Genomic DNA, 54,011 nt, shown 5'->3' on the forward strand with positions numbered 1-54,011 from the left:
AAGGCGATCACTACCGGCTGTTCGGCCAGAAGATCTTCATCACCTGGGGCGAACACGAGGCCGCCGAGAACATCATCCACCTGGTGCTGGCGCGCACCCCCGACGCCCCCGAGGGCAACAAGGGTATCTCGCTGTTTCTGGTGCCCAAGTTCCTGGTCAATGAGGACGGCTCGCTTGGCGAGCGCAACGACGTGGTATGTGCCTCCATCGAACACAAGATGGGCATCCACGGCAGCCCCACCTGCACCCTCAGCTTCGGCGAGAAGGACGGCGCCGTCGGCTATCTGGTGGGGGAGGCCGGGCGCGGCCTCAACCACATGTTCACGATGATGAACGAGGCTCGCCACAAGGTCGGTATCCAGGGTATCGGTGTCGCCGAGCGTGCCTGCCAGCACGCCCTGGCCTACGCCAACGATCGCTCCCAGGGACGCACACCACCGTCCCGCGGAGGCGAGCCATGCACCATCGGCGAGCACCTGGACGTGCGCCGCATGCTGCTGTCGATGCGGGCGCGCACCGACGCCCTGAGGGCGCTGGCGCTGCTGTGCGCTCAGCAACTCGACGTGGCTCGTCACCATGAGGACGAACCGCGCCGTCGCGAGGCCCAGGCGCGGGCCGAGGTGCTGATCCCGGTGGTCAAGGGCTTCTCCACCGACCAGGCGGTGGACATCGCCTCGTTGGGTGTTCAGGTCCACGGCGGCATGGGCTTCATCGAGGAGACCGGCGCCGCGCAACTGTTGCGGGACGTGCGTATCGCACCGATCTACGAGGGCACCAACGGCATCCAGGCGCTCGATCTGGCGGGGCGCAAGCTCCAGCGCGATGGCGGCGCGGCCTTGTCACTGCTGATCGACGAAGTGCAGGCCACCGCCGAAGCGCTGTCAGCCCATTCTTCTCTTGCTCCGCTGGGGGCAGAGCTTGCCGCCGGTGCCGAGGATCTGCGTGCCTGTGCGGCCCTGGTGCTGGAGGCGGGGGCAGACGCCGAACGCGGCGCCGACGCCATCCAGGCCTACGCCACACCGCTTCTGTCGCTGACCGGCCACGTACTGTGCGCCTGGCAGATGGGGCGCGCGGCGATCATCGCCCGGGCCGCGCTGGACGCCGGCAGCGACGACGACTTCTACCGGCGCAAGCTGGCCTGTGCCGACTTCGCCGTGCGCCAGTGGCTCCCCGAGGGGTGCGCCCAGCGTCGCGTCATCGAGGCTGGCTTCGACGAACTGCTTGGCGTATCGCTTGGCTGAACCGATTGGCCGTCGGTGTCCACCGGCGGCTATCTTCTGTTCAGGATCGGCCATCGTCATTTCCCTCGTAGCGAGGCGCAGGCCGCCAGTGGCTACGCATGCGACCTTCAATCAGGAGTGTCTAATGAGCAACATCTACGACCAGGGCATGCCGCGCAACGCGGCCAACCACGTGGCGATCTCGCCGTTGACCTTCATCGAACGCGCGGCCAGCGTCTATCCGGACCTGCCGGCGGTGGTCCACGGCCAGACGCGCCGCGACTGGGCCACCACCTGGCAGCGCTGCCGGCGACTGGCCTCGGCGCTGGAGCGTCGTGGGCTCGGCAAGGGGGATACGGTGTCGGTGATGCTGCCCAATGTGCCGGCGATGTTCGAGGCTCACTTTGGCGTGCCCCTGGCCGGTTGCGTACTCAACACTCTGAATATCCGTCTCGATGCCTCGGCGATTGCCTACATGCTGGAACACGCCGAGACCCGGGCGATCCTGGTGGACCCGGAGTTTGTCGAGGTGGTACGTGAGGCGATCAAGGGCCTCGATAAACCGCCTCTGATCATCGACGTGCTGGATCCCGAGTTCGAGGGCCAGGCCGAGCGCCTGGGCGAGATCGAGTACGAGGACCTGCTGGCCGAAGGTGACGCCGACTACCCCTATCGCCTGCCCGAAGACGAGTGGGACGCCATCTCGCTGAACTACACCTCCGGTACCACCGGCAAGCCCAAGGGCGTGGTCTATCACCATCGCGGCGCCTACCTCAACGCCGTCAGCAACATCCTCGAGTGGGCGATGCCGCATCACCCGGTGTACCTGTGGACGCTGCCGATGTTCCACTGCAACGGCTGGTGTTTCCCCTGGACCATCGCCGCCAACGCCGGGGTCAACGTCTGCCTGCGCAAGGTCGACCCGAAGAAGATCATGGAACTGATCGCCGACGAGAAGGTGACCCACTTCAGCGGCGCGCCGATCGTGCTCAACGGACTGGTCAATCTGGACGAGTCCCAGCGTCGTGCCATCGACCACCCGGTCAAGGCCACCACCGCCGGGGCGGCGCCGCCTGCTGCGGTGATCGCCGGGGTGGAGTCGCTCGGTATCGATGTGACCCACGTCTATGGTCTGACCGAGGTCTATGGTCCGGTGACGGTGTGCGCCTGGCGCGAGGCCTGGGACGAGCTGCCGCTGGAGGAGCGTGCCCGCATCAAGGCCCGCCAGGGCGTGCGTGGGCACATGCTGGAGGCGCTTTGCGTGGCCGACCCGGTGACCCTGGAGCCATTGCCCAAGGACGGCGAGAGCATCGGCGAGATCATGATGCGTGGCAACAATGTGATGAAGGGCTACCTGAAGAACGAGGCCGCCACCCGGGAAGCGCTGGATGGTGGCTGGTACCACACCGGCGACCTGGCAGTGTGGCACGCCGATGGCTACATCGAGATCAAGGATCGCTCCAAGGACATCATCATCTCCGGCGGCGAGAACATCTCCACCATCGAACTCGAGGATGCGCTCTACGCCCACCCGGCGGTGGAAGAGGCCGCGGTGGTGGCCCAGCCTGACGAGAAGTGGGGCGAAAGCCCCTGCGCCTTCGTCAAGCTCAAGGCCACCAGCGGTGAGGTGACCGAAGAGGACATCATCGAGCACTGTCGGGGCAAGCTTGCGCGCTTCAAGGTGCCCAAGCGCGTCGTCTTCACCGAACTGCCGAAGACCTCGACCGGCAAGATCCAGAAGTTCGTGCTGCGTCAGCAGGCCAAGGAGAGCTGATCGCCGCCTGCCATCCGCTGATGGCAGGGTAAGCCCGCCAGAGACAGAGCGGGGAGCAGATCATCAGACGCCGCCTTCGGGGTGACCGGGGGCGGCGTGGTTGTGTCATGATCGAGGGAAATATCCATCAAGGGAGAAAGCAAGTGAGCGAGACGCGGATCGGTGTGGTCGGTGGTGGAACCATGGGTCAGGGCATCGCCCAGGTGCTGGTGCAAAGCGGCTTCGAGGTGAGCCTTTATGATGTTGCCGAGGCCGCCCTGGAGCGGGCCAGCGCGGCGATCGACAAGGGCCTTGCCAGGCTGGTGGAAAAGCAGCGGCTGAGTGCCGAACAGCGGGACGAGGCCCGCGCGCGCCTGACCACGGTCAACTCGCTTCAGGCCCTGGCCGACTGCGGGGTGATCATCGAGGCGGCGCCGGAAGCGCCGGAGCTCAAGGAACGCCTGTTCCGGGAGCTCGATGAGCTCAACCCCGAGGCGGTGCTGGCCTCCAACACCTCCTCGCTGTCGCTGACCCGTCTGGCGGCGGTGTGCCAGCGGCCAGAGCGAGTCGTCGGCATGCACTTCTTCAACCCGGTGCCGGTACTCAAGCTGGTCGAGGTCATCCGCGCCGAGCAGACCAGCGACGCGACCGTGGCCCGTGTCGAAGCCCTGGCCGAGTCCATGGGCAAGACCGCCGTGGCGATCGGCGACGCCCCAGGCTTCGCGGTCAACCGCCTGCTGGTGCCGATGATCAACGAGGCTGCCTTCCTGGTGCAGGAAGGGGTGGCCAGCGCCGAAGACATCGACACCGCCATGAAGCTTGGCGCCGCCCACCCGATGGGCCCGCTGGCGCTGGCCGACCTGATCGGCCTGGACGTCTGCCTGGCGATCATGAACGTACTGGCCGATGGCTTCGGCGATCCCAAGTATCGCCCCTGTCCGCTGCTCAAGCGGATGGTCGACGCCGGCTATCTGGGACGCAAGAGTGGCCGCGGCTTTCACGACTACAGCGGTTGAGGCGGTGGCATGCGCCAAAAGGATGGCTTGTGAGCCTACCAAGCGTTCGCTAGGGTTGGGCCAAAGGTGACGAACGCGCCAGGCTCCGCCGACGCCAGGCGGGCCTCGCCGACAACTGACAACTCTGACAAGGAGCATTTCGTGAGCGAACAACTGGTCGAGATGGTCGACAACGATGGCGTGGTACGCCTCACCATCAACCGTCCCAAGGCGTTGAACGCCCTGAATCGCGAGGTCATCGAGGCGCTGGCCGAGATCCTTGATCGGCTCGAAGGTCGCGAGGGCCTGCGCGCGGTGCTGATCACCGGCGCCGGCGAGAAGTCCTTCGTGGCCGGTGCCGACATCACCGCGATGCGCGAGATGAACCCGCTCGAGGCGCGCGACTTCGCCGGTCAGGCGCTGAAGACCATCAAGCGCCTCGAGACGCTGCCGGTGCCGGTGGTGGCGCTGGTCAACGGCTTCTGCCTCGGCGGCGGCTGCGAGCTGGCGCTGGCCTGTGACTGGGCGGTGGCCAGCGACAACGCGGTGTTTGGCCAGCCCGAGGTACTGCTTGGGGTCATTCCCGGCTTCGGTGGCTCCCAGCGTCTGCCGCGTCGGGTCGGCCCGGCCATGGCGCTTGACCTTTGCACCACCGGTCGCAAGATCGACGCCCAGGAGGCCCTGCGCATCGGCCTGGTCAATCAGGTGATGTCCCAGGCCGAGCTCGAGGACTACGCCGCCACCCTGACCAAGCAGCTGTCCGGCAATGGCCCCGGCGCGGTGCGCAGCGCCAAGCAGGTGATCCACGCCGGCATGGACCAGGATCTGGACAGCGCCCTGGCGCTGGAGACCAGCCTGTTTGCCCTGTGCTTCGCCTCCGACGAGCAGCGCGAAGGCATGAGCGCCTTCGTCGAGAAGCGCAAGCCCAACTTCTGAGTCCCTTTCACAAGCCTTCAGCTAGGGCTTGTCTGAAAAGTGCCTGCGCTCGGTAATACGGCGTTAAAAATCGGATCAAAATGCTCATTTACACCCCGTAAACTGCGCTTTCTCACCGATTTTTGCCTTGTCTAACCTTCGCTCGTCGACTTTTCGGACAGCGCCTAGCACTGAAGCGGCCATGGCGAATGCCATGGCCGCTTCGTCATTCAGGCGCGAGGATTCTGGGGGCGCCTAGCGGGGCAATGGTCGCGTGGCCTTGTCCCGGCCCGGCGACAGCATGCCGGTGGCCACAGCGGTGCCTGCCAGGGTGATGGCCATGCCCACCAGGGTGCGCAGCCCCAGGGTCTCGTCGAGCAGCACATAGCCCCACAGCAGGGCGCTGACCGGTACCAGAAAGGTCACGGTAGAGGCGGCGGTAGCCCCGGCGCTGGCCAGCAGGCTGAAGAACAGCAGAAAGGCGACAGTGGTGGACAGCACCGCCATGGCCAGGGCGCTGCCCCAGGCTTCGATGCTGACGGCTTGCTGCGGCCACATCAGGAGCCCAGGTACCAGCAGCATCAGCCCGGACATCGAGCAGCTGCCGGCGGCCAGCACGCGTACCGGCAGATGGCCGAGGTGGGTCTTCGAATAGTTGCCGGCGATGCCATAGCAGAAGGTGGCCCCGAGAATCGCCAGGATGTACCAGCCATCGCCGCCCAGCTGGAAGTCCAGCCGATCGGCGGACAACACGTAGACACCGACGAAGGCCAGCGCCAGACCCAGGTACTGACGGCGGCGAATCGGCGTGGCGAACCAGGCGGCGCCGATAAGCGCGGTGAAGATTGGAGTGGTGGCGTTGACCAGCGAGGTGAAGCCTGCCTCGAGCTGGGTGGTCGCCAGGGCCAGCAGCGAAAACGGCACTACGTGGTTGATGAAGCCGAGCAGCGCCAGGCGTCCGATATTGTCGCGCACCTGGCGCAGGTAGTGCAGTGATGCCAGCAGCGGAAGCAGCAGCAGGGCGCCGACCCCCATGCGGATCATCACCACCGGGACGGCGCCGAACTCCGGCGAGGCCACCCGCATGAAGATGAAGGACAGTCCCCACAGGCTCGACAGCAGGACCAGCTTGAGGGTGTCTGAGGCCGTCATCGAGATTCCTTGTCGTGGGACGGTGGAGGTGGTGGTAGCGCTTTTGCTAGCCCGCTAAGAGTATGCGAGATGCGCGAAACAGGAAAGCCGTTGAGGGTGAGGGTGCTGTGAGCCACCGATGACTCTTGTATGCTGAAGTAGACGGTACCGCAACACTGACTGGGCCAGGGAAGTCCTCGGGAGGGCGCTATGAAGACCATCGGGCTGTTGGGCGGCATGAGTTGGGAGTCCACAGTGAGCTACTACCAGGTCATCAATCGGGATGTGAACCGCGCACTTGGTGGACATCATTCGGCCAGGATTGCCTTGATCAGTCTGGACTTCGCCGAGGTCGAGGCCTTTCAGCATCAGGGCCGCTGGGAGGATGCCGCCGGGCTGCTCGCCGACGCCGCCTGGCGCGTTCAGGAGGCGGGCGCGGACCTTATCGTGCTGTGTACCAATACCATGCACAAGGTGGCCCGAGACATCGAAAAGGCGGTGGATATCCCTCTGTTGCACATTGCCGACGCCACCGCCGATGCCCTGATCGCCGACGGGGTCAAGCGGGTGGGGCTGCTCGGCACCTGTTTTACCATGGAGCAGGGCTTCTACAAGGACCGGCTCGAGGCCTACGGTATCGAGGTACAGGTACCCGAGAAGGCTCAGCGCGATCAGGTTCACCGGATCATCTACGATGAACTTTGCCATGGTGAAATCGAGCAGGCGTCACGCCAGGTGATGCTGTCGATCATGGAAGAGCTCAAGGCCGGTGGTGCGGAAGCGGTGATACTGGGCTGCACCGAGATCGCCTTGCTGGTCGCTCAGGCCGACACCGAGATTCCGCTGTATGATACGACGGCCATTCACGCCCGCAGGGCCGTCGAACTGGCGCTAGGCTGATACTGGTACTGGTTATTAGCACTGGTACTGGCTCCGTGCAGTGCCCGTGCCACCAACTTGAGACGATGCCCCCTGGCAAGGATGCCCATGAAGCTTTCCACTCTCGCCTGTTACCCCGTCAAGTCGCTGCGCGGCATCGCTCTGTCCAGGGCTGAACTCACCGAGCGCGGGCTCGCCTTCGATCGGCGCTGGATGCTGGTCGACGACGACGGGCGTTTCGTCACCCAGCGTGAGATCCCCGCCCTGGCGACCATCGGTGTCGAACTGTCGTCCGACACGCTGCGCCTGGTCCACGACAGGATGGCGCCGCTCGTGCTGTCACTGGACGAGCCGAAGGCGGCGGTGCGCCGGGTGCGGGTCTGGCAGAGCGAATGCCAGGCGTTGGACGAAGGCGACGGTGCGGCGAATTGGCTGGCAGAAGCGCTGGCAAAGTCCTTGCCAGAACCCCAGCGCGAAGCGGGGCGGTTGCGGCTGGTGCGCCTGCCCCGCGAGCAGCGCCGTTGGGTAGAGACCGAGTTTCTGCCGCCGGCGGAGCGCGGTGTGGTGCATACCGCCTTTGCCGATGGCTACCCCCTGCTGATCGCCTCCGAGGCCTCGCTGGCAGCGCTCAACCAGCGGCTGGAAGCCAAGGGGGAGGCGCCGGTGCCGATGGAGCGCTTCCGCCCCAACCTGGTGGTGTCGGGCGGTGATCCCTTCGCCGAACGGGATTGGGCCTCGTTGGCCGGGCCCGGCTATCGCCTCGGCCTGCGCAAGCCATGCAAGCGCTGCAAGATCATCACCCTGGATCAGCGCAGCGGTGAGGCGCCCTCGGCCAAGGAGCCGTTGAAGACCCTGGTGGAAATGGATACCCAGCCCGGTTGGAAGGGCGCCTTCTTTGGCCAGAATGCCGTCGTCGAGCAGGGCGTGGGGGCCATCCTGCGTGTGGGTGACGTGCTCGATAGCCTGAGCTGACGGTTGATCACCGGCGTCGCCGGCCAACGACTCGACGCCGCTGTCCGCCTTCTCGATACCCCAGCTCCTCCTTCCTCCGTCACTTCCGATAGAGCCGCCGGTGCAGCTCGCGAATCTCGTCGGCAAACTCCTCAACCGGCCCCTCCACCTCGGCACTCGGCACGATGGTCTGGATCGGCAGCGGGGCGATCGGGGCAGGTGCCACCTGCCACTCGCCGAGCCAGCCGCCGAGCTGTTCTGAGGAGCTGGCGTAGACGATGCGTCCGAGTCCGACCCAGCCATGCGCCGCGGCGCACATGGGGCAGTGTTCGCCGGAGGTATAGACGGTCGAGTGCGCGCGCTCTTCGACGCTGAGGTGCTCGGCCGCCCAGCGGGCGATGGCGAATTCGGGGTGGCGGGTCGCGTCACCGCCGGCGACGCGGTTGCGATCCTCGAAGCGAACCTGCCCTTGCGGGTCCACCAGCAGCGAGCCGAACGGCTCGTCACCAGCCTCGAGGGCCTCCCTGGCCAGGTCAACGCAGCGGCGCAGGTGCTGACGATCGGTCGAATTCATTCAGTATTCCTCATAAAGATGATTCGCGGGCGGCCTCCTGCCTGGGGAAGGATGCCTCCGGGGAGGGATATCTGTGGCCCTGGCTTGACTCTAGCATGGACCAAAGTTGTCCGATGACGGACAGCCAGATACGTGATTCTTCACTGAAATATGCTTCTGGCGTCGGCATTTTCCTACGCAGCGCCCGGCGGATCGACTATTGATGCCGAAGGGTAACCCTAGGACGCTGTAGGTTGTCGGCAAGCTGGCCTGCAAATGAGGTGCGTTGCATGAACACGAGGAATACCATGTTGGCCCAGCAGATGGTGGCGCTGGCCGAGCAGGATAGAGCGTTGCTGGATGAACTCGCGGCCTCGGGGGAGATCCCCTCCGCCGACTATCATCCGCGAGTGCGTGCGCTGCATCAGGCCAACGCCGAGCGCCTGTCTGCGGTCATCGATCGTCACGGCTGGCCGGGCAAGGACACCGTCGGGGAAGACGGCAGCGAAGCAGCCTGGTACATCGCGATGCACGCGGTTTTCGACGTGGATTTCATGCAACGCTGCTGTTCTGCACTGATTCAGGCGGTTGCCGCCGGCCAGGCGCCCGGGTGGCAGCTGGCCTTTCTCGAGGATCGCATAAGGGTCCTGACCGGTCGGCCCCAGCGCTATGGCACCCAATTCGAGATCGGAGACGACGGCTGGCCCGTGCCCAGCGTCATCGAACGGCCGGATGACGTCGATCGGCGTCGTCAGGCGCTCGGGCTGGAGCCGCTGTCCAGTCGTCTTGCACGGTTGAGGGGGCCGGGGTTAGCGGGTCCGGATGACTGGCTACGGCGTTCGGCCTGAACCGCTTTGCTTCACTTCCTGCTGCATGTCGAACTGAGCCGGCTGCCAGTTGGTGGCCTCTCAATCTGCCCTTGTCACCAGACTCATGACGGTGCGCCGGCATCTCGGCCGACGTCGCTATCCTGCCCGGGCAGTGCTGCCACCAATCCCAGCGCCACGGCCAGCCTGACCAGATGCGCCAGGCTATCGGCGCCGAGTGTCTTCATGATGCGCTGACGGTAGACCTCCACGGTCTTGGCGCTCAGCGTCAGCTTCTCGGCGATCTCGCGACTGGTAAGCCCGCGGGCCACCTCGACCAGGATGGCCTGTTCGTTGGCCCTCAGCCCTTCATATCGCTGCCGCAGCTCTTCGAGATCGGCCTGGGCCCGCTGCCGGTGCTGGTGGTGGGCCAGCGCCTGCTGGATGACATCGATCAATTGCTGCTGATTGAAGGGCTTTTCGATGAAGTCGAAGGCTCCCGCCTTCAACGCGGCGACCGCCATGGGCACGTCACCGTGACCGGTCATCATGATCAGGGGAGGACAACGGTCTCGCTCGGCCAGCCGCTGCTGGACCTGCAGACCGCTGAGGCCGGGCATGCGCACGTCCAGCAGCAGCACCTCATGGTGCCGCGACGCGGCGAGAAAGGCGTCGCCGCTGGCGTAGCCCTGACTGCCAAGTCCCACCGACTGCAATAACCAGGCGAGCGACTCGCGCAGGTCATCGTCGTCGTCGATGATGGCGATGGTTGGCTGGTCAGCAGGTTCGACGGGCATGATGGTCACTTCGCTGGTTGGGCGAGTCTCGCGGGCAGGCCCCTATGCTAGCCGATCCCCCGGCCAAAGGGGACCGTGCCAGGCGATGCCTGGTCGCCGGGTTTTCGTACAAAGCCTGGTGCCTGATCTCCGCCTGGCTGGCGCTTGGCGTCTCAAGTCAGGGGACGCGCCGAGGGATCAGCGGGGCGAGCCCTCAGGCGGAGGGCAGGGTAATACGAAAGCGCGCACCCTGTGGCGCGTCAGGATCTTCTGGCCGCCTCGCACCGGTACCGGGGGCAAGAGCGTCTGCGCTCGGTGGGTCGCCGTCATCGATCAGCACCAGGTTGCCGCCCATGGCCTCGATCAACGACAGGCTGATCGATAGCCCCATGCCGAGACCGTCCTTGCGGCCGCTGACGAATGGCGTAAACAGGCCCTGGCGTTGCTCTGGTGCCACGCCGGGGCCGTCGTCGACGATGTCCACGCAGCATTCACGGGAGCCAAGAGGGTAGGCTTCCAGGCGAATGCACGGAGGCCTGGGCGGAGTGGCGATGTCGCGACAGGCGTCGAGAGCGTTGCGGATCAGGTTGACCAGTACCTGTTCCAGGCCGATGGCGTCGGCCATGACGAGGTCGAGGCCAGGGGCCAGGCGTGACGCCAGATGCACGCCTTCGTGCCGACACTGGGGCTCGCACAGGTCGCAGGCCTGGCCAATGATCTCGGCGAGATCCTGGGGCGCGAGGTGAAGACTGCCGCGGCGAACGAAGCGACGGATATGCTTGAAGCGTTCGGATAGGCGCTGAATCTGATCGTTGATGCGGTTGAGGGGCAGCGCCAGTTGGTGGGCGGGTTGGTCGGGGTCGCGCTCGAGCTGCATCAGCGCGCCGCTGGCGTAGTTGCCCATAGCCGCCAGCGGCTGATTGCATTCGTGGGCGATATTGGTGGCCAGTTCACCCAGGCTCGCCAGGCGATTGGCGTGGGTGATCTGCTCCTGATGGCGGCGTGCCTGGGCCTCCGCCTCCAGGCGCAGACTGAGATCTCGATTGAGGATCGACAGTCGCGTCTGCCCTCCCTGTTCACGGTGCAGCTGGACCACGCTGAGCACCGGGATCTCGCCCGAGGGTGACGCCAGGGCCAGCTCGCCACTCCAGCGTCCCTCCAGGGTGACGGCAGGCAGCACCTGTTCACGCCATCTTTGTGCCGACGTTGGCACCAAGAGTTCGGCAATGGTCGTGCTTGCGCCTTCTTCGTCGAGCCTGAACAGGCTACGTGCGGCCTGATTGCAGTAGACCACGTGTTCGTCCTGGTCGCAGAACAGCACAAAATCGGTGGTCGATTCCACCACCCTTGCCAGACGCTCGCGGCGTGCCTCGGACTCGACCCGCCGACTGACGTCGCGGGAGACGCACAGCACGTCGGTGAGTTCGCCGGTAGCGGGGTCGCGACGGGTACGGCTGGTGGTCTCGAACCAGATGTAGTGGCCGCTGCGGGTGCGAAAACGGTAGGTCTGCTCATAGAAGCCCTCGTGGTAGTAGATACGAGGGGACTTGGACAGCAGCGCCGCCAGATCGTCCGGGTGGAAGAGGTCGTAGGCCGATACACCGATCAAGTCGTCAGGATCATAGCCCAGCAGGGTCCTGGCGGCCTGGGAGGCGTAGAGGAAGACACCGTTGTGGTCGTGGCGCGAGATCAGATCCGTGGTGCTCTCGGCCAGCCACTGATAGTGGCGCTTCTCCTGTTCGAGCTGCTGTACCCGTTCGCTGAGCGCCTCTACCTGCTGGCGCAAGCGTTCCTCTTCGGTTCGCGGGTCGGCGCTGGAGGCTTTAGCGTCGTTGCTGTCGTGGCGCATGGTCATCAGGCCCTAGCGAGCCGGGTCTACCACGCCACCCAGCGAGGCATTGCGTCTGAACCAGCCGGCGATGCTGGCGCGGGGCAGGCGGGTCGGCAGTACTTCATGCGGCACCTGCTCGGACAGGAAGCACACCAGGGTGCCGGCCCTGGGGGCGACCCTGGTGAGCTCCCTCTGCGGGTCCTGTTCAGCGTAGATGACCATCTCGCCACCGCCATCTTCCGGCCAGTCGGGATTGAGATAGCCTACCGTGGAGACCACGCGGTTGGCGCGGCCTCGGAAACTGTCGAGATGGCGACGGTAGAAGGCTCCGGCAGGGTAGCGGGCCAGATGCGCCTCGTACTCGAACAGGCCGAGAAACAGGCTCTCGTTGAGCCTCTGCTGGAGTTCGCCCATGGCGTCCAGATAGCGGCGCTGGGCCAGGGTTTCCCGATCGAGCCAGTGGATGGCGTCGCCACGAATGTCTTCGCGGGTATCGAAGTCGGATCCGCGGCCGATGCCGGCCCGGGCCAGGGCCTGCTGGTGCGCTCGGCCCTCGACCTCGGCGTGCAACGCCTGGCACAGCTCGGCGTCGATCATCGCTTCACCGACATAGAAGCCGCGTTCCACCAGGGCGTCCACCAGCTCCTCCATCCGTTGCGGCGGCAGGGGGCAGGGATCGGGGTAGCTCATGAAATCGGTGCTCGTCTTGTCATCGCGGGGCCATGCCTGGTCATCTTGGCGCTCTTCTCGGAGGCAGATGGCGTAGTCTACCCTCCGGGCGACGAGAAAGGCTCATGTCCAGGTCGCATCCCTTGGCCAGCAGCTCCACCAGCATCATGGCGGACAGCCCCCAGATCACGTAGTCGTCGCCCTGGTCGGCGGGGATCAGGTAGCTCGGCACATAGATGTCGTTGCCGTCCACCGGGATCACGTCGGTGTGGGTACGCTGGTCATCGATAAAGTGCGACAGCGGCACCTCGAAGATCGCGTCCAGCTCACCCAGGTCCGGGACCAGTGGCAGATCCGGCGGAATCAGCCCGACGAAAGGGGTGACCTTGAGACCATGCAGCGACAGCACATCCGAGAGCTGGCCGAGCACCTCTACCTGGCCGGGGGGCAGGCCTATCTCTTCTTCGGACTCGCGCAGGGCGGTGGCCAGCAGGTCGGCGTCATGAGCCTCCCGCTTGCCGCCCGGAAAGGCGACCTGGCCGCTGTGGGTCGACAGGTGGCTTGCGCGGCGGGTGAACAGCAGGCCGGGCTCGGGCCGATCGACCAACGGGATGAGTACCGCTGCCTCGGGCAGCTTCAGCGTCAGGCGGCGGGGGGAATGCGCTTGCAGGCGTTTGCGAAGTTTCTCTAACATGGGGGATCCGCAGGGTTTCACTCCTTGTACCCAGCCCCGTGCAGTGGCGTCAAGCCCGTCCTCCATTCCCGAGCCGGGAGCGACATGAACGATTGCAGCCCATGAATTTTTGCAGCCATTGCGGGCAGACCGTCCGTTTCGTCATCCCCGAGGGGGACGACCGTCCGCGTTACCTGTGTGACGACTGCGGCACCATCCACTACCAGAACCCGCGCATCGTGGCCGGCACGCTGCCGGTTTGCGGGTCACGGGTGCTGCTGTGTCGTCGCGCCATCGCACCGCGTGAAGGCTACTGGACGCTGCCGGCGGGATTCATGGAAAACGGCGAGACCACCCCGGACGCAGCACGGCGCGAGACCCGCGAGGAGGCCTGCGCCGAGGTGGCGCTGTCGGGGCTCTACACCATGATTGACCTGCCCCATATCAATCAGGTGTTCATGATCTTTCTCGCCGAGCTCGATGGAGGTTACGCCGCCGGTCCCGAGAGTCTTGAAGTCGCGCTGTTCGAGGAGCACGAGGTCCCCTGGGACGAACTGGCCTTTCCCACCATCGAGCGTACCCTGCGTCACTTCTTCGAGGACCGCGCAAGCGCGACCTTCCCGCTGCACATCAGCGATATCACACCGGATCAGCGCAAGCGCTTCTTTGGCAGCGCCTGACGCCACACGTCCAAGGCTTGCCGGGGGCGGGGCCAGGACTGCCCCAGGTGGCCGGCCGCAGATTCGAAAGGCCACCGGCGGCTCGTCCGCTTTCGTTCGCGTTATAGATCTGCCAGCCGCCAGACGTCGTAGGCTACCTCCTCGTAGGGGTGGGCCAGCTTGAGCGCGGAGATGGCGGCGCCGATCAGCTCGTCCTCGCACACCAGCTCCACCTTGTATTCTTCTACCCGCTCAAGCTCGCCTACCTGGCCGATGTGCGGGTCGGCGCCGTCCAGCGGGCGAAACTGGCCCTGACCGGCGGTCTGGAAGCAGCAGGCCTCGTAGTCACCGATGCGTCCGGCACCGGTGGCAAACACGGCTTCCTTGACCGCCTCGGCGTCGTCTCTAGGCACGAAGAAGGCAAGCTTGTACATGGGGTCTCCTTGCGTAAGCTGGGGGATGGTCGAGCCGGGTGTACCACCCGAGGGTGGCGACGCGCAACCTGCGCCCGGTGAATCTGCCAGCAGCCAGCAGGAGCCAGCATGAAACTGAATGACGCCCTCGAGACGCTGGGGCTAGCCGCCACGGCACCACCACGTGCCCTGTCGGGCGGTGATATGGCCGAGGTGTGGCGGATCGAGACAGCGCAGGGCGCGGTGGTGGCCAAGCGCGACGATCCTGAACGCCTGGCAGGAGAGGCCGAGGGCCTTGCCGCACTCGGCGATGCCGGTAGCTCGCTGGTGATACCCGCAGTGATGGGCCAGGTCGGCTCCTGGCTGGTGATGGAAGCACTGGAGCCTGGGCCCGCCGACTGGACGGCGCTGGGTCGAGGGCTGGCGGAGCTGCACGCGCCTTGCGAGGCCGCCCACGGCTGGGCGCACGACAACGCCTGCGGGGCGACGCCCCAGCCCAATGCGCCGCTTCACGACGGACGCGCCTTCCAGCGTGAGCGAAGATTGATGCCCCTGGGCGAGGCCTGCCACGGCCGCGGCTTGCTGTCGCGCAGTGAACTTGCCCGCCTCAAGCAGGTGGCCGACCAGCTCGAGGCATGGCTGCCTGACCAGGTGCCGAGTCTGGTGCACGGGGACCTGTGGTCCGGCAACGTCATCCACAGTTCGCGGGGCCCGGCATTGATCGACCCGGCGGTCTATCGCCACTACCCGGAGGTGGATCTGGCCATGCTGACGCTGTTCGGCGCGCCGGGTGAGGCATTTTTCGAGGCCTACTGGCAGGCGCGGGGGCGGGAGCGCGCCCCCGCCGACTGGCCCCGGCGCGAAGCCGCCTTCCAGCTCTATCCGTTGCTCAATCACCTGCTGCTGTTCGGCCGTGGCTATCACGCGGCAGTGTTGCGAACGATCACGCGGCTGGAGCAGGACTCCAACGACTAGGGCTTGTCTGAAAAGTGCCTGCGCTCGGTAATACGGCGTTAAAAATCGGATCAAAATGCTCATTTACACCCCGTAAACTGCGCTTTCTCACCGATTTTTGCCTTGTCTAACCTTCGCTCGTCGACTTTTCGGACAGCGCCTAGACAGAGCGGGCTTCAGGAGGCGCCGAGCCCCAGCAGGCGCCGCCACCAGGGACGCGCAACCGCCCTGGACGGCTCGTGAGGCTGCTCGGCGAGGCTTTTCTCGAGAAAGGCCTTGATCGGTGCAACCTGGCTCGGGCGATCGAGCATCGGGGCGTGGCCGCAGCCCGGGACCGCCAGCGTCTCGAGCTCTGGCTGGGCCTCGCCCATGCGGGTGACGATATCCTCGGACAGCAAAGGTGAGTCTTCGCCACGCACGACCATCAAGGGGCAGCGGATGGCCTTCCAGTCGGCCCAGGTGTCCCTGGGCGTGTCGTGGACGAATTGCTCGCCGATGCGCGGGTCGTAGTGGTAGGTCCAGCTACCGTCCGGCAGGCGGCGAGCGCTCTCCAGGGTGAGCTGGCGCCAGGCGTCCTCGTCATCTATGCCGAAGCCGGCGTAGTGGCGGCGAAGCTCCGCCTCCAGTTGGCTCAAGCGGGAAAAACGGTGGGGCACGGTGAAGTAGGTGGCCAGTTCGGCCAGGCCTTGTGGCACCAGTTCCGGACCGACATCGTTGAGCACCAGTCGTTCGATGCGGCCTGCACTGGATGGATCGGCAGCCAGCAGCATGCCGAGCAGCCCTCCCATGGAGGTACCCACCCAGGCTGCCCGGTCGAGTTCGAAGTGATCCATGACCGCCAACGCGACTGTCATGTAATGGGAGTACAAGTAGTCATTGGCAGGATACAGCGACCAGCTCGACAGTCCTCGCCCCGGTGTGTCGGGTGCCAGGACTCGCCATTCGGGGCCAAGTTCCCGGGCCAGGGCAGCGAAGTCACCGCCGTGGCGTGCCAGTCCGTGCCAGGCGATGACGGTTCTGGGGGCCTCGGGATGAAACACGCGTACCGCGATCTCGAGCTCTCGGAAGGTGACCAGTCTCAGAGTGTCCATGGTGGCTCCTGGTGATGGTCCTGCAGGGGAGGGCGATCTTGGCTATGTTGCAGTGCAGCATTATGGTTTAGCCAGCAATATAGTGCGGAATTGCGAATTTTTCACCATCCTTGCATGAAGGGCGGTAGAATACGACGCCAAACATGCGACAATGTATGTATATCGAATACCCCTAGATTCGAACGCCACCCGGTGCTTTCCAGGAAGTCGAGGCGCCCAGGAAATGGCAAGGACAGTGTGTCAGGGAGGTCGTGCTCGCGTCGCGCGGCGTCCCTGGTGTGATGTCTCTGTGGCCTGGTCAAAGGGACTTGTGGACAACGCCGAGCAACAGATCCGAGGATGCTATCAATGACGCCTTCCCGACCAGTCCCCGTCACTCTGACCTCGCGGGTTCCTTCTCGCCGCCGCCTTCTGTGTGCCGCTGTCGCCGCCCTGATGATAGGCCAGGTCCAGGCCGCCGATCTGTTGACCATTACCCGCGACGCGCTGGACAACAACTCCGAGTTGGCCTCCGAGCGGTCCACCACCAGTAGTGCGGAAGAAGGCATCAACGTCGAACAGGCGGATCTCAATCCTCAGGTGACCGCCTCTGGCGAGGCGGCCTACAACCATATCTTCGAGACCCAGTCGCAGTCCGGCTTCAGCGGTACCGGCAGCGATGACGACTACCTCAGCTACGGCCTCAACCTGCAGGCGACCCAGAAGCTCTACGACGCCCTGAACAGCCGCGAAGTGAACGTGGCCGAGGCCCAGCTGGAGCAGCAGACCTACACCCTGGCGGCTACCGAGCAGCAGGTGTTGATCGACACCTCGTCGGCCTACTTCGATATTCTGCGTGCCTACGAGATCCTCGAAGCTCGCAGGGCCCAGGAGCGCGCCATCGGGCGTCAGCTCGAGCAGGCCCAGGAGCAGTTCGACGTCGGTTTGATCGCGATCACCGAGGTCGAGGAAGCGCGGGCGACCTTCGACCAGTCCCGGGCCGACCGGATCGTCGCCGAGAGTGACCTCCAGGTGGCCTTCGAGGCGCTGGAGCGCTTGACCGGCAAGCGCTACGACAGCATCGAGATGCTCCAGGACGACCTGCCCATTGCGCTGCCCGAGCCGTCCAGTCGTGATGCCTGGATCGAGCTTGCCATCGAGCGCAATCCGGAACTGCTGGCGCAGCAGGTGGGTGTCGATGTGGCGCGTGAGCGGATCGATGTGGCCAGGGCCGCCGATCTGCCGGTGGTGGAGGCCTTTGCCAACTACGCCTACAGCGACGACGAGCGTGACAACTTCGAGGACTACAACTCCAATAGCCAGGTGGGCGTGAGCGCCAGCATGCCGCTGTACACCGGCGGTCGGACTAGCGCCTCGGTGCGCCAGACCACCTACGACCTGGAGTCCAGCCAGTACGACTTCGAGTCCCAGCGCCGCGAGACGGTGCTGCAGGTGCGCTCGCTGTACACCCAGGTCAGCAATGACGTCTCCACGGTGGCGGCGCGCAAGCAGTCCATCGTCTCCAACCAGAGTGCCCTGGATGCCACCCGCGCGGGCTACGAGGTGGGTACCCGCAACATCGTCGACGTGCTCAACGCCGAGCAGAACCTGTACAACGCCATCGCTGACTACGCCGATGCCCGTTTCAACTACGTGATCAACCTGCTCAGTCTGCACCGTCAGGCGGGGGTGCTCGACGCCCAGGATATCGCCGAGCTCAACGCCTTCCTGGTCGAGGAAGGGCAGGTGAACTTCACCCTGCCGGAGCAGGGCGAGGCCGATGAATACGACGCGGTTCTCGATATCGGCGCACCGCCGAGTCAGGACGGCTGACGCACGCCTTGACGTCCCGGCTGACCGCCTCCTCCCTCGAGGCGGTCAGCGCCCGGCATCTGACGATCCAATTACCCCGAAGGAATCAAGGGATGAAAACCACCATCTATCGCGGCCGCCTCTGGGCCGCACTGGCGGCGGCATTGCTGCTGGTCGGCTGTGGTCAGGAAGAAGACCCGTCTGCCGGCCAGGCCGGTGGTCAGCCACCCGCCAAGGCCATCGAGGTGGCCGAGCTGGCCTACCAGGACATTCCTCTGGACAAGTCCTACCCCTCCAAGCTGATGAGCGAGCAGGAAGTCACCCTGGTCGCACGTGTCACCGGTGTGCTCGAGGAGCGCAAGTTCGAACCCGGCGATCAGGTCGAGCAGGGTGAGAGCCTCTACACCATCGAGCCGGACCTGTACGAGGCCACCGTGGCCCAGCGCGAGGCCGACCTGGCCAGCGCCCAGGCCGAGCTGTCGCGGGCCGAGCGTGACGCCAATCGTTTCCAGCAACTGGCAGCCCAGAACTCGGTGAGCCGTCAGCAGGTCGACCAGGCCCTGGCCGACGCGCGCGTCGCGCGGGCCAGCGTGGCCCAGGCCGAGGCGGCGCTGAAGAGCGCCCAGCTCGACCTGGACTACGCCGAGGTCACGGCGCCGGTGTCTGGCGTGATCGGTCTCAGTGAGGTCAATGTCGGCAACCTGGTGTCACCCAATACCGAACTTGCCACCATCACTCCGCTGGACCCGCTGGAGGTCCGTTTCCAGATGCCTCAGAACGACGCCTTCGAGCTGCGTCGTCAGTTGAAGGACATGAGCATCGAGGACATCGCCGCCTCGCTCGAGGCGTTCTCTTCGCGTGGGGATGAGCCTGCCGTGCTCAGCGGCCACCTGGACTTCCTTGGCTCCCGTGTCGATCCCGAGACCAGCACCGTCCAGGCGGAGGCCACCTTTGCCAACCCGGACGGCGCGGTTCTGCCGGGTCAGTACGTGCGCGTGAAGATCGAGGGGCTGGCGCGCTTCGGCGTGCTGGCGGTGCCGGAACTGGCGTTGACCCAGGGCCTGATGGGCCCGCAGGTCTACGTGCTCGATGACGACAACGTCGCCAGGGCGCGTCCGGTGCAGCTCGGCGAGCTGGCGGGCGCCTGGCAGATCATCCTCGACGGCGTCGAACCCGGCGAGCGAGTGGTGGTCGGTGATCCGGGCAGCCTGAAGCCGGGTACCCCGATCGATCCCCAGCCGTTTGACGGCGACGCCGAGGCACTGATGCAAGAAGCCCAGTACGAGCAACAGGGGCAGGGCGCCGGCCAGGCCGCGCCCGAGCAAGCTGAGCAGGAAGCGGCGGCGTCACCGGGCGAGCCAGCGGCCGATCAGAGCGGGCAGGGCACTGCCGAGAGCGATGGTCAGGGCGAGGATGCCGCGAGTGCCACCCAGGCCGCCCAGCAGGCGCCGATGAACGCGCCGCAGGGCGATCAGGAGGCCGAGGAGGCTCGAGGAGAGGGTAACGAATGAATTTCGCCAACTTCTTCATCAAGCGGCCGATCTTCGCCTCGGTCCTGGCGATCATCCTGACCATCATCGGGGCGATGAGCATGCGGGTACTGCCGATCGAGCAGTATCCCAGCGTGGTGCCGCCCACGGTGTCGGTCAGCGCCACCTTCCCGGGTGCCGATGCCGAGACCGTGGCGCAGACGGTGGCCGCGCCACTGGCGGAGGCGATCAACGGCGTCGAGAACATGCTCTATATGAACTCGACCAGCTCCGACAACGGCTCCATGAGCCTGAGCGTGGCCTTCGACATCGGGACCGACGGTGATATCAACACCATCAACGTCAACAACCGGGTCCAGGGCGCGCTGTCCCAGTTGCCCGAGGCGGTGCAGGAGCAGGGCGTCCAGGTCGAGCTGCGTTCCAGCTCGATCCTGATGCTGGTGTCGTTGATCTCGCCCCAGGACGACTACGACAACATCTACATGCAGAACTACGCCACCCTGAACATTCTCGACGAGCTGCGCCAGATTCCCGGCGTCGGTGAGGCCGAGGTGCTGGGCGGTGGCGAGTTCGCCATGCGCATCTGGATGGACCCCAACAAGCTGGCCGAGTACGACCTGACCCCCACCGAAGTGGCGGCGGCGATTCGTGCCCAGAACACCGAGGTACCGGCGGGTAGCCTGGCGTCCACGCCGATCGACAGCCCGCGAGCCTTCACCTACACCATCACCGCCGGCGGACGTCTGTCCAGCGCCGATGACTTCCGCGATATCCTGCTGCGCACCAACGAGGACGGCTCTGCGCTGCGCCTGGATGACGTCGCACGGATCGAGCTGGGCGCCTCCTTCTATGGCGTCGAGGCGCGCCTCAACGGCGCCATCATGACGCCGATCATGATCCAGCAGCAGCCGGGCGCCAATGCCCTGCAGACGGCAGACATGGTCAAGGAAAAGATGAACGAGCTGGAGGTGCGCTTCCCGCCGGGCCTCGAGTACGTGGTGCCCTACGACACCACCCTGTTCATCGACGCCTCGGTGGAAACCGTCTTCCACACCTTTATCGAAGCCTTCCTGATCGTCGGCGTCATCCTGTTCATCTTCCTGCAGAACTGGCGCTTTACCGTGATCGCCATGTCGGTGGTGCCGGTATCGGTACTGGCCACCTTCGCAGGCTTCTACGTGTTCGGCTTCTCGATCAATCTTTTGACGCTGTTCGCTCTGGTGCTGTCCATCGGCATCGTGGTGGATGACGCCATCCTGGTGGTGGAGAACGTCGAAAGGGTGCTGTCGGAAGACGAGGAGATCACGGTTCGCCAGGCCACCATCCAGGCCATGAAGGAGGTCGGTGGGCCGGTTATCGCCACCTCGCTGATCATGGCGGCGGTGTTCGTACCGGTGGCCTTCCTCGGCGGCTTTACCGGGCAGATCTATCAGCAGTTCGCCCTGACCATCGCCATCTCGGTGGCGTTCTCGGCGCTGATGGCGCTGACCTTCACCCCGGCGCTGTCGGCGATCTTCATCAAGCACGACCTGCACAAGAAGGAATCCTCCTTCATGCGGGCGGTGCGCACCCCGCTGCGCCTGTTCGACCGCTTCTTCGATGGCGTCACCAGGGTGTTCATGGTGGCGGTCAAGGCGCTGGTCAAGGCCTGGGTGCTGACCCTGCTGCTGGTGGGGCTGGTCGGGGCCGGTTCCTTCTGGCTCTACGAGAACACGCCCTCGACGCTGGTGCCGGAAACCGACCAGGGCATCGCCCTGGCAGCCGTCAGCCTGCCGGACTCGGCATCGCTCAGCCGCACCAAGGCCTACATGGCCGAGGTCAGCAAGCGCATCGAGGAAGTGCCAGGTGTGCGCTATTCCTCGGCCATCGCCGGCTACGACATGCTGACCAGCTCGGTCAACACCGCGCGCGGCATCATCTTCATCAACATGGACAACTGGGACGAGCGCGAGACCACGGTGGATGACCTGATCGGCCGGATCTTCCAGATCGGTGCCGAGGTCGACGGCGGCAACGTCATGGCCTTCAACATGCCGCCGATCATTGGCCTGTCCACCACCGGCGGCTTCACCGGCTACCTGCAGTCGTTCTCCGGTGCCACCCCCGAGGAGATCTACCAGGCCTCGCTCAAGGTGATGCAGGCGGCCAATCAGGATCCGGCGCTCAACCAGGTGTTCTCGACCTTCAGCGTCAATGTGCCGTCCTTCCGCGCCGAGATCGACCAGCAGAAGGCGCTGAGTTATGGCGTGTCACTGACCGACCTCAATGCCACTCTGTCGAACACCTTCGGCAACGGCTTCGTCAACTTCTTCAGCTACCAGAACCGCAACTTCCAGGTGTACCTGCAGAACGAGGCGGAGTACCGCGACACGCCAGACGATATCAACAATGTCTATGTGCGCGGCGGCAACGGTGAGCGCATCCCCTTGTCCGAGTTCGTGACCCTCGAACGCACGGCCGCACCTGCAGTGGTGACGCGTTTCGGGGTCTACTCGGCGGCCCAGTTCCAGGGTGGCCCGGCGGAAGGCTACTCGTCGACCCAGGCGCTCCAGGCCATGGAGCGGATCGTCCAGGATACGCTTGGCAGCGACTGGGGCATGGGCTGGACCGGTACCGCCTACCAGGAGAGCGAAGCGGGTAACGCCGGCACCATCGCCATCATCTTCGGCATGGTCATGGTGTTCCTGATCCTGGCGGCGCAGTACGAGAGCTGGTCATTGCCGCTGGCGGTATTGACCGCCACGCCGTTCGCCTTCCTCGGGGGCATCGCCGGTATCGCCATGCGTGGCCTGGATACCAGCGTCTATGTCCAGATCGGGGTATTGGTGGTCATCGGCCTGGCGGCCAAGAACGCCATCCTGATCGTCGAGTTCGCCGAGCTCCAGCGCAAGGAGATGGGCAAGAGCATCCGCGAGGCGGCGATCACCGCGGCGGAGCTGCGTTTCCGGCCCATCGTGATGACCTCCATGGCGTTCATCTTCGGCACCCTGCCGCTGGCCATGGCCACCGGCGCCAGTGACACCAGCAGCCACCACATCGGTACCACGGTGGCCATGGGCATGGCCTCGGTGGCGATACTGGGTAGCTGTTTCGTGCCGTCGTTCTACGCCATGATCGCGTCCCTCTCCCTGCGCTTGTTCGGAGAGCGTGGTTCCGACGACGATGAGGACGAGAACGCCTCAGAAGCCAAAGGCACTGCCACCGATCATTGAACGGGGTGGGCGGGTCAGCATGACCGCCCCTCATCGGTAAAATGGTTGATGCAGGTCAAGGCGCCGCCTTTCCAGGCGGCGCTTTTTTTTATGCTGCAGAGGCGGTGAGTCGCTGGTGGCAGGGGGGCTTTTTGTTGCGTATTACACGCTTGTGGCGAACCTGGGCGAGGTGTGCAGTGCAGCATATTGTGCGTTGCAACATGCTGTCACCAAAGGAAAAGTTGGGATGTACGGGTCGAGGTTTGTGGCCCATGGCGCTATGCTGCGGGTAGCAAGTACGCAAGTGGCAACGCCACGGGAGGTGGTATGGACATAACGCTGATCAGGGACATTGCCCTGAGTTTTCCGCTGATTCTGTTCACGGTGCTGCTTCCACTCGTCGCGCTCTACTGGATCCTGGTGGCATTGAAGCTGGTGCCGCTGCAGCTGTTCGAACGTGACAGCCTGCGTGACGATCATATGGCCAGCACGATGGTATCGCTGGGGTTTGCCGGGGTGCCGGTGACGGTGGCCTTGACCGCGCTGATCCTGTTCGCTGCTGTCTTCACGCTAGTGGCGGAACTGCTGATTCTGCAGTGGGTCAACTTGGCGATCGTGATCGTGCCGCTGGGCATCGTGGTGCTGTGGGGAGCCTTTGCGCTGTCGTCCCCGCTGGCATCCCGCTTCTGTCGGGTACTGTTGAAGCGCTATCGCGATCGGCCCTCGTTCAACCGCCGTTGCCTGCTGGGCGAGCGTGTTCAGGTGGTCGGCTTCATCGATGGCCAGGGGTGCTGCCGTGCGGTGCTCTGCTCGGACGGAACCCGGGAGATCTGCCTGAGGGGCAAGCCGGGGGCGATGCCGCGGGAAGGGGAAGTACGGGTGCTGGTCAAGTACCTGGAAGAGCACGACAGCTTCCGCTCGGTGGCCGAGCAGGAGTTCCTCGATGCGCGTACCCGGCTGGTAAGGCTCAAGCTGATCGAGCGCCATGAACCGGTACCACCCCATGAGGCGCCGACGCACGGGCATCACTACCACGGCCATCGTCACTCCCACGGCCATCAGCATTGAAGCGTGTCGAGCCCTTCTCGAGTCGATCGCGTAGCAGTTCGCGACGACGGGTCAGTCGCGACCGATCAGGCTGATCAGGTCATCGACCAGGGCAGGGCCTCGTTCACTGAGAGTGAAAGCCTGGGGCGCCCGTAGCCACTCCCAGAACAGCCCGCTCAGGGCATAGTGAAACAGGTCGGTGGCACGCTCCGGGCTAAGCCCGGGGCGTAGCTGCTGCTTGAGATCAGCCTGCTTGAACTGGCGCAGCAAGGCCTGGCAGGTTTCTCGGGCGATCTCGGCCTTGGCCTCCAGCGGGTCGAAATCGTCGGTACGCTCGCAGTGGTGCAGCAGGATACCGTGAACCCGGCGGTGGCGCGGAGTATCGGCCTGACGCAACCCGACATGACAGCTCAAGCGAATGGCCTCCAGCGGGTGGTGATCGACCGAGGAGTCGTCGAGCTCATTGAGCAGGTCCTCGAACGGCAGATGGACACGCTCCAGCATGGCCCGGAACAGATCGCCCTTGTTGCGAAAATGCCAGTACAGGGCGCCCCGGGTAACGCCGGCCCGTCGCGAGATGACCTCGAGCGAGGCGCGCGAGACGCCGCGCTCGAGGAACACTTCCTCGGCGGCATCGAGCAATGCGGCTCGGGTGGCGGCGGCTTCTTGCTTGGTACGGCGGGGCATGGGGGCGGGGCGCTCCGGCGGTGGGTCAGTCCGCGTATTCTACCGGACTGGCCCCGCGAGATCAGCGGCATCGATACGCGCACTGAGGTAAATTGGACTCGTTTTGGCGACGTCACAAAGGTATAAGGACGACAGGTGCTGTCGTGTTTTCGACGGCGCGGCATGGCGACTAAGGAACTTCCATGGCAAGAGCCCCCTTCGAACTGGCCGGCATTACCGTCAAGCCGGGCACGCGTGCCCAGATCGACGTGCCGGTGGCCAAACTTTACACCCATGCACCGCTGGATATCCCGGTGGAGGTCGTTCACGGACGCCAGCCAGGCCCCACCTTGCTGGTGTGCAGCGCCATCCACGGCGACGAGATAAACGGCGTCGAGATCGTTAGGCGTCTGTTGCGTTCGCGCCAGATCAACCGTCTGCGCGGCACCCTGATCGCGGTGCCGATCGTCAATATCTTCGGCTTCGTTCAGCACTCTCGCTATCTGCCGGATAGGCGCGATCTCAATCGCTGCTTTCCCGGCAGTGAATCAGGCTCGCTCGGGGGGCGTATCGCGGCGCTGTTTCGCGAGCAGATCGTCGATCACGCGACCCACATCATAGACCTTCATACCGGCGCCATCCACCGCACCAACCTGCCGCAGATCCGCGCCCAGCTAGGTGACGCCGGCGAGGAGACCCGGCGCATGGCCGACGCCTTCGGCGCTCCGGTGATCCTCAACGCCGAGCTTCGCGAAGGCAGCCTTCGCCACTACGCCCAGACTCGCGGTACGCCAGTGCTCACTTACGAGGCCGGCGAGGCGCTGCGCTTCGACGAGTGGGCGATCACCGCTGGTGTCCGAGGGGTGCTGCGGGTGATGCGCCGGCTCGACATGCTGACCGGCGAGCAACGCCGTCGCAAGCCACCGGCAGCGGAGGTCGCCAATGGGTCGAGCTGGGCGCGTGCGCCCATCGACGGCATCCTGAGGCCCAAGGTGCGCCTGGGAGCCCGGGTCGCCAAGGGGCAGGTGCTGGGCAAGGTCGCCGATCCCTTCGGCGAGACCGAAGGCGAGATCCTGTCCATGGCCGACGGCATCGTCATCGGCATGAGCCGGCTGCCCCTGGCCAACGAAGGCGAGGCGTTGTTCCATATCGCCCGCTTCGACGCCATCGAAGAAGCCGAAAGCGCCATCGAGACCTTCCATTCGAGCCTGGAGCCGCCGCCCGATTCACTCTACTAGGCCTCAAGGCATGAAGCGGTTCACCCAGGAGCCAAGGTTGCACATGCAGGTGAGCACTCGCTTACCTTAAGGCATGAGGGTGGCGATAGGGGTAGCGGTAGGGCTAGCGAGACAGATGTCCAGAGGGCTTGATGAAGATCGAGTCCCCAACCCCGGACCCAATAAAGAACGGCCGAGTAGATCGCTCGGCCGTTGTCTTTTTTGCAGGGCAGGTTTGCCCGTGCAGCGGAGTGTCGTGCAGCTGTTGTCAGGCGCTGGCGGGCTCCGGCACCAGGCCCAGGGCATCGTCGAACACCGCCAGGCCCGCGCCGTCGCGATGAGCGTTCTCCGACAGATGTCGACGGAAGCGGCGCCCGCCGGGGCAGCCCTGGAACAGGCCAAGCAGATGGCGGGTGATATGGTTGAGCTTGGCACCTTCTTCCAGGCGGCGCTGGATGTAAGGGCGTAGCGCCATGGCGGCGGCGTGGCGACTGTCAGCAGGCCCCGGCTCGCCGTAGATCGCCTGGTCCACCTGGGCCAGCAGCCAGGGATTCTGGTAGGCCTCGCGACCCACCATCACGCTGTCGACGTGATTAAGCTGCGTCTGGCACTCCTCGAGGCTCTTGATGCCGCCGTTGATGCCGATATGCAGATCGGGGCGACTGGCCTTCAAGCGATGCACCCGCGGATAATTCAGCGGCGGCACGTCGCGGTTTTCCTTGGGGGACAGCCCCTGCAGCCAGGCCTTGCGCGCGTGCACGATAAACACCTCGCAGCCGGCGTCGGCCACCTGGGTGATAAAGCGCTCGAGATCGGCGTCCTCGTCCTGATCGTCGATCCCGATACGGCACTTCACCGTCACCGGAATCGACACCGCCTCGCGCATCGTCGCCACCGCCAGCGCCACCTTGTCCGGATGACCCATCAGGCAGGCCCCGATCAGGTTGTTCTGGACCCTGTCGCTGGGGCAACCCACGTTGAGATTGACCTCGTCGTAGCCCCACTCCTCGGCGATCGCCGCGCACTCGGCGAGTTCTCCTGGATCGCTGCCACCTAACTGCAGCGCCAGCGGATGCTCCACCTCGTCGTAGCCGAGGAAGCGCTCGCGCGGACGCCCGTGAAGGATCGCACCAGTGGTCACCATCTCGGTGTACAAGAGCGTCCGGCGCGTCAGGGTGCGCGCGAAGACGCGGTAGTCGCGGGTAGTCCAGTCCATCATCGGCGCCACAGAGAAAGTTCTATCCAGCGTGGGGCGCGGGATGTCAGGCTTCATGCGGGTTGTGGGGGTTGCCTTCTCAATCATATCTGTACATATTTACAGTAGTTTTTGCCCGTTTTTCGCGACTGCTTGGTACTGATTTGGTACTCGTGGTGCTGGAGTCGCGTCGATTTGGTACCAAGGAGGGAGCGGTGGCGACGATTCGTAAGCGCCGAAAAAAGGACGGCAGTTTCTCATACATCGCCCAGATACGCATCGCACGCCAGGATCTGGATCACTCCGAGTCGCGCTCGTTCCCGCGCAAGGCCATGGCGGAGGAATGGGCGAAACGACGTGAACTGGAGTTGGCGAGTCCGGCAGGTGTCGCCCAAGCACGCTGGAAGGGGGTGACCCTGGACGACGCCATCGAGCGCTACCTGCATGAGTTCGCCCAGGGCGCCGGACGCTCCAAGCGCGCTACCATTGAGCAGCTACGCCGCTTTCCCATCTCCAGGGTAGCGATCACCGAACTCACCAGCGAGCAGGTGATCGAGCACGCTGTGATGCGCCGCGACAGCGGCATTAAGCCCTCGACGATCAACCAGGACGTGGTGTGGCTGGGGATCATCCTCAAAACTGCAGCGGCGGCATGGAAGATGCCGGTGGAGCTCAACGAGTTCGAGTCGGCCAGGCTGCTGTTGCGCAGCAAGGGTGTGATCGGCAAGTCGAGTGCCCGGGACAGACGTCCAACGGTAGGGGAGCTTGAGCGAATACGCGCTTACTTCCAGCGCTCGCAGCGGATCCGGCCGAGTGCCATCATCCCCATGGAAGACATCATGGACTTTGCGGTGGCCACCTCACGGCGCCAGGAAGAGATTACGCGCCTGCTGTGGTCGGATCTCGACGACGAGGCCATGACCTGCTGGGTGCGTGATGCCAAGCACCCACGCCAGAAGTGGGGCAACCACAAGCGCTTCAAGCTGACCCACGAGGCCATGGCCATCATCAAGCGTCAGCCGCGTTGTCAAGGGGAAGACCGGATCTTCCCCTACAACGGTAAGTCGATTGGCACCCGCTGGCGGGCGGCAACAGCCGCCTGCGGCATCGAGGACCTGCGCTTTCACGACCTGCGCCACGAAGCGACATCCCGCCTGTTCGAGGCGGGATACGAGATCGTCGAGGTGCAGCAGTTTACGCTCCATGAAAGCTGGGATGTGTTGAAGCGGTATACGCATCTGCGTCCAGAGACGTTACAGCTGAGATAGCCTTAAACCGCTAATGTGGTGTCAGTAACGCCTCCTTGAAGGGAGGCATCCGATCAGTCCATTTTTTCGTTAATATCGTTTTTATTTAGTACCCAGCGGCAATTTTTGAGTTCCTCCTCAGTTCGGGCCAGAGCTCGTTCGAGCTCGTGGTCTGGTCTAGCCTTACGTTTCTCCAAGTCGCGGATGTAGCTACCCAGCAGGTCGATTTCGCTTGCTGAGAGAGATCTTTGGGCAGAGGCGGAGAGAATTTGATCTATGCGGCGGGCCATACTTCTATCCTTGAATTCCGAAGGTTGTGCCCGTCAATCTACCCGATGCTGTCACGGTCCTGCACTGAACCTCTCAGACCAATGATGAGCGTCAGCAAACGGGCATGACGGCCCTGGGCATGACAAACAGCAAGTATCAACCGACTACCCGTTGACCTGTTTCCAGAGCTGATGTGCCTCAGCCCGTTGCTTATCCAGGTACTTGGCAAGATCCACAGCACTGACCAGCCAGGGAGACTTCTGAGAGTCGCCGGCGCGGTAGGTGGGTACTGGCAGGGCCTGGGCTCCTGCGCGGATGCTGGCGGTGCGCGGGCTGATGCCGAAGTAGCGGGGCGCCACTTCATCGAGTGGCAGCTCGGAGCGCCCGTTGAACTCCGCTAGCAGTCCAAAGTAGGTGTTCATGGTTGGCTCCTCCTTTTCCAGTGATGATAGCGCTGCTGAATGGTCCGCAGCACCGCTGCGGACTTGGGGCGATGATCCAGCTCGGCGCGGCTGTTGACGCCGCAGGCGGCGCAGAGCCAGTCGCGAGCGTCCTGTTCGTTGTGGGTGCCGTCGGGTAGCTGCTCGGCGGTCAGGCCAAACTTGTGGCGCCGACGCCGGTCCAGGTAGAGCCGAAAGCCCCTGTCCTTGCAAAGCAGGGCGGCGGCTCTGGCCAGGACGCCTCCTTTTCGCTCGTTCATGGCTCGTCCTCATTCGCATGTTCGTTACGCTCCGGATCGAACAGGTCCAAGGTCTCGCGGCTGAGTTTCCAGGCTTCCCAGGCCAGCAGTAGCGTCATCAGGATGGCCACCGCGGCAATGATGATGAGGATGGTGTCAGCGGACATGGCGGCGTTTCCTCTCGCTCAGTTCCTGGCACTGGATACAGGTGGTGGCCCAGGGCGCGGCCTGGCGGCGAGCGGTGGGAATCTCGTCGCCGCACTCCTCGCATTCGGTGTTGGTGGCGGTGGCCGTCGGCAGGCGGCACAGCGTGAGCGCACCTTCCATGCGACGTTCCATCAGTTCGCTGGCGATATCGGCGTTGTCAGCCATGATCAGTCCTCTTCCTTGTGGGTCTCGGTGTTCCAGAAGCGCTGCATCAGGCGGTCTCCGTCGTCCAGGTACTCGTGCAGCTCTCGGGGGGTGTAAGTGGCCCACTCGATCAGGGTTAGCGCGGCGCGCTGCAGGTCGCGATCGATGACCCGCAGGCGAGTGAGATCCAGCGGCCAGGTCGGGCCGTTGTAGGCAGCGAGCAGAATGCGTCGGCAGTGTTGGCTCTGTCCGGTGTGTCCGCTGGCGACGTCGACGAGGCGGCGCAGTGCCTCGGGTCCGACCAGTTCAAGCTGCGCTCGGCGCTGTTCGGCGTCGGCCTCCTGGGCGAGGATCTTCTCCATGGCCTGGCGGCTTCGCTCGCGCAGGCGTTCGGTAACGCGGTGCATAGTCATGAGGCGCTCCTTGCGTGGTGCGGTTGTTGCGCTGCCCGGTAGGCGTGTTTTGCGGGCAGGTGTGCGATGGCGATGCCAAGCTTGTCGGCGATGTGGTCGAGCCCGGCGTCGGTGAGTTCGGTGCGGCCGTAGTGGGTCCAGCCGCACGCGGGGTGCCAGTAGGTGCCGGTGGTCACCAACAACAGGCGGGTGTTGCCGCGCCTCTTGTTTCGGTAAGGCCCGGTCGGCAGGTTGTCGGCGCCCAGCACGCCGGCCTCGCGCAGGCGGCGGGCCAGGGTGTTGCGGCCGAGGTTCAGCAGGCCGGCGGCCTGGTCGAGGGTGTAGGTACGCTGCATATGGGCCTCCTTCGTTGCCTGCTATGCCTGGAACACCCAGCACTTCACGCTCGCGCCGTTGAGGCGGATGCGGGAGCGCACGGTACGGTTGGCGTCGACGAACTTGCGGGTCTTGCTGGCCTTGAGGTAGCGCTTGAGCTCGCGCATTTCGGGCACGCGCAGCTTGTATTCACCGCAGTAGCGCTCGAAGTCCTTGAGGTTGATGGCGATCAGATCGCCATCGCCGCCGTAGTGATCGAGTACCGGCTCGGCCTTGAGTCCTTCGAGGTAGTCGAAGGCCTCCCAGAACTCGGCGACCAGGGGGTGGTCTGCGCTGATTGCCTGTTGGCGTTCGCGGGCCATCTGCCAGACATGGCCGATGGCCACGTCGATGGTCGGGCCGTTGAACAGGCCGAGTCCGTCGGGACCTAGGCACTCCACCAGGGCCGCAAGCTGACCGTGGCACTTGGCGATACGCAGCACCTTGATGTCGGGATCTTCGGCCAGGCGTTCGGCGAAGGGCTTGGCGCGCTCGTTGATCAGCCCGAGCAGCTCGGCTTCGCGTTGGGCCACGTCCAGGGCGAACTGGCTGACGTGCTTGAGCTCGGCCTTTTCCAGCGCCTCGGCGAGTTCCTTGGTCTGCCGGTTCTGGCCCGCACGGGTGAAGTGCAGGTGGCAGATGCGTGTCTGGATCGCCTCGCCGGCCTGCACGGCGGCGTTCTGGCTGATCACGATGGAGCCGCGAAAGGGCGGCTCGTAGGTGTCGTTGCCGCTGTTCTTCACGCCCCGGGCGCGGATCGAGCGGCCGTTGAAGGCGGTCTTGAGCTCGTCCCAGTCAAACTGCTTCTGTTTGGCGCCGCCGTCCTGCTCGCGGTCAGACTCGATCAGCACCACCGGCAGGTTGGAGACCTGGGCGAAGTTGCGTGAGCGCGCAGGCATGGTGGCCTTGGAAGGGTCGAAGCCCTCGTAGTCGCGGCGACCGACCAGCTTCCACAGGAACTCGATCAGCGTGGACTTGCCGGCACCGGCCTCGCCGACGATCTCCAGGAAGGGAAAGCTGCCCATCTCGGCGCGGATCTGTTCGGCCAGCAGGCTGCCCAGCCAGAACGCCAGGGCGATCACGCCCTTGGCCCCGAAGGCGCCGAGCAGTTGAGTCGTCCAGTCAGTCTGGTAGGCCTCGCGGTCAGGGTTAAGGTGCAGGGTCACCGACTGGCTCAGCGTCTTGAGCTGCTTGCGCGCACCGAGTTCGAAATAGTCCTCGCTGTTGATGCGTATCAGCTTGCCACCGGCGACGGCCAGGTCGCCGAACACATAGGCGGCGTGTTCCTTGCTGTAGCCGATGAAGTCGATGGTCTCGACGGTCTTGATGCCGCCGATCTGGTCCTGGAGCAGGGTGTCGAGCTGCTGACTGGTGCCGGTCCAGACGGCGCCGGGCGCCACGCCAAGCAGGCGCTTCTTGAACTCGCTGGCACTGGCCAACTGGCCACCGCTGAAGGTGTTCTTCACCGGGGCGCTGCCGTCGGGGAATTCGACGCGGTAGTAGTACCAGCTCTCGTCGGTGACAACGTTAGCCTGGTAGTACAGCGCTGTGGGGAAACAGGTGCAGATGCGCTTAACGCTGCCGGCCTGCTCGAGGGCGGCGTCGCGGATCGCCGGGTTCAGGCTTTGCTGGTCGCCGCCATCTTCCCCCTCAGCGCGCACGGCGCGATCGAAGGCGTCGATATCGAGCTTCCACCACCACAATTGACGCTTGTACTCGAACCAGAACTCCCGCCGCTCGCTGCGCTTGTAGATGATCAGTGCCTTGGCCATGGCGGAGGGAGCCAGCAGCAGGGCACCGTGGTGGCGGTAGGTCTCGCGGTGCTGCTCGGTCAGCTCGCCGCGCTGGTGGCAGTCGTTCCAGTCATGGCGGCCGTCGCCGGGAATCTGTGCGGCGCGGCACTCCCAGCCGGCGGCCCTGGCGTGGGCAACATGCTTGACGGTAGCGTTCTGGCCTGCCCGGTTACCATCCAGCGCCCACACCAGGGTGGGGCGCGTGGTTCCGACGCCGTGGGCGGCATCGGCCAGGGCCTTGAGGGCGACGTCTGGATAGTTGGCGCAGCTCATCGCCGATACCGCGGCAATGCCATGGTGGTACAGGGCGATGGCGTCGAAGATACCCTCGACGATCCACACCTCGCCGGCCTCGACCAGGTCAGCGGCGGTCAAGGTCGGCGGCTGCCACCAGTTGCCCTTGTAGCGGCCGACGAAGTTGGCCTTCTGCTTACCGAAGCGCTCGGGATTGTCGAGTAGCCGTTCCCAGTAGACTCCGCCGGGCAGAGTGAAGCGCACCGTGGTGCTGCCGCCAACGTTGGGCTTCCAGTAGCTCTCCTGGCTGTACCAGCCCTGGATGCGATCCAGATCGAAGCCCCGACCGTCGCGCAGGTAGCCGTCGGCGACGGACGTCTTGCTCTTGGCTTGAAGCGCTGGCGTGCCGTAGCGCTCGCTCCAACTGGCGAACAGCTCGGGAAACAGCTCCTTGATATGAAACTGACTACCACAGTTGTTCTCGCGCCCACACTTCAGCATCCAGGGCGACTCACTGGAGATGTACGCTTCGCGCTTGCCGCAGGCGGGACACACCACCTTTTGCAGGTAGTGACCCCGCTCTTCGGCGCGGTAGTCACGAATCAAACGCGCAAGAATGTCCTGGCGCAGCGATGGATTCACGCTGGCCTCCTTATGATGAAAGCTGGGCGATAAAACGGTGGGCGAAAGCCCGACGCCGGTGGCGGCGACTACTGGTCGATCAGAACAGGGCGCTGTCGGTGGCGATCTATCACGCTGGTGCGCTGTTCCTGCCGGGCCTGTCTCAGGACTTGAAGCAGGTCGGTCACCGTCAGGGCGACGGGGGTACCATCACCCAGGCGCAGCACGACCAATTGCGACGTGGTGGCGTCCACATCGATACGCTCGCGCCGGTTGGTGGCCTCGAGGTCGGCGTAGGCCTGGAGGGCTGTCAGTTCGGCGTGCTCGACCGTCGTATCGGTGTTTGCCAGCAGGTAGTCGACGCAGTTGGCCAAGGCATCGCGGCGATTTAGCCAGCGATCGCGAAACAGCTGCGCGGCGGCGAGGTTGTGCGGATCCAGGTGAATACCACGCAGGGGCAGAACATTGGTCATCAGGATGTCCTCGTCAGTCTTTGATCTGTTCCAGTACCCAGCGCCGAAGACCGGGATCGATGGGTATGCAGACGTCTGGGTTGGGTTGTCGACTCGGTGCGGTGGTGGTGGCGAACTCAAGCTGCATCTTTCCGCCCCAGCCGCAGTCCAGGTTGGTGCACTGGGCGTACACCAGCACCAGGGCGGGAATCGGCCGCTTGCTTGTTCGTGTCGCTAGCCGAGAGCGGCAATGCGGGCAGGTGATCCTCACCGGCTATCTCCTTTCACTTCGTATATCGCTCTGCCCCGACCAGTGAGCCCCTGAGCGCCCCGGCGGATACGCCGACGCAGTAGCCACTCGGCGGCCTGTTCTCGGGTCTGCAGGTTCTGCTGGGCACAGACGGCATCGAGCACGGCTTTCATGTGTTGATCGAGCTCCATGGCTTGGTCCGGCATGGCGTACCTCGAATGCACGGTGGATGTAGCGCTTCATTCAGCCAGCGCGAGCGGCGACAGTGTCAGTGACGGTGGCAAGGTCGACGCCGAGGACTTCTCGGGCTTCCTTCATCATCATCTGGCGCATCACCTCGGCCTTGGGCAGACCCAGGTAGTTGGCCAGCGCCGTGATGACATCGGCCTCGTATTGATCGAGGTAGACCGTGGCCTTGTTGGTGCGAACGCGTTTCGGGTCCTGGTACATGGCGGAGTTCCTTTATGCGGCAAGTCAGGACAAGAGCAGGATCAGCAACGAGCCGCCTGCTCGGTGTCGGCTTCGTAGCGCTCGATACCGAGCAGAAGCAGCATGCGAGCGGTAGAGGAGAGCGAGCGCATTTCCAGCTCCGCGATGCCCTCGAGCTTGTGTCGCTCCCGATCGGTGACCATGGTCATCACCGAACGGTTGCATCCACGGGGCGAACGAGCCGCAACAGGGACCTGTTGCATGGTGTCAGTGCTGTTCATGGGTTAGGCTTCCTAAAGGTTGTCTAATACTGTAAAGCGATCATGGTTCACAAAAGTGAACCTGTCAATAATCGGGGTTCAAAAAAATGACCATTGGTGAGCGCCTGAAGGAAGAGCGCGAGCGTTTGGCGTTGAGCCAGACGGCCTTGGCGGCGATCGGCGGTGTAGGAAAAACCACGCAGATCAACTACGAGAAAGGGCTTCGTAACCCCGATTCTGCCTACCTGACAGCCGTTGCTGAGCAGGGGGTGGATCTTCTGTATGTACTGAAAGGGTCGCGTTCCGTGGACTCGTCATCTGGTGGTGAGGTGAACGCGTTTGATGGTGGTTCACATAACGACACCTTGTTGATGGGTGGGGAGTTGTGTCCCATCAACCTGTACGACATTGAGGCCGCTGCGGGGGATGGGCGCTCTTTGGAAGCGGAGGAGGTTGAGACCACCATCTACTTCCCTGGTGAACAGCTCGCTGCCCAGGGGCTGGACCCCGCCCATGTGGTGGGGGTCAAGGTTCGTGGTGACAGCATGGAGGACACGCTGGCCGATGGTGACTGGGTATTGGTAGATAGGAAGGATCGCCCCGACCGTCCGGAAGGGGTTTTTCTGCTGCTGGTGGAAGGTGAGCGCCGCATCAAGCGGGTGCAGCGCGTTGCCGGCGGTGCCTGGGTGTTAATCAGTGACAACAGTCATTACCAGGCGGAGATGATCCCGCCCGAGAAGCTCGGCAATGTCGCGGTATTGGGGCGTTGCGTGGTTAGGATCGGGCGGATTTCGTAAGAGACTTGCTTTAAAGCAAGCATTAAATCAAGGATGCAGGGAGTGGGACGTATGGAAGTCTTTGTTGTTCTTCCCGTTGTTGTTTTGGTCATGATATTCCTGGTCAGACGAACGAAGAAGAAGGCTGCCTCCATTGACCCTCCCAAGGCTCGCTTGGAGAGAGCGAAACTTGAAAACCATGACTCTGTCAAGCAAGCGATGCGCTCTCCAGAATGGAAGAAGCGTGCCAAGAAGGCTAGGGCCAAGGCCCGTCAGAATGAAGTCGAGAAAAACCCAGTCGTTTCCATATCGGCAAGTGCCGCTGGTCGCTCTACTCCTCCAAGACGTAGCAGCTCACGACCAGTGTTACAGTTCTGCTATCAGGATGCCTCTGGACAGGTTACCACTCGAGAAGTATCTAACTTTCGTGTGGATGGGGATTACATCAAAGGCTACTGCCATACTCGTGACGCCACGAGAACCTTTCGAAAAGATAACATTGTTGAATGGATTAGTGGTCGAGAGCTTCTCACTGGCTCTTGTCTGACGGCCTCACCAGTTTTCCGAGATAGATCCATTGGTAGCTTTGAAATAGCCTTTACAGGTTTCGGAGAAGTTGAAAGGAAGAACCTTGAAAGCATGGCTAGAGATTCGGGCATGGTCGTAAGAAAGAGTATTACCAAGAACCTCGAGTTTCTTTGTACTGGTCCGCGTCCCAGCGGTACCAAAGTCGATGAGGCCAGTACCAAAGGTTGCACCATTCTCAGCCAAGAGCAGTTTTTTTATCTGATTGAAACAGGCGAACTGCCAGGCTGACCACTATGCGAGTGAACTATCTTGGCCCGGCGATTCCGGGCCTTACCAATCCCTGCGTTTCTACCTTGGGTATTAAAGAGATATCGCCCCAGTGCTACCTGGTCGAGGTGTCGGATGAAGCCGGTGTCAATGGCGAGATAATCGAGGGTGACGTGCTGGTCGTTGATGAGTCTAGGCCTGTACAGCATGACGATCTTACTGTGGTCGATATCTAGGGACAATTGCGGATGTTTCGTAGTCATCGTATTGGTGGATCATGTCGCTTAATTCCTTTAAACGGTGGTCAGGGGGTTTTTGCAAAATCTTCGGAATGTCGTGGAGTAGTTGTGCATCATGTGGCTGTGTTTAGAGCATAGAGGAGATGAAATATGAGTGCTTGGGATGGGGATCTCCTGAACAGAAAACCTATTGCGGACTTCTTGACAAATTTCTTAGATGAGCAAGATGATGCACGGGTGTTGAATATTGACGCTCCTTGGGGAGAGGGTAAAACATATTTTACCACCGAGTGGAAAAGGTCTATTTGTGAAACTCGTGGAGCAGTTTATTTTAATGCTTGGGAGGTTGACTATTCAGGTGAGCCGTTTTTCGACTTGGTTGCAGCGATAAAAGAACAGTTGGTTAATCAGGCTCCTACATCAAAGAAAGTAAATGATGCTGCTGCTGAATTTTTGAGAAAGTCTGCTAAGGTAGCCCTTAAAGCCGGTCCCGAGGTAGGTAAGTTGATAGTTAAGGGATTGGTTAAAAAAGCACTCTCTACAGACCTTGATGAAATATCTGATAAGATAACAGAAGCTGGTTACACTGCCACAGAATCCGCAGTCACCCAGCTTCTCGAGGACTCGTCAAAAACATCAATGATGGTTGAGGAGTTTAAAAACGAGCTCACCAATCTAATTGCGGTGGTATCAAAGGAAAAAAACACTGATCGTAAAAGTGATGTTGCAATCCCTGTATATGTTTTTATTGATGAGCTTGACCGATGTAGGCCAACCTATGCAGTTGAGCTTTTAGAAAGAGTAAAGCATCTCTTTGATGTCGATAATTGCAAGTTTGTTGTAGCTACCGACACTTCTCAGCTTGTACATTCTATTAGGGCAGTATATGGTGTTGGATTTGATTCGCAACGGTATCTAAGAAGGTTTTTCGACGTCACATATCGGCTGAAAAATGATGATTTGGATGGTTGGGCAAAAATCTCATTAGAAAGCTTGGATGCGTCTGATTTTTTTGATTTGAGGCCAGTTCTTAAAGATAAGACTCGGGAAAGAGGGTACTCCTATATGTCAATGGGAGGAATGCCTCTAGTTGAGCCGCATAAAGACAGTATCTTGTCCGAAAATGGTGCAGTTGGAACGTTTCATGCGACATTTATAGCTATTTGTAAAACATTTCGTTTGTCGTTGAGAGATGTTCAGAAAGTTATGATTCACGTTAAGAGTTCTTTGGCTAACACTGCAGGGGATAAAGTTCACTTTTTCTTTTTGTTGTATTTGGCAGTATTGCGCTACCAAGACGCAGAGTTGTTTTTGGAGATGAAAAAGGGTTGGAGTTCGGAACTGGAAGATATCCTTAATAAAAGATATCCGCCATGTTATCTTTATTTTTCTTTTGAGAACCTTTCGGTTCATGACATAGCAAAGGTATATGTCGAAACATCAACTATTCCGAAAAAAGAGTTGAGAGAAAGATGGGATGCGCTTCCAGATAATAAAGTCGAATTTGTGGCTGATGTATATATGAATGCTTTAAATGGCAAAAGGCTATATTCTTATTTTGATGTTGCGGATCTGGCAAGTGACTTGCGTTAGGCTGTACAGAGCACTGTAATGGGCGGACCATCGGCGGCGCAGTGGAAAGAGAGCCGTCGTCAAAGCCATGGGCCTCTACCTTGGTGATCGCCTGAATGTGTTTACCTAACCTGCGTAGACTCATGCTTGGGGTGGCTTGGCCTGTTCGCCATGTGTTGAGGTATCTGGGGATTTACTGTTCAAGTTGGTCTATGGCGCCGTGAGCGCCAGAATTGCTTATTTCCATCTGCAATGAGCTTGTCAGGGCGCTATCGCTGAGGTCGTGCCGTACCTCGGTGATCAGCCAGGCGGTCTCTTCTATCTCTCGCTTCCAGTCTATCAGCCGCACCGGTGTTTCCGGGTAGAGGTCGGGTCGCCCTTCGGCCAAATCCAGGGTGAACTCGGCGCCGCCGCGCTCGAGCCGCTGCATCTCGCTCTGGGCGGCGGCGAGGGCGTCGTCGTCACTGGCGTAGGTGGGGCGCAGGCGCTTCAGGTTGTCGGTGTCGCCGGCGATGACTTCCTTACGCTCGGCGTGGACGGTGTCGTTCCAGTAGGCCAGTACGCCGGTGAAGGCGTTGCGGTCGGTGACCACGTAGCGGTGGCGGTCGCCAACCTGGCGGTACAGGTCGATGGGAGGAATCTCTGTGCCGCTGGCGGTGGTGGCCTGGCCGGCGGGGATGAACAGCAGGTTGCCGGCTTTCACGGTGGCGATGGCGTCGTAGCGCTCGGCGAGGCGGGTAAGGAAGTGCAGGTCGCTTTCCTCGGTCTGGTCGATGTGACCGACGCGGATCCCGCCGAGGACCTTACTGATCTTCGGCTCCAGGTCGTGTCGCTTGGCGATGGTAGTGATGATGTCGCGCAGTATCAGATTGTCCCAGCTCTGGCTGCGTTTGCCCGGCAGGCCCTGGCGCATGTCGGCGGAGCGGGCGCGGATGGTCATCAGGTCCGGGGCGCCGCTGTGCTCTACCTCGTCGACGATGTAGGTGCCCCGGTCGATCAGCGGCTCGCCTTTCCAGCCCATGGCCAGGTGCAGCTCCGCGCCACGCGGCGGCAGGGCGAGGCGCCCGTCGTGGTCGTTGAGGGTGATATCGAGCTGATCGGCCTCGAGTCCGCGGCGATCGGTGAGCGACAGGCGCTGCAGGCGTGCGTCCAGCTCCGGGCTGATCACCTGGCCCTGTAGCGTCAGACGGTAGTCCGGTGTCCGTGCAGGGCGCCCAGGCTGTAGTAGCGAAGAGCCGAGAAGTTGGATCATGCCAGGACCCCGTTGAGTCCGGTCACCAGCGCTCGGGAGAGCGCGTTGCTGGCCAGTTGGTCAGTTGCGTCTTCGTCGATACGTTGTAAGGTCAATTCGAAGTCGATCTTCTGGGCGGTGCCATCGCGGAAAAACGCGCTCTTGCGCTCGTTGAGGCTTTCGATCACGAACAGGCCGTAGACGTTGCCACTACCCTCGATCAGCGGCCAGGCGCCGCCGGCATTGGCCATCTGGCGTAGCTGGTCGAGGTTCTGCTGGCCACCGGTGAACTGAGGCAGCAGGGTGCCGGTGAGGGTGACGCTATCGCCGTCGGGCCCCAGAAACTGCCGGGAAGGCCGGCGCCCTACACGGCTTTGTGGCAAATGTCGCCAGCCTGATTGACGTTGTAGCTCCTGGTATGCCGCCGAAGATACGCCGAAGATAAAGAGTCCGTATGCCATCATCATGGAGGATTACCTATGTCAAAAAGAGCGGATATGTTCTTCGTTATTTTATTTTTTGTGCTCTCATTCATGGTTGCAACTGGTGTCTTATGGATGCTAAAAGAGGGTGGGTTGCATTATGAGTTTATTTCTCGTCTTCCAAGCTACAGTATCGACGGACTTCTCGTATTTCTTGGTATTGCGCTTGCAGCTAATTACAAAAGTGAAGCTGGAAAACTTTGTTTTTTCTACATGATTGTTGGCGTTGCTTTGATGATTGGTTGTCATCTTGTTCTGCACGGGCTGCCTGCCTACGACAAAGATGATCCAGCTATACGAAGTGTTTATGCGATATTTGGCAGCTTCTTTTACCTTGGGATCACCATCTCTCTGTCGACGGCATGCCTTGGTTTGTATCGGCGTGACACGAAGGAGCGAGATATTAGTCAAGATCATAAATAGCGCTCCTGTTCCGGGCGCCGGCCTCGCGCTTAGCCTCGTCCAGTGCTCGGCGGACTTCGCTTGCCACGTAGCGGGCCAGGGCCTGCTCATCCATGCCCGGTGCCGGCTGTACATTGATATTGATGCCTCCCTGGATGATCACGCCGCTGCCGGTACTGCCGGCTGAAAGCGGCGGCCGGGTGTCGATGGGGATATCAGCGGTGGCCACGGTTGGCAGCGTGGCCGCGCCCAGGGCCAGGCCGGCGCCGGCCTGACGCAGGCGCTGGCTGAAGGCGGTGACCCGAGACAACGGTGCCTGCTCGCTGCTCCGGATACCCTGGGCGAGCCCCGCCATCACATCGCCGCCGATGCTCTTGAACACTCGGGATGGTGAGTGGGTGTCGAGTTCATAGCGGGCGCGGTGCTCGGTGCCCCTGGCGGCGTCGCTGACGGCCTCCCAGGCGGATACGGCGCCATTTTTGATGCCTTCCCCGAGTCCTCGTGCAACGTCCAGTCCGGCGTCTCGCATGCGCCCCGGCAGGCTCTTCAAGTAGTCTATGGCGGCGGTCCACTTCTCCTCGAGCAGGCCCTTGAGGTCCCAGTCGCTGAGCATGGTGGCCACCGCCTCAATGGCGTTGCTGGGGGCGTCCTGAAACCACTGCCACAGTTCGGCGCCGCTGGCCCTGATGGCGTCCCAGTGCTGGAGGATCAGGCCGGGCAGTGTCCAGTTGGTGAAGCCGGCGATGATCAGGTCACGTGCGGAGGCAGCCGTCGCTTTCAGCCACTCCCAGAAGTCGCCGGCGGTGGCCTTGATGCCTTCCCAAAGTGCGGCGAACTTTGGGCCAAGGGTGCCCCAGTTCTGCCAGATCAACAGCGCGCCGGCGGCGATCAGGCCGATGGTGGCCAGGATAGGGTTGGCAATGGCGGCGGCTCCGAGCATGCGTAGGGCGCCGATCAGGGTGGGAATGGCGCGGGCCGCAAGGGCACCCAGCACACGGGTGAAGGCGCCGCCTTTCAGTCCCAGCATCTGCAGGCCGTAGCGGGTCAGTACCATGGGGCCGAGCAGGGCGCCCAGGGCAAGGGTCAGGGCACCACCCACGGCGACCAGGCCGGCGACAGCGGCAGCTGCGGTGGCGAGCTGGGCGGTCAGCTCGGGGTTGGCCTTCATCCAGTCGCCCACGGCCCGGGTGATGCGGGTGACGTTCTGGATCAGCTCTCGCAGCGGCCCCTCGTTGGTGTCGGTGAGGGTGATGCCGATCTCTTCCCAGGCGCTGTTGAGGCCCTGCAGGTCGCCTTTGATGTTGTCAGCCATGACCTTGGCGACCCGGGCGTTCTCGCCGGCGGCCTGTTCCAGGGTGGCCACGAATGCCTCGATGCCGGCAGCGCCTTGCTGGTTGATCAGCTCCGCCATGCCGGCGGCGGGTTCCTCGCCGAAGATGTCCTTGAGGTAGGCCAGCCGGTCAGCGCTGCCGAGTGTCTCGGTGGCCTTGGCCACGTCGGCGAGGATCTCGGGCACGTTGCGCAGGTTGCCCTCTGCGTCCTTGGCGTTGATGCCGAGTGTCGCTAAGGCGTCGGAGGCTGCGCCGGTGGGGGCCGACAGCCGCAGCATCATGGCGCGAAGCGTGGTGCCGGCCTGGCTGCCCTGGATGCCGACGTTGCCGAGCAGGCCGGCCATGGCGGCAGACTCTTCCAGCGACAGCCCCATCTCCCGCGCCACCGGCGCCACGTATTTCATCGACTCGCCCAGCATCTCCAGGTCGACGTTGGCCCGGGTGGTGGTGGCGGTGATGACATCCGCCAGGCGCGTCATCTCGGCGGGATCAAGCCCGAAGCCGGACAACAGGTTGGAACTGATATCCGCGGTGCGCCCAAGATCCGCGCCCTGGGCCTTGGCGAGATCCAGCATTGAGGGCATGGCGGCGATGATGGCGTCGGGATCGAAGCCCGCCATGCCAAGAAAGCCCTGGGCCTCGGCGGCCTGGGTGGCGCTAAAGGAGGTCGATGAACCGAGCATGCGGGCCTGGTCCTGGAGTGCCTGAAAGCGCGGATCAGTCTTGTCGAGGCGCGTCAGGGCCTGGACGCGGGACATGGCGGCGCCGTAGTCGACACCAGGAGCCAGTAGTCGGGCGCCCCCGTAGAGCGAAGCGCCACCGGTGGCCAGGCCGCCAGCACCGGTTCCCATCAGGCGACCGGCCCGGCCCATGCCCCGGTGGAACTGACGGGCCGCGTCGGCAGCCTGGCGTTGCTTGCGGGCGACTTCGCCCAGTTCCCGCTGTTGTCGCTGCAGTTGCTCGTTGGCGTCACGAATGCGCCGACTCAGCGCCTGCTGCTGGTCGCCCAGCTTGCCGGTCACGCCGTCGACGCGGGTCATGTGGGTGCGCAGGTACTGAAGCTGCTGTTGCTCCGCCTGATACTGCTCCTTGAGACGCTGGGCCTGGCGGATGGCCTGGGCACGGCGGCGGGTGAGGTCGCCGGTGGCGCTATCGGCCTGCTCGAGCTGGCGGGTCAGCTCCTGGACTTCACGCTGCTGGTCGGTGAGGGCGCGGGCGCTGTCCTCGCTCTGGCGCTTGAGGTCACGAAAACCGCGCAGCTCGCGTTGGGCGCGTTCCAACGTCTTGAGCTGATCGCGGCTGGCCTTGAGGGCCTCGGCGGTGGCGCCGCTGCCCTGGGTGATCTTCTTCAGCGGGCCGGTGGCCCGATCCACTGCGTCGAGGATGACTTGCAGCTTGAGGTCTCGGGCCATCGGTGTTCCTTGCGGTGTGGCGGTGCGGGTGGGTCAGGTGTTGGGGCTGGCTCAACCTTTCCTTGGCTCGACGCGGCGGCGGGCCTGTTCCCGCCAGGACATGAGCTCGGCCAGGCTCATGGTGTCCATCTCCGGCGGGCCCCAGTGGAACACCATGGCGAGGTCTGCCATGGCGTCGTCCACGCGCTCGGGCAGGGCTAGGCGCTCGCCTCGCGCGTCTTCCTCGGCACCAAAAAACCGGCCACGGTGCCCCCCAGCTGGACCAGGTCGGCGGGATCGAGGTCACGCACCTCGGCTTCGGTCAGCGCCGGTTCGGTGATGCGGGGCAGCACGGTGGTCAGGGCGGCGACCTGCATCTGCAGCAGGTCGGTGAGCGAGACGCCGCGCAGGGCGCCGGACTTGGGCTTGCGAACCTGGATCTCGGTGACGGTGGTCTTGCCGCGCGTGATCGGGGTGTCGAGCTCGACGGTCTCGGTGATCGGCTTGGGCAGTTCGGCGACGTTGGTGGTGTCGGTCATGGTGGGTCCTGTGGGTCTGAGTCAGGTGAAGGCCTACGCCGCCCAGGGGCGGCGCTGGGTTACAGGTTGAGGTTGGCGCGGCGCTGGGCGAGGCGGTCCTCGCCGCGCACGGTGAAGACGTAGCCGGGTACGTCGCGCTCGATGACGGTCTCGCCATCGATGACGAGCTTGTAGTAGGTGAGGGTGGTGGTGATCTCCCAGTCGGACTTGTCGCCTTTCTGGGCCTCGCCCATGGCGATGGTCTTGTGGCGGCCCCGGGCGACGATCTCGACCGGCACGGTTTCGCCGGTCTCGTCGCTCTCGTAGCTGCCGGTGAAGCGCAGCAGGGCGGCGTCATGCACCGGGGAGCCGAAGCTGTCGAACAGGCCATCGACGACCAGGCCACCGGTGGTCCATGTCATCGTCATGAGTTCCTGGCCCATGTCGACCTCGACCGGGCCATCCATCCCTCCGCCCTCGTACTCGATCATGCGGCGGGCGAGCTCGGGGATGGTGACGGTGGGCACCTGGCCCTGCCAGTTGTGGCCGTCGCCGAACAGGTTGTAGTCCTTGAGGATCTTGGGAAGCATGGATTTCTCCTAACTGGGCGTTTCGCTGAGCCCGGCGATCAGGCGGCGGCGACGCGGTCGGCGAAGTCGATCAGGTAGCGGTCGGTGATGCGCTGCTGGAACATCAGGTTCTCCAGCGGCGGCACCGGGGTGTAGTCGTAGTCGATGTAGAGCTTGCCGGCCTTGAGCACCTCGGGGGTGTTGATCTCCGGGTCGAACCAGGCGACGCCGTCGATCAGGTAGCCCAGGCGCTTCCACTCGCGGAACTTGGCGTTAATGCCCTCGATGATGTCCTTCACCAGGCTTGGGTGCATCGGCAGGTCCACGGCCCAGAGATGGGCCTCGGCGATGGTGTCGGCGATGATCTGGGCGGTACGGGTGTAGTTCTCGAAGGCGAATAGCGGATCCACCGAGCAGGTGCGAGAGCCCCAGAAGCGGTAGCCGCCGCGATTGATCAGGGTGGTGACCTCGTGGCTGTTCAGATAGCCGGCGTCGGTGGCCGGATCCTGCAGGTCCCAGAACACATCACGGCTGATGCCGGTGACACCATTGACCGGGATGTTCGAGAGCGTCTTGTGCCAGCCGAATTCGTTGTCCAGACGTGCGCGCATGCCCAGCGCCCGGGCCACGGCGGAGTGGTTGCGGGTGCTCTGGGTGGCGGTGTCCCAGCCGGTGAAATCGGGCCAGATCACCATCACCTCGCGGGCACCGAAGTTCTCCCGGTACATGGCCGCCTCTTCCTTGGTGGTGCAGCCGAAGGCGGAGGCGTAGACGAAGGCACGCAGCTTCTGGGCGACGCCGATCAGCTCGCTGACGACGTCGGCGTCGTCCAGCTCCGGTACGCCGAGCACGCGGGGCTTAACGCCAAAGCGTTGTTCGGCGGTGAGCAGGGCCTGCAGGCCGAGCTTCTTGCCGCTGGCGTCCACACCGCCGATGACGTTGCTCTTGGTCTCGGCGGCGTCACTGCCTTCCGCCACCCGCACGACCACCACCAGGGTCTTGGCCTGGCCCGCGATGGCGGCCAGGGAGCGGGCAAGGGTGCCTTCGGCGCCGGCCTTGCCCTGGGCCGCGAGGATGTCGGTGATCAGCACCGGTGTGTTGAGCGGGAAGGGCTCATCCTGGCCGCCGGTCAGGCTGGTGAAGGGCGTGGCGGATACGATGCCCGCGCCACTGGAGCCCTCGGCCTCGACAGCGGTCACCAGGGCGCTGGCGGAGGCCTCACCGTTGACTGCCGCGACCACCTCGCTGGCGGTGCTGGCCAGGTCGCCCTCGGTGTCGGTGGCGAGGCTGACGGTGATGTCGCTACCGGAGACGCTGACGGCCAGGGTGGCGGAGGCGGCGGCTGGGTCGAGGTAGCGCACGCGGATGGCGTTGCCGTCGGTGCCGGCACTGGCGGCGGTGTAGGTGATGCCGGTATTGGCAGCGGCAAAGTTGACGGTGGTGCTGGCGGCGACGCCGGGGGCGGCATCCGGCGCGGTGGCCACCAGGCCGATCACCGCTGTTGCAACGGTGCGAATCGGTCGGGTGCCCTCGTTGATCTCGACGACACGAATGCCGTGATGGTAGTCCTGGGCCATGGGTGAGGCTCCTGCGCAGGGAATATCGGGTCGATGCATGACGTGGTGTCATGCTGCGCGGGAGGGTGGAGGGGGCTCAACGAGCGGGCGTTGTGACAGGGGGAGGTCACAACGCCCGGTAGGGTTACAGTGGCAGGGCGCCCGTGGCATAGGCGATGGCGATCGGGATATTGCTACCAGTCGATGGCTTCCAAGGCATCGCGGTCCTCGGCTTCCAGGGCAGCCTTTACCTCTTCCTCGAGTCGTTGGCGTTTGCCGGTGGCCATGCCGCTGGCCTGAGTAAACGCATCCGCCTTGGCCAGGATTCGCCCCACCAACTCGGCCTTGTCCAGGGGTCGTTCGACCAGCATGGCGTCGATATAGGGCGTGGCTACGCTGTTGTCCGCCTGCCATTGGCGAGCCTCTCGCTCCTGCTTGTCGAAGGTCAGCGTCTCGGCCTGGGGGTAGTCGTTGAGGATCTGGCCCATCTGGGCCTGGTAGCCCGAGTTGATGCGGGAGAGGGCCTGGGTGGCGAGGTCGTTAATTGAGGCTGGAGGGATCGGCACCCAAGCTGGCTTGCCGTTTTCATCCGTACCTCGCAGGTAGCCATCTGGAGGCTCGCTTTCACCATAAACCTTCCATTCTTCTTTGGTGACTTTCACTGCATCTTTCGGCCAAAGTCCTGATGCGACGTATTCGTCGTAAAACCGTTCCGGGAAAAAGGTGTTGTGCGCCGCACTGTAGAATATTTCTGCCATGTTGCCTCCTGGTCAGTTGCCGATGGCCAACCACCTGAATGCGCGATTGTCTGCTGTATAGCCATCAATTAGCGTCATCTGTGCATTGAAGCCGGTACTTGTCGGCGTTCCCATTTGCACCTTCTCGCTGTTGCTTCTGTAGTTGGACACAGCGTCAAGGTTCGATGTGTCGAGTCCGCTGGATACCACTACAGATCGGCAAGCATTGGGGAAGGCGATCGGGAAGTTTGTGTCGACGTTGTAGCTACTTGAACCACTCAGGGCTCTACGGCTCCCCCACTGGACGATGACTCCACCCAACCATGATGGAAGGGCAATGTAGCCGTTGTTCGCCAAGGCGACCGAGAATCCCCACCGTAGTTTTTTGGGGGTGACGGCTGTTGTATCGTTGCTGCCCGCATCGACTTGTGATTGTGTGGCGACTTTGAGCATTCCGGATGCTGACTCCGTCGCTTGTTTAACCCATTGGCTCGCCCACGATTTAAGTTTTTCAGGCGATACAAAGGCTCCAACCACCGTGCCGGCATTCGTCTCATCTTGCGTTGCAGCTCTAACCATCCCCTGTTCAGTCTCACTAGCAGCGGGGTGTTCGCGGCTTTCGGCATGCTCGGTCAAGGCCGAAACATCCGCTTTGTTGTTGGGATTGAAATTTCCTGAATGATGAATTTCTCTCCAGCCCAATGGATATGGTGAATCGCCTGTCTCGCTGTATCTGGTGCCAACAAATACTGAGCCACTTCCTGCTGCATTGGAGTTCTCGATGATGAGAAACGTCTGTCCAGAGAGCGCGCTGAATCTTCCTGCATGTACGGTGTATGCAGCATCACCGGAACCTGGCGGCATACCGGCCGTACTTTGGGCGTGGCCGGCGCCGTAGGCGATATATGTTCCTGGCGCTATCCGCTCCAGTAGCGTGGTCAGCTTTTTGGGGAGAGCTCCGACACCAAACTGGCCGAACGCGGCATGCACCTTTTCCGGCGTCATCGCCCTGGCATCATCTGAGCCTGCCAATGCCTCCGCTTCGTTGGCGATCTCCAGCATCCCCTGGGCGGTCTCCGTCGCCGCCGGGTGATTCCGACTCTGCTCATGGGCCAGGCGCTGCTGATCCACGTACTCCCGCGTCGCCAGCACCACACTGGGATCCACTTTCAGCGTCACTGCTGCGGTGTCGCTGACTTCCATCACAACGCGGATGGTCTGGGTTCGGCTGGAGCCTTCGGCCAGTACCGGCTTGTAGGTCTCCGGCAGGTTGCCGATGGCGATCAGGTCGCCGGTGGCGTCGAATACCCCGACTTCGCGGATGGTCCAGCCGCCGACGTCCGGTGGCAGCACCTGCTCGATGACGATCCAGGTGGGGTTGTCGTCATCGGTGTGGACGGCGTTGATCGGTGCGCGGCGCACTTCATTGGCCAGAGCGGTGGCACTGGAGTCCGGGGTAACCGGGTTGCCGCCACCGTCGCCCACGGCCATCTGGGTGATCTGGATCTGGGTGCCGAGGGCCACGGCGTTGGCGATCTTGGCCTGACCGGTATCGGTGAGCAGGGTGTAGAACTGGGGCATAGGGCGGGCTCCTGATGTTCAGCCTTATAAGGGGAAGACGGTGGCGCTGTCGATGGTGTGGACGGCGGCGCCGACGAAGAAGGGACTGGTGGTCTCGACGTCGCCGGGGGTGAACGGGTAGACATCGGTCACGTCGCCGTCGTAGATGGCTGCGCCGACGTGGATGAGGCCACGGCTTTCGCCGGCGATATCCAGGCCGATGACGTGACGGGTCAGCGGCTTGGCGTCATCGATCAGCCGCTCAAGCTCCTGGTACATGCCATCGGTGATGCCGGTGTCGAGCACGCCAATACGCAGGGCGAAGGTGCCGGGGATTCCCTCGGGGCTGGTCTCCCACCACTCCACGACCTCGAGCAGGTAGCCCAGCGGTTCGACGACACGGCGAAGGGCCGAGATGGTGCCCTTCTTGCGGTGGACGTAGAACGCTTGGGCGATGACGCCGCGCTTGGTGGCCACAGACCAAGTCGGGTCCCAGCGATCAACGCTAAAAGCCCAGGCCAGGTAGGGCAGCAGGTGGGCGGGGCAGGTCTCGGGACGCCATAGGTCGCGCAGCGGTACCGGTACGCGCTGGATCTCGGCCAGTGCTTCGGCGGCGGCGCGCTCCAGGGCGGTGCCGTTGGCGGGTAGCAGGTGGCGGATACGCTCGGCGCTACTCATCGCTGCCCCCGATGATCACGCTGGTCCCGGTGCAGTGGGCGGCCTCGGTGACGTCGAGCACCACGTCGCTCGCCGGCGCGGTGAGTTCCACCCGCTGCACACCCTCGACGTGAAGAGCCGCGTGCAGCGCGGAACGGCGGATGTCGCGGCTTAGGCGGCGTTGTTCGCCGATGTAGCGAGCCAGGGCCGCTTCGGCGGCGGCCAGGATGGGCTCCTGCTCGGGGCCGGGGTAGACGTAGAGGGTGGCGTCGACGCTGTAGTCGACGATGGTGGCCGACTGCACCGTGAGGCGGTCACCCACGGGTCGGATGTCCTCGGCGGACAGGGCGGCGTCGACCAGGTCGATCAGTTCCTGACTGGCGGTGCCATCGCCCTCGGACGACAGCAGGGTGACGATGGCCACCGCCGGGCTCGGGCTGGTGGCCCTGGCATCCATCACCCGGCCATCGGCGGACAGAGCATGGAACTCGTAGGCGCCACGGGGCCCGGCGACGCTGAGCCCTTCATAGGCTCGCTGGGCGCGCAGGCGCAGTTGATCGTCGCTTTCCAGTACGGAGGCAACCGGTGGCGTGGCATTCGGATCACCAGGGCTGACCACCAGGCGCTCCACCTCGAAGTTGGCGGCGATCTGGTCGAGATCAGCGTCTCTTGCGTAGGCAAGCATCACGGCCTTGGCCGCCTCGTTGACCCGCTGTCGCCAGATCATCTCGCGGTAGGCGTTTTCCTCGAGCAATTTGGTCAGAGGCTCACTCTCGAGTGCCAGGGTGGCCTCTACCTCAGTGCGGCGCTCATCGCCAACCAGTTCGAGCAGGGCAGCGGTTCGCTCGGCCAGGATGGCCTCGAAGTCCAGCGCCTCGACGACCTGGGGGGCAGGGAGCTGGGACAGATCGATGGTGCTCATGCCAGCGGCACCTCCAGATTCACGGGCTCGCCTTCACGGGTCTGGGCCTCGAGGTCGAGCACGACCCGCCCGGGGCTGGTCGTGCTGACGCTGGTACGTACAGCCGTGACGCGCAGTCGCGGTTCCCAGCGCAGCAGCGCCATCACCGTGGCGGCGTAGACCTGGAGCAGGGTGGCATCGGTCAGCGGGCGGTCGATCATCTCGGGCAGCAGTGAGCCGTAGTCGCGCCGCATGACCCGAGAGCCCAGCGGGGTGGTCAGGATATCGGTGACGCTCTGGCGCAGATGGTCGAGATAGTCGAGCCGGCGCCCGGTGGTGGCGTCCATCATGTCGGCACTCCCGTGTTGCTGGGCCCAGACTCCACGCCACCATGGCGATGGCTGTCGCCGATGTCCTTGCCGTTGTGGGTCACGCCGTCCCCCGCGATGGTCACGCGTCCGTTGAGCGTCACGTCAGCGTTGATGGTCACGCCGCCGGGAGCCGTGATGGTGGCGCTGCCGGGTAGGTCGGCGTTCAGGTGGCGGTTGGTGTGGTCGTATTCCAGCACGGCACCGTCCGGCATCACGCGCCGCCACAGGCCGGGGTTGTCCGACGGCGCTGCGTGTCGTTGCGAGAAGACGCCGGTCAGCACCACGCCGGCGGACGGATCGCCGCCGGGGGAAAACAGCACCACCTGCTCGCCGGTGGTGGGCGGGTCCCAGTCTCGGGTGGTGCCGGCGCGGCTTTCGATCCAGGGCAGCCAGGCGGTGAGTAGCTCGCCGCTCTTCACCCGGACCCGGGCACGGGAATGATCCACCTCGGCGATAGTGCCGAAGCGGATCAGGTTGTGGATCAGGCGCAGCAGCTCGGCGGCACCATGGAGAGGGCGAGAGGGTGTCATGCGGGCATCGTTGCGCGCTGTGGTGGTGACTGCCATACCGGGGCGTTGTGAGCCGGACGAGTCACAACCTCGCTATGACCAAGCGGTCAGTGAGCACCGGTCAGATGGCGCAGCACGGTGTCCTGGATCAGCTCCCGATCTGCGTCGCTGAAGCCGATCAGGCGCCGCTGGGTGTAGGTCACGCGGGGGCCGTCGCGGTCCACGTTGGCGCGAAGCCCGTTCTGGTGAACCCGAGCAATACGGGCCACGCGGCCGACAAAGCCCACCTCTGCGGTGTCACCCTGGGCGCGGGCCTTGAGGTACTTGGTGGTGCGGATCTTGGCGAACATGGTGCGACGACGGATGGCACCCTGCTGGGCGCGTCGCTGTGGCTTGCGTGGCGCGTAAGGGGAGCCGTCGGGATTCTGCTGGGCCTTGATGCGCTCGCGCTGGGAACGTCTCAGCGCCTGGGCCACTCGGCGTGCCAGGGCGCGGCGCTCCTTCGAGCTGAGGTTGTCGAGCAGTGGAGTGACCCAGTCTTCCAGCGCCTGGAGGTCGTTGGTCATGCCGTTCGCCCTCAGTCCGATGACCACTCGGCGGCCATCTGGTAGTCCTGGTCGCCCGGTCCTTTGATGTTCATCTGCCAGGCGTCTGCCGGGCAGGGATCAATCGGGTATTCGGGCATGCGGTGCTCGACGTTGATATGACCCGCGTCGCAGTCCACCAGAGCCACCACCCGCTCGGTGAGCTGGACGGTCAAGGCCAGATCCCAGCGTTTGTTGTCGAGAATCTCGGCCTCGATGGTGACGGCCTCGTCAGGGTCGAGGTCCGGCTGGTAGCGGGACAGCCACTGGAGCAGGGGGATCATGACCGTATCGAGGGTGCCGCTGTAGTCGGTGATGACGAGCTGGGCGGGGACCCGGTATTCGTGGCTTAGGTGCTGGCCACGGTGAAAGGCGACCCTGCCATCCTGGATAAAGGTCAGCAGCTTGTCGGGGTTGCGCTGGAGCTCGGCGACGGCACCGAGCAGATGGTCGCGTAGCGATATCAGTTTCTCCACTCTGGCCTCTCATTGGTCTCACTCAACACATCAATCAGGCCGTTATGACGGGTGGCACAGCCGTGGTACTGATTGGCCCAGTCGCGCAGCGTTAACGCCACATCCCGGGCGGTGCCGTCAGTCAGCGGTGGCAGTGTCGTTGGGCATGGCGTCAGCAACGTCTGCTGCAGCGGGGGCGCGCCCGGCGGCGGCGTCGTTGAGCAACCGGACAAGGCGAGGCTCAAGGCAAACGCGCTGATAGATGGGCTTCTCGATTTCACGGATGATCCCTCGATCGATGATTCGCTCGTTGGCCTTGAGTTCGGCCAGCCTGGCCTCGACGGCACTGGCGATCTCGGACTCGCGCGCCATAGCGGCGGCGATGGACTGTTCGATGACGCGCTGGGCAGTGAGGCGCTGGCTGTCTTCAAACCAACCCCGGGCCAGCCAGCCGCTGGTGGCGGTGGTGGCCAGCATCAGGACAGCGGCGAGCAGACGGATCTGGGTCATGCCGAATATTCCAGGGCAGGGGCGCAGATCTCATTGATCAGAACGTCTCCCACTGCCTCGACGCAGCGACGGCGGTTGGCGATGTACTTGGCCAGATCGCGCTTGTTGCTCAGGAAGAACAGCTCGACGATGACGCCACCACCCTGACGGATGAAGGCCAGCCTGCTGTGCTGCCCGCTGGCTTCACCCTTGGCGCCGCGGTTGGCGATGCCCAGGGCATCAGCGATGGCGTGGCAGAGGGCATTGCCCAGCGGGTAGTGGTGGCCGGCACTGAGCGTCTCGACGCCGGTGGCGGCCTGGCTTGCGGCGGCATTGCAGTGAAATTCGACGGCCAGGTCGTGTGCCTTGGCGGCGCCTACCGCATCGCGAAGCGGCAGGTTCTTTCCATCTGTGCCGTCCTTGTCGACAATGACTCGCTCGCCGAGGTATTCGGCCAGTAGGTCGCGGAACTCGAGGACGATGTTGGCCTCGGTATGACCATTGCCTACTGCGCCAGGGTCGCTGTCGCTATGGCCGGCGGAGATGAATAGGCTCTTTTCCTGTAGGGCGGCGAACTGGCGCATCAGGACCTCCACGGAACACGAAACAGATGAGCGAGGTTGCCGCCAGTCATCAGCAGATGGGTGGCAGCGAGTGGTAGCAGGCACACAAGCCAGGCGCTGCCCGGCGATCCGGTGGCCAGAATTCGGGCGATGACGACGGTGCAGCCGGCGATGCAGGCCCAAGCGGCGACGCCGACGCCAGGGCGATAGCGTCGGCCACGCCGGCGATAGGTCAATAGGCGCAGGATGATCAACAAGGCGGCGATCAGCGTGATGATCCCGGTGATGGTCATTTCCTCCCTCCCAGCCAGGCCTTGAGATCAAGGGTTTTGACTCCCTCGATAGCTCGCAGCCCGGCAGTCACGGTGACGGCGGCGGCGATGAAGGCTGAGACAGCGCTGTGCTCAAGCATGTCGCCGAGCAAGGCCGGCCCCCCCAGGTAGCCGATGGCGAAAGAGATCAGCAGATAGGCGAAGCGCTCGAACAGCCCCAGTTCCTTGGCGCTGATCACGAATAGCGTGGCGCCGCAGAAGGCACCGATGACGGCATTGGCGTCGACGCCGGGTAACCAGCCGATCAGGGCGGCAAGTCCTGTAGCGGTGGCGACGGCGGTGGCAGTGCTTGGTTCGGCCATGGGTTCCTCGTGAGTGTCAGCGCCAGAGTTGCAGGGTGTCGGCGTGAAGGGGGGCGGCCTGTCGTTCATCGGGCAGGGTGACCAGCAGGCCCTGGGGCAGCAGGGGGCCGAGTTCCGCCAGACTCGGATTTAGCTCCAGGGCCTGCTCGGTGACGCTGCCGGTGCGTCCAAGTACGCGATAACACAAGCTGTCCAGCGTCTCGTCCTGTTGGGTGCGGACCTTGGGCATCAGATCAGCTCCACCGTGGTATGCGCCTTGCCGAGGATCTCGCTGACCGCCCAGCGCGCATCGCGGCGGTAGTCGTCGGCGGCCAGGTCCTTGCCCTCGCCGCGCTCGTCGCCATCTCCGGTGGCGCTGTGGTCGCGGTAGCGCTCCATCAGTGAGGCCGTGGCGGTGGCGTAGACCGCCCGGCGGTAGAGCAGGGCGTAGCTGTTCGGTGGCATCCAGTCGGGTGCTTCGACGTCATCAATGGTGGTGCTGCCACTGGCCTGGCGATCCTGCTGCCAGTTCGCCAACTGGCGATTGATGTCGGCCATGGCTACGCGCAGCGCCATGTCCACCCGGGCATCGGTGATGCTGCCGTCGACCCGCTCGGCCGCGCGGTAGTCCTGGGCGTCGAGTGCCGGCCAGAAGCCGTTGTTCTCGATGGACTCCGCCGGCGCTTCGCTGGTCGGGACGTTGTAGGCGATCAGTGACATGGCGAGTGTTCTCAAATGCCGTTGAAGGAGGGGGTGAGCCGGGCTGCGAGCGGGGCGGCTTTCGGCCTGCTCTCACCCGGCGCCCCCTGACGTCGGCGTGCGACTCGGTAGCGGCGTCAGGCCCCGTTCTGGGGAGAGCCCTGACCGCCTGCGTTCTGTTGCTTGGTGTTTTCTTGCTGAATCTGGCGCTCAATGCGCTCAAGGTCCTTCTTCACTCCAACCTTGTCGTTCAGTGCCAGGGCGCGCTCTAGGCTGGACTGCGCCTCGACCAGCTGGCCTGCGGTGCGCTGGGTGTAGCCCAGGGCCTTGAACAGCTTGGCGCGCACCTGGTCATGCATGTCTGCCTGGCGGGTCAGGAGCTCGACGTCGATCAGTTGCTTGAGCAGGTCCAGGGTGTCGATGCCTTCCTCGTCGAGGCGCTTGAGAGCCTGGTCGGCGACTTCCTCGGCGATGATGGCGGCGGTGGAGCGCTCGAACTGATCGGGGGGATTGAGGCCGTGGGCCAGGGCGTAGCGGGCGATGGCCACGGCACCGGCGATGTCTCCGGCGTCGATACGCCACAGCATGACGCGCATCAGTACGTCGTCCTGGGCGCCCTGGCCGGCCTCGAGTACGCCGGTGACGTAGTCGGCGTACTTGGGCAGGACCTCGCGCTTGATCTCGGCCTTGCGCTCCATGGACTGGGTCGACTTGAGCCGGCGGTAGTCCTCGAACAGGGCGGCCTGCATCAGTTCGTAGGCGTCACCTTGCATCGGCGTCTCGCCGGCTGTC

Annotated in this window: 63 protein-coding genes and 1 pseudogene (2 of these 64 cut by a window edge); 19 read left to right on the plus strand and 45 right to left on the minus strand. The window is 63.6% G+C overall.

Annotated features, from left to right (window positions below; genetic code table 11):
- The 4 genes from C9F12_RS12430 to C9F12_RS12445 form a co-directional block, all read left to right on the plus strand.
- A protein-coding gene (locus tag C9F12_RS12430; RefSeq protein WP_108449071.1) for an acyl-CoA dehydrogenase crosses the window boundary here: on the plus strand, positions 1–1,241 show its 3' portion. Its footprint begins 547 nt before the window's first position; only the last 1,241 of its 1,788 coding nucleotides appear in the window; the start codon falls outside the window, past its left edge; its stop codon occupies positions 1,239–1,241.
- A 124-nt stretch (positions 1,242–1,365) separates the two neighbouring features.
- Complete coding sequence (locus tag C9F12_RS12435; RefSeq protein WP_045992904.1) at positions 1,366–2,994, plus strand: acyl-CoA synthetase; 1,629 nt, start codon at positions 1,366–1,368, stop codon at positions 2,992–2,994.
- Positions 2,995–3,137: 143 nt separating this feature from the next.
- Entirely contained in the window at positions 3,138–3,989 is an 852-nt protein-coding gene (locus C9F12_RS12440; RefSeq protein ID WP_108449072.1) for a 3-hydroxybutyryl-CoA dehydrogenase, read from the plus strand.
- A 141-nt stretch (positions 3,990–4,130) separates the two neighbouring features.
- Entirely contained in the window at positions 4,131–4,904 is a 774-nt protein-coding gene (locus tag C9F12_RS12445; protein WP_108449073.1) for an enoyl-CoA hydratase-related protein, read from the plus strand.
- Between the two features lie 234 nt (positions 4,905–5,138).
- Here the strand turns inward: C9F12_RS12445 and C9F12_RS12450 are convergent, their stop codons facing one another.
- Positions 5,139–6,035, minus strand: coding sequence for a DMT family transporter (locus tag C9F12_RS12450; RefSeq protein WP_108449074.1), 897 nt, complete (start codon positions 6,033–6,035; stop codon positions 5,139–5,141).
- A 189-nt stretch (positions 6,036–6,224) separates the two neighbouring features.
- Here C9F12_RS12450 and C9F12_RS12455 point away from each other — a divergent pair, with 189 nt between their 5' ends.
- Both C9F12_RS12455 and C9F12_RS12460 read left to right on the plus strand, forming a co-directional pair.
- Positions 6,225–6,914: an aspartate/glutamate racemase family protein gene (locus C9F12_RS12455; protein WP_045992900.1), complete on the plus strand. Its 690-nt coding sequence runs from the start codon at positions 6,225–6,227 to the stop codon at positions 6,912–6,914.
- 87 nt (positions 6,915–7,001) lie between these two features.
- Complete coding sequence (locus C9F12_RS12460; RefSeq protein ID WP_108449075.1) at positions 7,002–7,865, plus strand: MOSC N-terminal beta barrel domain-containing protein; 864 nt, start codon at positions 7,002–7,004, stop codon at positions 7,863–7,865.
- Positions 7,866–7,944: 79 nt separating this feature from the next.
- On the opposite strand, the gene C9F12_RS12465 is transcribed toward C9F12_RS12460, so the two are convergent.
- Positions 7,945–8,418, minus strand: a complete 474-nt coding sequence (locus tag C9F12_RS12465) for a nucleoside deaminase (RefSeq protein WP_045992898.1) — start codon at positions 8,416–8,418, stop codon at positions 7,945–7,947.
- Between the two features lie 269 nt (positions 8,419–8,687).
- On the opposite strand from C9F12_RS12465, the gene C9F12_RS12470 reads away from it, so the two are divergent.
- A complete protein-coding gene (locus C9F12_RS12470) occupies positions 8,688–9,245 on the plus strand; it encodes a DUF6624 domain-containing protein (protein WP_124804119.1) in 558 nt (185 codons plus the stop codon).
- A gap of 83 nt (positions 9,246–9,328) precedes the next feature.
- On the opposite strand, the gene C9F12_RS12475 is transcribed toward C9F12_RS12470, so the two are convergent.
- The 4 genes from C9F12_RS12475 to C9F12_RS12490 form a co-directional block, all read right to left on the minus strand.
- A complete protein-coding gene (locus C9F12_RS12475) occupies positions 9,329–10,000 on the minus strand; it encodes a response regulator (RefSeq protein WP_108449076.1) in 672 nt (223 codons plus the stop codon).
- A gap of 193 nt (positions 10,001–10,193) precedes the next feature.
- Positions 10,194–11,828, minus strand: a complete 1,635-nt coding sequence (locus tag C9F12_RS12480) for a PAS domain S-box protein (protein ID WP_108449158.1) — start codon at positions 11,826–11,828, stop codon at positions 10,194–10,196.
- Between the two features lie 12 nt (positions 11,829–11,840).
- On the minus strand, positions 11,841–12,500 hold the full coding sequence (locus tag C9F12_RS12485; RefSeq protein ID WP_108449077.1) for a 2OG-Fe(II) oxygenase: 660 nt from the start codon (positions 12,498–12,500) through the stop codon (positions 11,841–11,843).
- A gap of 40 nt (positions 12,501–12,540) precedes the next feature.
- Positions 12,541–13,173, minus strand: coding sequence for a CoA pyrophosphatase (locus C9F12_RS12490; protein ID WP_108449078.1), 633 nt, complete (start codon positions 13,171–13,173; stop codon positions 12,541–12,543).
- A 101-nt stretch (positions 13,174–13,274) separates the two neighbouring features.
- Here C9F12_RS12490 and C9F12_RS12495 point away from each other — a divergent pair, with 101 nt between their 5' ends.
- Positions 13,275–13,832 carry an NUDIX hydrolase gene (locus C9F12_RS12495; protein WP_108133274.1) on the plus strand — a complete coding sequence of 186 codons (558 nt, stop codon included), beginning with the start codon at positions 13,275–13,277 and terminating at the stop codon, positions 13,830–13,832.
- Between the two features lie 101 nt (positions 13,833–13,933).
- Here the strand turns inward: C9F12_RS12495 and C9F12_RS12500 are convergent, their stop codons facing one another.
- Positions 13,934–14,245 (minus strand): YqfO family protein, encoded by a 312-nt coding sequence (locus C9F12_RS12500; RefSeq protein ID WP_108133275.1) that lies wholly within the window; start codon positions 14,243–14,245, stop codon positions 13,934–13,936.
- Between the two features lie 108 nt (positions 14,246–14,353).
- Here C9F12_RS12500 and C9F12_RS12505 point away from each other — a divergent pair, with 108 nt between their 5' ends.
- A complete protein-coding gene (locus tag C9F12_RS12505) occupies positions 14,354–15,199 on the plus strand; it encodes a fructosamine kinase family protein (RefSeq protein WP_108449079.1) in 846 nt (281 codons plus the stop codon).
- A gap of 155 nt (positions 15,200–15,354) precedes the next feature.
- On the opposite strand, the gene C9F12_RS12510 is transcribed toward C9F12_RS12505, so the two are convergent.
- Positions 15,355–16,269 (minus strand): alpha/beta hydrolase, encoded by a 915-nt coding sequence (locus C9F12_RS12510; protein WP_108449080.1) that lies wholly within the window; start codon positions 16,267–16,269, stop codon positions 15,355–15,357.
- 348 nt (positions 16,270–16,617) lie between these two features.
- Between C9F12_RS12510 and C9F12_RS12515 the strand changes: the two genes are divergently transcribed.
- The 4 genes from C9F12_RS12515 (at position 16,618) to C9F12_RS12530 (ending at position 23,809) form a co-directional block, all read left to right on the plus strand.
- The gene (locus C9F12_RS12515) at positions 16,618–18,081 is read left to right on the plus strand and encodes a TolC family outer membrane protein (RefSeq protein WP_108449081.1); all 1,464 of its coding nucleotides are present in this window, start codon (positions 16,618–16,620) and stop codon (positions 18,079–18,081) included.
- 92 nt (positions 18,082–18,173) lie between these two features.
- On the plus strand, positions 18,174–19,571 hold the full coding sequence (locus C9F12_RS12520; protein ID WP_071211120.1) for an efflux RND transporter periplasmic adaptor subunit: 1,398 nt from the start codon (positions 18,174–18,176) through the stop codon (positions 19,569–19,571).
- Positions 19,568–22,762 carry an efflux RND transporter permease subunit gene (locus C9F12_RS12525; RefSeq protein ID WP_108449082.1) on the plus strand — a complete coding sequence of 1,065 codons (3,195 nt, stop codon included), beginning with the start codon at positions 19,568–19,570 and terminating at the stop codon, positions 22,760–22,762. Before C9F12_RS12520 ends, C9F12_RS12525 begins: the two co-directional genes overlap by 4 nt.
- Before the next feature lie 306 nt (positions 22,763–23,068).
- Complete coding sequence (locus C9F12_RS12530; protein WP_052704358.1) at positions 23,069–23,809, plus strand: hypothetical protein; 741 nt, start codon at positions 23,069–23,071, stop codon at positions 23,807–23,809.
- A gap of 51 nt (positions 23,810–23,860) precedes the next feature.
- On the opposite strand, the gene C9F12_RS12535 is transcribed toward C9F12_RS12530, so the two are convergent.
- Complete coding sequence (locus tag C9F12_RS12535; RefSeq protein ID WP_108449083.1) at positions 23,861–24,475, minus strand: TetR family transcriptional regulator; 615 nt, start codon at positions 24,473–24,475, stop codon at positions 23,861–23,863.
- A 182-nt stretch (positions 24,476–24,657) separates the two neighbouring features.
- On the opposite strand from C9F12_RS12535, the gene C9F12_RS12540 reads away from it, so the two are divergent.
- Complete coding sequence (locus C9F12_RS12540) at positions 24,658–25,692, plus strand: succinylglutamate desuccinylase/aspartoacylase family protein (RefSeq protein WP_045992886.1); 1,035 nt, start codon at positions 24,658–24,660, stop codon at positions 25,690–25,692.
- Positions 25,693–25,939: 247 nt separating this feature from the next.
- Here the strand turns inward: C9F12_RS12540 and dusA are convergent, their stop codons facing one another.
- Positions 25,940–26,944: a tRNA dihydrouridine(20/20a) synthase DusA gene (dusA, locus tag C9F12_RS12545; protein WP_275886757.1), complete on the minus strand. Its 1,005-nt coding sequence runs from the start codon at positions 26,942–26,944 to the stop codon at positions 25,940–25,942.
- A gap of 137 nt (positions 26,945–27,081) precedes the next feature.
- On the opposite strand from dusA, the gene C9F12_RS12550 reads away from it, so the two are divergent.
- A complete protein-coding gene (locus C9F12_RS12550; protein WP_108449085.1) occupies positions 27,082–28,134 on the plus strand; it encodes a site-specific integrase in 1,053 nt (350 codons plus the stop codon).
- Positions 28,135–28,187: 53 nt separating this feature from the next.
- Here C9F12_RS12550 and C9F12_RS12555 read toward each other — a convergent pair whose 3' ends face one another.
- The 13 genes from C9F12_RS12555 to C9F12_RS22565 all read right to left on the minus strand — a co-directional run bounded on the left by C9F12_RS12555 (position 28,188) and on the right by C9F12_RS22565 (position 34,240).
- A complete protein-coding gene (locus C9F12_RS12555) occupies positions 28,188–28,403 on the minus strand; it encodes a hypothetical protein (protein ID WP_108449086.1) in 216 nt (71 codons plus the stop codon).
- 144 nt (positions 28,404–28,547) lie between these two features.
- On the minus strand, positions 28,548–28,805 hold the full coding sequence (locus tag C9F12_RS12560) for a pyocin activator PrtN family protein (RefSeq protein WP_108449087.1): 258 nt from the start codon (positions 28,803–28,805) through the stop codon (positions 28,548–28,550).
- Complete coding sequence (locus C9F12_RS12565; RefSeq protein ID WP_108449088.1) at positions 28,802–29,083, minus strand: hypothetical protein; 282 nt, start codon at positions 29,081–29,083, stop codon at positions 28,802–28,804. Before C9F12_RS12565 ends, C9F12_RS12560 begins: the two co-directional genes overlap by 4 nt.
- The gene (locus tag C9F12_RS22560) at positions 29,080–29,229 is read right to left on the minus strand and encodes a hypothetical protein (RefSeq protein WP_162816470.1); all 150 of its coding nucleotides are present in this window, start codon (positions 29,227–29,229) and stop codon (positions 29,080–29,082) included. Before C9F12_RS22560 ends, C9F12_RS12565 begins: the two co-directional genes overlap by 4 nt.
- On the minus strand, positions 29,219–29,434 hold the full coding sequence (locus C9F12_RS12570) for a TraR/DksA C4-type zinc finger protein (RefSeq protein ID WP_108449089.1): 216 nt from the start codon (positions 29,432–29,434) through the stop codon (positions 29,219–29,221). Before C9F12_RS12570 ends, C9F12_RS22560 begins: the two co-directional genes overlap by 11 nt.
- A 2-nt stretch (positions 29,435–29,436) precedes the next feature.
- Complete coding sequence (locus C9F12_RS12575) at positions 29,437–29,826, minus strand: hypothetical protein (protein WP_108449090.1); 390 nt, start codon at positions 29,824–29,826, stop codon at positions 29,437–29,439.
- On the minus strand, positions 29,823–30,161 hold the full coding sequence (locus C9F12_RS12580; protein ID WP_108449091.1) for a hypothetical protein: 339 nt from the start codon (positions 30,159–30,161) through the stop codon (positions 29,823–29,825). The genes C9F12_RS12575 and C9F12_RS12580 overlap by 4 nt, the downstream gene beginning before the upstream one ends.
- A gap of 21 nt (positions 30,162–30,182) precedes the next feature.
- A complete protein-coding gene (locus C9F12_RS12585; protein WP_108449092.1) occupies positions 30,183–32,849 on the minus strand; it encodes a toprim domain-containing protein in 2,667 nt (888 codons plus the stop codon).
- A 68-nt stretch (positions 32,850–32,917) separates the two neighbouring features.
- Complete coding sequence (locus C9F12_RS12590; RefSeq protein ID WP_108449093.1) at positions 32,918–33,301, minus strand: hypothetical protein; 384 nt, start codon at positions 33,299–33,301, stop codon at positions 32,918–32,920.
- 13 nt (positions 33,302–33,314) lie between these two features.
- Positions 33,315–33,551, minus strand: a complete 237-nt coding sequence (locus C9F12_RS12595; protein ID WP_108449094.1) for an ogr/Delta-like zinc finger family protein — start codon at positions 33,549–33,551, stop codon at positions 33,315–33,317.
- Positions 33,548–33,736, minus strand: a complete 189-nt coding sequence (locus C9F12_RS12600) for a hypothetical protein (RefSeq protein WP_108449095.1) — start codon at positions 33,734–33,736, stop codon at positions 33,548–33,550. The genes C9F12_RS12595 and C9F12_RS12600 overlap by 4 nt, the downstream gene beginning before the upstream one ends.
- 37 nt (positions 33,737–33,773) lie before the next feature.
- Complete coding sequence (locus C9F12_RS12605) at positions 33,774–33,980, minus strand: hypothetical protein (RefSeq protein WP_045992874.1); 207 nt, start codon at positions 33,978–33,980, stop codon at positions 33,774–33,776.
- 41 nt (positions 33,981–34,021) lie between these two features.
- A complete protein-coding gene (locus tag C9F12_RS22565) occupies positions 34,022–34,240 on the minus strand; it encodes a hypothetical protein (RefSeq protein ID WP_162816471.1) in 219 nt (72 codons plus the stop codon).
- Between the two features lie 86 nt (positions 34,241–34,326).
- Here C9F12_RS22565 and C9F12_RS12610 point away from each other — a divergent pair, with 86 nt between their 5' ends.
- The 3 genes from C9F12_RS12610 (at position 34,327) to C9F12_RS12620 (ending at position 37,622) form a co-directional block, all read left to right on the plus strand.
- On the plus strand, positions 34,327–35,016 hold the full coding sequence (locus tag C9F12_RS12610; protein ID WP_108449096.1) for a LexA family transcriptional regulator: 690 nt from the start codon (positions 34,327–34,329) through the stop codon (positions 35,014–35,016).
- A gap of 51 nt (positions 35,017–35,067) precedes the next feature.
- On the plus strand, positions 35,068–35,811 hold the full coding sequence (locus C9F12_RS22570; RefSeq protein WP_162816472.1) for a hypothetical protein: 744 nt from the start codon (positions 35,068–35,070) through the stop codon (positions 35,809–35,811).
- A gap of 368 nt (positions 35,812–36,179) precedes the next feature.
- The gene (locus C9F12_RS12620) at positions 36,180–37,622 is read left to right on the plus strand and encodes a P-loop NTPase fold protein (protein ID WP_108449098.1); all 1,443 of its coding nucleotides are present in this window, start codon (positions 36,180–36,182) and stop codon (positions 37,620–37,622) included.
- A 172-nt stretch (positions 37,623–37,794) separates the two neighbouring features.
- On the opposite strand, the gene C9F12_RS12625 is transcribed toward C9F12_RS12620, so the two are convergent.
- On the minus strand, positions 37,795–38,853 hold the full coding sequence (locus tag C9F12_RS12625; RefSeq protein WP_108449099.1) for a contractile injection system protein, VgrG/Pvc8 family: 1,059 nt from the start codon (positions 38,851–38,853) through the stop codon (positions 37,795–37,797).
- Complete coding sequence (locus C9F12_RS12630) at positions 38,850–39,299, minus strand: phage tail protein (RefSeq protein ID WP_108449100.1); 450 nt, start codon at positions 39,297–39,299, stop codon at positions 38,850–38,852. Before C9F12_RS12630 ends, C9F12_RS12625 begins: the two co-directional genes overlap by 4 nt.
- Before the next feature lie 30 nt (positions 39,300–39,329).
- On the opposite strand from C9F12_RS12630, the gene C9F12_RS22575 reads away from it, so the two are divergent.
- Complete coding sequence (locus C9F12_RS22575; RefSeq protein WP_162816473.1) at positions 39,330–39,737, plus strand: hypothetical protein; 408 nt, start codon at positions 39,330–39,332, stop codon at positions 39,735–39,737.
- Here the strand turns inward: C9F12_RS22575 and C9F12_RS12635 are convergent.
- The 20 genes and pseudogenes from C9F12_RS12635 to gpM form a co-directional block, all read right to left on the minus strand.
- On the minus strand, positions 39,718–42,459 hold the full coding sequence (locus C9F12_RS12635) for a phage tail tape measure protein (RefSeq protein ID WP_108449101.1): 2,742 nt from the start codon (positions 42,457–42,459) through the stop codon (positions 39,718–39,720). The genes C9F12_RS22575 and C9F12_RS12635 overlap by 20 nt on opposite strands.
- Before the next feature lie 51 nt (positions 42,460–42,510).
- Positions 42,511–42,630 (minus strand): GpE family phage tail protein, encoded by a 120-nt coding sequence (locus C9F12_RS12640; RefSeq protein WP_108449102.1) that lies wholly within the window; start codon positions 42,628–42,630, stop codon positions 42,511–42,513.
- Positions 42,631–42,656: 26 nt separating this feature from the next.
- The gene (locus C9F12_RS12645; RefSeq protein WP_045992863.1) at positions 42,657–42,977 is read right to left on the minus strand and encodes a phage tail assembly protein; all 321 of its coding nucleotides are present in this window, start codon (positions 42,975–42,977) and stop codon (positions 42,657–42,659) included.
- 59 nt (positions 42,978–43,036) lie between these two features.
- Positions 43,037–43,546, minus strand: a complete 510-nt coding sequence (locus C9F12_RS12650) for a phage major tail tube protein (protein ID WP_108449103.1) — start codon at positions 43,544–43,546, stop codon at positions 43,037–43,039.
- A 38-nt stretch (positions 43,547–43,584) separates the two neighbouring features.
- Positions 43,585–44,640, minus strand: a pseudogene (locus C9F12_RS12655) (phage tail sheath protein); the annotation flags it as partial.
- A gap of 635 nt (positions 44,641–45,275) precedes the next feature.
- Entirely contained in the window at positions 45,276–45,839 is a 564-nt protein-coding gene (locus C9F12_RS12660; RefSeq protein ID WP_108449104.1) for a hypothetical protein, read from the minus strand.
- A 12-nt stretch (positions 45,840–45,851) separates the two neighbouring features.
- Positions 45,852–47,399 (minus strand): phage tail protein, encoded by a 1,548-nt coding sequence (locus C9F12_RS12665; RefSeq protein WP_108449105.1) that lies wholly within the window; start codon positions 47,397–47,399, stop codon positions 45,852–45,854.
- A 24-nt stretch (positions 47,400–47,423) separates the two neighbouring features.
- The gene (locus C9F12_RS12670) at positions 47,424–48,056 is read right to left on the minus strand and encodes a phage tail protein I (protein ID WP_108449106.1); all 633 of its coding nucleotides are present in this window, start codon (positions 48,054–48,056) and stop codon (positions 47,424–47,426) included.
- Positions 48,049–48,957 carry a baseplate J/gp47 family protein gene (locus C9F12_RS12675; RefSeq protein ID WP_108449107.1) on the minus strand — a complete coding sequence of 303 codons (909 nt, stop codon included), beginning with the start codon at positions 48,955–48,957 and terminating at the stop codon, positions 48,049–48,051. Before C9F12_RS12675 ends, C9F12_RS12670 begins: the two co-directional genes overlap by 8 nt.
- Complete coding sequence (locus C9F12_RS12680; RefSeq protein ID WP_205254684.1) at positions 48,954–49,286, minus strand: GPW/gp25 family protein; 333 nt, start codon at positions 49,284–49,286, stop codon at positions 48,954–48,956. Before C9F12_RS12680 ends, C9F12_RS12675 begins: the two co-directional genes overlap by 4 nt.
- The gene (locus C9F12_RS12685) at positions 49,283–49,837 is read right to left on the minus strand and encodes a phage baseplate assembly protein V (RefSeq protein WP_108449108.1); all 555 of its coding nucleotides are present in this window, start codon (positions 49,835–49,837) and stop codon (positions 49,283–49,285) included. The genes C9F12_RS12680 and C9F12_RS12685 overlap by 4 nt, the downstream gene beginning before the upstream one ends.
- Before the next feature lie 86 nt (positions 49,838–49,923).
- Positions 49,924–50,382: a phage virion morphogenesis protein gene (locus tag C9F12_RS12690; protein ID WP_108449161.1), complete on the minus strand. Its 459-nt coding sequence runs from the start codon at positions 50,380–50,382 to the stop codon at positions 49,924–49,926.
- A gap of 11 nt (positions 50,383–50,393) precedes the next feature.
- Positions 50,394–50,876: a phage tail protein gene (locus C9F12_RS12695; protein WP_108449109.1), complete on the minus strand. Its 483-nt coding sequence runs from the start codon at positions 50,874–50,876 to the stop codon at positions 50,394–50,396.
- Positions 50,877–50,993: 117 nt separating this feature from the next.
- Positions 50,994–51,365, minus strand: a complete 372-nt coding sequence (locus tag C9F12_RS12700) for a hypothetical protein (protein WP_108449110.1) — start codon at positions 51,363–51,365, stop codon at positions 50,994–50,996.
- Entirely contained in the window at positions 51,362–51,928 is a 567-nt protein-coding gene (locus C9F12_RS12705) for an N-acetylmuramoyl-L-alanine amidase (RefSeq protein WP_108449111.1), read from the minus strand. Before C9F12_RS12705 ends, C9F12_RS12700 begins: the two co-directional genes overlap by 4 nt.
- Entirely contained in the window at positions 51,928–52,200 is a 273-nt protein-coding gene (locus tag C9F12_RS12710) for a phage holin family protein (protein WP_045992855.1), read from the minus strand. The genes C9F12_RS12705 and C9F12_RS12710 overlap by 1 nt, the downstream gene beginning before the upstream one ends.
- Complete coding sequence (locus C9F12_RS12715) at positions 52,197–52,541, minus strand: putative holin (RefSeq protein ID WP_045992854.1); 345 nt, start codon at positions 52,539–52,541, stop codon at positions 52,197–52,199. Before C9F12_RS12715 ends, C9F12_RS12710 begins: the two co-directional genes overlap by 4 nt.
- Positions 52,542–52,557: 16 nt before the next feature.
- Entirely contained in the window at positions 52,558–52,770 is a 213-nt protein-coding gene (locus C9F12_RS12720; RefSeq protein ID WP_108449112.1) for a tail protein X, read from the minus strand.
- Positions 52,770–53,240 (minus strand): head completion/stabilization protein, encoded by a 471-nt coding sequence (locus C9F12_RS12725; RefSeq protein ID WP_108449113.1) that lies wholly within the window; start codon positions 53,238–53,240, stop codon positions 52,770–52,772. Before C9F12_RS12725 ends, C9F12_RS12720 begins: the two co-directional genes overlap by 1 nt.
- Positions 53,241–53,356: 116 nt before the next feature.
- A protein-coding gene (gpM, locus tag C9F12_RS12730) for a phage terminase small subunit (RefSeq protein WP_108449114.1) crosses the window boundary here: on the minus strand, positions 53,357–54,011 show its 3' portion. Its footprint extends 56 nt past the window's final position; the window shows 655 of its 711 coding nt (coding positions 57–711); the start codon falls outside the window, past its right edge; its stop codon occupies positions 53,357–53,359.

The organism is Halomonas sp. BN3-1 (genome assembly GCF_003056325.1).
In the GTDB taxonomy this organism is placed as follows: domain Bacteria; phylum Pseudomonadota; class Gammaproteobacteria; order Pseudomonadales; family Halomonadaceae; genus Halomonas; species Halomonas litopenaei.

Coding starts and splice junctions, on each gene's coding strand:
- C9F12_RS12670 (WP_108449106.1), bottom strand. CDS start 48,056: ATGAGTAGCGCCGAGCGTATCCGCCACCTGCTACCCGCCAACGGCACC.
- C9F12_RS12505 (WP_108449079.1), top strand. CDS start 14,354: ATGAAACTGAATGACGCCCTCGAGACGCTGGGGCTAGCCGCCACGGCA.
- C9F12_RS12520 (WP_071211120.1), top strand. CDS start 18,174: ATGAAAACCACCATCTATCGCGGCCGCCTCTGGGCCGCACTGGCGGCG.
- C9F12_RS12710 (WP_045992855.1), bottom strand. CDS start 52,200: ATGACCATCACCGGGATCATCACGCTGATCGCCGCCTTGTTGATCATC.
- C9F12_RS12470 (WP_124804119.1), top strand. CDS start 8,688: ATGAACACGAGGAATACCATGTTGGCCCAGCAGATGGTGGCGCTGGCC.
- C9F12_RS12705 (WP_108449111.1), bottom strand. CDS start 51,928: ATGCGCCAGTTCGCCGCCCTACAGGAAAAGAGCCTATTCATCTCCGCC.
- C9F12_RS12485 (WP_108449077.1), bottom strand. CDS start 12,500: ATGAGCTACCCCGATCCCTGCCCCCTGCCGCCGCAACGGATGGAGGAG.
- C9F12_RS12575 (WP_108449090.1), bottom strand. CDS start 29,826: ATGACTATGCACCGCGTTACCGAACGCCTGCGCGAGCGAAGCCGCCAG.
- C9F12_RS12605 (WP_045992874.1), bottom strand. CDS start 33,980: ATGTACCAGGACCCGAAACGCGTTCGCACCAACAAGGCCACGGTCTAC.
- C9F12_RS12530 (WP_052704358.1), top strand. CDS start 23,069: ATGGACATAACGCTGATCAGGGACATTGCCCTGAGTTTTCCGCTGATT.
- C9F12_RS12540 (WP_045992886.1), top strand. CDS start 24,658: ATGGCAAGAGCCCCCTTCGAACTGGCCGGCATTACCGTCAAGCCGGGC.
- C9F12_RS12435 (WP_045992904.1), top strand. CDS start 1,366: ATGAGCAACATCTACGACCAGGGCATGCCGCGCAACGCGGCCAACCAC.
- C9F12_RS12665 (WP_108449105.1), bottom strand. CDS start 47,399: ATGCCCCAGTTCTACACCCTGCTCACCGATACCGGTCAGGCCAAGATC.
- C9F12_RS12635 (WP_108449101.1), bottom strand. CDS start 42,459: ATGGCCCGAGACCTCAAGCTGCAAGTCATCCTCGACGCAGTGGATCGG.
- C9F12_RS12715 (WP_045992854.1), bottom strand. CDS start 52,541: ATGGCCGAACCAAGCACTGCCACCGCCGTCGCCACCGCTACAGGACTT.
- C9F12_RS12625 (WP_108449099.1), bottom strand. CDS start 38,853: ATGATCCAACTTCTCGGCTCTTCGCTACTACAGCCTGGGCGCCCTGCA.
- C9F12_RS12685 (WP_108449108.1), bottom strand. CDS start 49,837: ATGACACCCTCTCGCCCTCTCCATGGTGCCGCCGAGCTGCTGCGCCTG.
- C9F12_RS12490 (WP_108449078.1), bottom strand. CDS start 13,173: ATGTTAGAGAAACTTCGCAAACGCCTGCAAGCGCATTCCCCCCGCCGC.
- C9F12_RS12565 (WP_108449088.1), bottom strand. CDS start 29,083: ATGAACGAGCGAAAAGGAGGCGTCCTGGCCAGAGCCGCCGCCCTGCTT.
- C9F12_RS12640 (WP_108449102.1), bottom strand. CDS start 42,630: ATGGCAGACCTCGCCATGGTGTTCCACTGGGGCCCGCCGGAGATGGAC.
- C9F12_RS12690 (WP_108449161.1), bottom strand. CDS start 50,382: ATGACCAACGACCTCCAGGCGCTGGAAGACTGGGTCACTCCACTGCTC.
- C9F12_RS12555 (WP_108449086.1), bottom strand. CDS start 28,403: ATGGCCCGCCGCATAGATCAAATTCTCTCCGCCTCTGCCCAAAGATCT.
- C9F12_RS12675 (WP_108449107.1), bottom strand. CDS start 48,957: ATGAGCACCATCGATCTGTCCCAGCTCCCTGCCCCCCAGGTCGTCGAG.
- C9F12_RS12580 (WP_108449091.1), bottom strand. CDS start 30,161: ATGCAGCGTACCTACACCCTCGACCAGGCCGCCGGCCTGCTGAACCTC.
- C9F12_RS12475 (WP_108449076.1), bottom strand. CDS start 10,000: ATGCCCGTCGAACCTGCTGACCAGCCAACCATCGCCATCATCGACGAC.
- C9F12_RS12620 (WP_108449098.1), top strand. CDS start 36,180: ATGAGTGCTTGGGATGGGGATCTCCTGAACAGAAAACCTATTGCGGAC.
- C9F12_RS12720 (WP_108449112.1), bottom strand. CDS start 52,770: ATGCCCAAGGTCCGCACCCAACAGGACGAGACGCTGGACAGCTTGTGT.
- C9F12_RS12495 (WP_108133274.1), top strand. CDS start 13,275: ATGAATTTTTGCAGCCATTGCGGGCAGACCGTCCGTTTCGTCATCCCC.
- C9F12_RS12450 (WP_108449074.1), bottom strand. CDS start 6,035: ATGACGGCCTCAGACACCCTCAAGCTGGTCCTGCTGTCGAGCCTGTGG.
- C9F12_RS12560 (WP_108449087.1), bottom strand. CDS start 28,805: ATGAACACCTACTTTGGACTGCTAGCGGAGTTCAACGGGCGCTCCGAG.
- C9F12_RS12460 (WP_108449075.1), top strand. CDS start 7,002: ATGAAGCTTTCCACTCTCGCCTGTTACCCCGTCAAGTCGCTGCGCGGC.
- C9F12_RS22570 (WP_162816472.1), top strand. CDS start 35,068: ATGGAAGTCTTTGTTGTTCTTCCCGTTGTTGTTTTGGTCATGATATTC.
- C9F12_RS22565 (WP_162816471.1), bottom strand. CDS start 34,240: ATGAACAGCACTGACACCATGCAACAGGTCCCTGTTGCGGCTCGTTCG.
- C9F12_RS12650 (WP_108449103.1), bottom strand. CDS start 43,546: ATGCTTCCCAAGATCCTCAAGGACTACAACCTGTTCGGCGACGGCCAC.
- C9F12_RS12680 (WP_205254684.1), bottom strand. CDS start 49,286: ATGATGGACGCCACCACCGGGCGCCGGCTCGACTATCTCGACCATCTG.
- C9F12_RS12645 (WP_045992863.1), bottom strand. CDS start 42,977: ATGACCGACACCACCAACGTCGCCGAACTGCCCAAGCCGATCACCGAG.
- C9F12_RS12610 (WP_108449096.1), top strand. CDS start 34,327: ATGACCATTGGTGAGCGCCTGAAGGAAGAGCGCGAGCGTTTGGCGTTG.
- C9F12_RS12700 (WP_108449110.1), bottom strand. CDS start 51,365: ATGACCCAGATCCGTCTGCTCGCCGCTGTCCTGATGCTGGCCACCACC.
- C9F12_RS12570 (WP_108449089.1), bottom strand. CDS start 29,434: ATGGCTGACAACGCCGATATCGCCAGCGAACTGATGGAACGTCGCATG.
- C9F12_RS12600 (WP_108449095.1), bottom strand. CDS start 33,736: ATGCCGGACCAAGCCATGGAGCTCGATCAACACATGAAAGCCGTGCTC.
- C9F12_RS12725 (WP_108449113.1), bottom strand. CDS start 53,240: ATGTCACTGATCGCCTACAACGTCCCGACCAGCGAAGCGCCGGCGGAG.
- C9F12_RS12590 (WP_108449093.1), bottom strand. CDS start 33,301: ATGACCAATGTTCTGCCCCTGCGTGGTATTCACCTGGATCCGCACAAC.
- C9F12_RS12510 (WP_108449080.1), bottom strand. CDS start 16,269: ATGGACACTCTGAGACTGGTCACCTTCCGAGAGCTCGAGATCGCGGTA.
- C9F12_RS12455 (WP_045992900.1), top strand. CDS start 6,225: ATGAAGACCATCGGGCTGTTGGGCGGCATGAGTTGGGAGTCCACAGTG.
- C9F12_RS12630 (WP_108449100.1), bottom strand. CDS start 39,299: ATGATGATGGCATACGGACTCTTTATCTTCGGCGTATCTTCGGCGGCA.
- C9F12_RS12535 (WP_108449083.1), bottom strand. CDS start 24,475: ATGCCCCGCCGTACCAAGCAAGAAGCCGCCGCCACCCGAGCCGCATTG.
- C9F12_RS12480 (WP_108449158.1), bottom strand. CDS start 11,828: ATGCGCCACGACAGCAACGACGCTAAAGCCTCCAGCGCCGACCCGCGA.
- C9F12_RS12500 (WP_108133275.1), bottom strand. CDS start 14,245: ATGTACAAGCTTGCCTTCTTCGTGCCTAGAGACGACGCCGAGGCGGTC.
- C9F12_RS12515 (WP_108449081.1), top strand. CDS start 16,618: ATGACGCCTTCCCGACCAGTCCCCGTCACTCTGACCTCGCGGGTTCCT.
- C9F12_RS12465 (WP_045992898.1), bottom strand. CDS start 8,418: ATGAATTCGACCGATCGTCAGCACCTGCGCCGCTGCGTTGACCTGGCC.
- C9F12_RS22560 (WP_162816470.1), bottom strand. CDS start 29,229: ATGTCCGCTGACACCATCCTCATCATCATTGCCGCGGTGGCCATCCTG.
- C9F12_RS12525 (WP_108449082.1), top strand. CDS start 19,568: ATGAATTTCGCCAACTTCTTCATCAAGCGGCCGATCTTCGCCTCGGTC.
- C9F12_RS12660 (WP_108449104.1), bottom strand. CDS start 45,839: ATGGCAGAAATATTCTACAGTGCGGCGCACAACACCTTTTTCCCGGAA.
- dusA (WP_275886757.1), bottom strand. CDS start 26,944: ATGAAGCCTGACATCCCGCGCCCCACGCTGGATAGAACTTTCTCTGTG.
- C9F12_RS22575 (WP_162816473.1), top strand. CDS start 39,330: ATGTTCTTCGTTATTTTATTTTTTGTGCTCTCATTCATGGTTGCAACT.